The following is a 56,414-nucleotide window of genomic DNA, read 5'->3' as shown; positions in this document are numbered from 1 at the left end:
GGTGCCATCCAGACGCCGGGCGTGAGCCAGTTCTTCGGCTGCACTCCGCTCGGCCCAGTCGGCTGGAGCATCGCGCTCGGCGCCAGCACGTCGGCGACCGTGCTCGGCGTAATCGGTGACCGACTGCTGCACCGGGTTTGCCCTGCCCTCATCGCGGTTACTCAAGGGCATCACGGTAACGGCACCATCTGATGCGGAGGTTGGCCATGGCAACGGATGTCGATCGGTTGTGCCAGGCTCTGTCCAGCGTTGACTACCCGGCTGACAAAAGCGATCTCGTGCAAGCGGCCCTCCGGGCTGGAGCGGACGCCGATACGGTAAGCGCGCTCAACGCGATCCCGCAGGTCATCTACGAGAGCGAAACCGACGTGCTTCGTGCGGCGCCGCTGGAGTCGAGGCAAGCCGAGGCTGACCGGGCGGCACAACGCAAGCTACACACGAAGCCAGGATTGTCCGAACAGGACAAGAACATCCCGGAGCACCCGATACGCGGTGAGCTCGGCGAAAACCGGGCGAGCTAGCGCTCCACTTCGTTCGGGAGCACCAGTGACGTGGTTCGTTGCTCGGCTGGGGCGAGAGTGGACGGCTTCAGCCACTTGTCCGAATCGCCGCGCTCCTCCGCTAGCACGAGCCGCTTCCCGTTATCGCGGCACCATTCGAGGAGATCGATCGCCGTGAGTCGTTCCATGCCATGAGCGACGATCACGTCCCACCGCCGCGGCGGATGGCCCGTGAGCCAATTTTCCAACTCAGGGCGATGCCAGGGAGTACCGAAAGGGAAATCTTCCTCGACCCAGACTATGATTCGAGCGCCATTCTGATCACACCACTTCTCGATGGCATGGCGCTGGGCGCCCGCGAACGCATTTCTGACGACGCCGACCGCCAGCAGCGATTCGGGACGCCGCCGTTTGTTCCGCCGCAGGAAATCGAAAACCACGCAGGTTACCTCCCGCCGCTCATCAGCCCGCTGGAATCGTCACACCCACGTGCGGCAGAGTCAACATGAGATAAATTCTTCAAATTCTACGTCAACGCGCGTTCCGGATGTTCGAGGTTCCTGGTCAGCGAATGTCCCGTCATGGCGAAACCGACCAGCAACAACAGCGGCATGAGCCAGGCGATCGGATACTGGTAGCCGACTTCGATGAAATCCGGCGCCGCCTCCGGCGCTCGCACCGGTGCCGCCTCCGGCTCTTGCGCCGGTTCCTGCTTGGGCGGCACCGGACCGGCCGCCTCGGGCGCTGGCGCGGCGATCGGACCCACTTCGGGTGCTGGTGGCGGCGGCCCGAGTTCGGGTTCAAGAGGCGGCGGCTCTGCGAGCGGCGGCGCGGCGAACTCTTCTTCCTCATACGTCAACGACGCGGTGATGGGGGCGGGTTCCTGCTGCTCGCCCGGTTGCTCGACCGGCGGGTTCGACGTCGTCTCCTTCGTGCGAACGTCTCCCGCCAGATCGTTCGCGCCGACGTCTTCCCCGCTCGCGGGCGGCTCAGGCGCGGGTGATTCCTCGGGCGGAGCCTGCTGTTCGCCCGATTCGTAGTCCTTACCGAAGAACGCGACGTGCCAGGTGTCCGAGGCTTTGACGGCGGCGGGCGCGGGCAGGATCGCGACGGCGGCAGACGCGCCCTCGGACCAGTCCTTCACGAAGGGTGCGAGATCGACGCTGAATGCCGGGCGTGGCTTGGCCGAATAGGTCGCCTTCGCGGCGGCGGCGTCGCAGTCGGTTTCCGGCGGCGTGTCCGGAGAGGCCTTGGTGTCAGCCAACGAGCCGGTGATCTGGCAGACCCTGAGCTTCGCCTCGGCCGCTCGCACCGACCCGTCGCCAGTGTTCCTGTCGACCGGCAACTCCAACGTCCCACCAGTGACGGTGGCCCCGAACGGCAAGGCCGTAAGGTCCAGCTCGACATAGGTCGCGGTGGTCGGAGTACCGCCCGAGATTCCCACATGCAGCGTGTTCTTCGGATACTCTGACGTCGGCAGCGCGGAGCAGTCGGCGTCGGCGCAGGTGTCGCTGTCCGGCAGCACGTACCACGCCTCGGTGGCCGTACCAACCGTGGCCTCATCGATGCCCTCGGCAGCCAGCGCTACGGCGAAGCCACTCGCGACCATCATCAACCCGACCGTCGCGACAGCACTGAGACGTCGAAATAGCACCGCGTCACTCCCGGTTCCACCGTCGTACCGATCGCGTCACCGACACATCAAAATCACCGTACTTCGGCGTCGTGACGCGGGTCAAAAACTGATCAGATGGAACCGGAAGATTCAATGCCCGATATTCGAAATCGCGGCGCGCGAGAATGCGACGGTAACCCGTTCTCAAGAAGTGCGCGCCTTCACCACGCGCCCGGCATTCCGGCTGGGAATTACACTGTCTCGAAGGTGAGTGCGTCGTTCGCGACGCCGATGCGAACCTTCGCGCCGGAATGGACCGTGCCGTCCAGCAGCAGCCGGGACAACTCGTTGCCGACCTCGCGCTGGATGGTGCGCCGCAGCGGCCGGGCGCCGAACTCCGGCTGATACCCCGCGTTGGCCAGCCACGTGATCGCCTCTGCGTCGAACTCAACGTCGACACCCTGGGCGTGCGCGCGACGTTTGGTGTCCTCCAGCAGCAGCTCGGTGATGTGGCGTAGCTGCTCAGCCTCCAGCCGCCGGAACACGATGATGTCGTCGATCCGGTTCAGGAACTCCGGCCGGAACTCGTCGCGCAGTCGGCGCATCAGCCGGTCCCGCACCGGCCGGTCCGTGTCGGCCTCACTCGCGGGCGCGAACCCGAGCGCGCCCTGCGTGCTGCTGACGACCAGCTCCGACCCGACGTTGCTCGTCATGATCACGACGGTGTTGGTGAAATTCACCGTGCGCCCCTTTCCATCGGTGAGCCTGCCGTCGTCGAACACCTGCAACAAGACGTTGAACACCTCGGGGTGGGCCTTCTCGATCTCGTCAAGTAGCACCACCGAGTACGGCTTGCGCCGCACCGACTCCGTCAACTGCCCGGCTTCCTCGTAGCCGACATAACCCGGTGGCGCGCCGATGAGACGGCTGACGTTGTGCCGCTCCCCGTACTCACTCATGTCCAGCCGGATCATCCGGTCCTCGTCGCCGAACAGCGCCGCCGCGAGGGCCCGCGCCAGTTCGGTCTTGCCGACACCGGTCGGGCCGAGGAACAGGAACGTCCCCGACGGCCGGTTCGGCTCGGCCAACCCCGCACGCGACCGGCGCACCGCCTCGGCGACCGCACTGACCGCCTCGTCCTGCCCGATCACGCGCTCGTGCAGGTGCTGCTCCAACTCCAGCAGCCGCTGGCGTTCCTCCGTCGTGAGCTGCCGCACCGGAATACCGGTCAACCGAGACACCACCTGCGCGATGTCCTCGGCCGTCACGTCCGGCACGTCGGGCGCCGGCCCGCCGGACGCCTCCTTGATGCGTCCGCGGATCTCCTTCAGCTCATCGCGGATCGCCGACGCCCGCTCGTAGTTCTCCTCGGACACGGCCTGGTCGCGGTCTCGCTCCAGTTGCTCGACGCTCGCCTCCAGGTCCCGCACCTCGGCGGGCCTGCGCCCGATCCGGGTGCGCACTCGCGCGCCTGCCTGGTCGAGCAGGTCGATCGCCTTGTCCGGCAGGAACCGGTCGGTGATGTAGCGATCGGACAGCGTCGTGGCGGCATGCAGCGCCTCCTCGGTGAACCGCACCTGGTGGTGCGCCTCATACCGGTCGCGTAGTCCCTGCAGGATCGCGAACGTGTCCTCCGTCGTCGGCTCCGGCACCAGGATCGGCTGGAACCGGCGCTCCAACGCCGGATCCGCCTCGATACCGGTGCGGTACTCGTCCAACGTCGTCGCGCCGACGACATGCAGTTCCCCGCGCGCCAACGCGGGCTTGAGCATGTTGCCCGCTCCCTGCGAGCCTTCCGACGACCCCGCGCTGACGATCGAGTGGATCTCGTCAACGAAGATGATCAGCTTGTCGCTCTGCTCCCGGATCTCGTTGAGCAGGTTCGTCATCCGCTCCTCGAAGTCACCCCGGTACCGAGTGCCCGCGACCATCGCGGTCAGATCGAGCTGCACGAGACGACGTCCTTCCAGGGTGATCGGCACCTGGCCGTCCACGATCCGTTGCGCCAGCCCCTCCACGATCGCGGTCTTGCCGACACCAGCCTCCCCGATCAGCACCGGGTTGTTCTTGGTGCGCCGGGCCAACACCTCGATGGTCTGCTCGATCTCGTCGTCCCTGCCGATGACGGGGTCGATCTCGCCTTGCCGCGCCAGCTCGGTCAGGTCGCGGCCGTACTGGTCCAACGTCTTCGTGGACGTCTGCTGCTGACCAGCACCGGGTGGCGACTGCTGCTCGGGACCCCGCCGCATCGACTCCGGGGTCACGCCATGCCGCGCGAGCAGTTTGCCCGCTATGGTCTCCTGGTTGGCCATCAACGCCAGCAGCAGGTGCTCCGGGCCGATGTACGTCGTGCCGAGCCCGCGCGAGATCTGGTGCGCGTCGAGCAGCACCCGCTTCGCGGCGGGCGTCAGATGCAGCGGCGGCCGCGTCCCATCCCCCAGCTGGGCGGACTGCTCGATCTCGGACGCCAGCGCGTCGACGTCGATACCCGCCTGGCTGAGCAGATCCCTGCTGCCCGACGTCTTCGTCGCCGCCCACAGCAGGTGCTCGGTGTCGAGCGACCTGCTACCCCACTCGGCCGCGCGCGTCGCCGCCTCCGACACGAGAGCACGCGCCTGGTCGCTCATCAGCCGCATGATGTCGACCGAATACGCCCGGCGTCCCGGAGCGCCACCGCCGAAGAACTGTGCCATGAACTCGTCGAACGGGCTCGGTCCCTGGCCCGCTCCGAAGAAGCCGCTCATCAGCTGCCTTTCGATCTAGATCCTCGGTTCGCCCTACGCGTCTTCGCGAGGAGTTCCCGGCAGGCCGCGCGGCTAATCAGCGAACGCGGCGAAGACACCGACACGTGTGGTCACGGAAACGGTGACGCTCCGCGGCGACGTTTATAGACGGCGACTGCGGCAATTCTTTGCGTATGCCGACAGCGAGACGACCGTTGCGAGTGCTGCTCTGGCACGTGCATGGCTCATGGACCACGTCGTTCGTGCGGGGCGGCCACGAGTATCTGCTGCCGGCCCTACCGGAAGGCGGGCCGTGGGGCCGGGGGCGCAGCGGGCGTGACTGGCCCGCCACCACCGAGGTCTCCCCCGACGACCTGGCCGACACCGACGTCGACGTCGTCGTGCTGCAACGCGAGGACGAGCTCAAACTCGCCGAGCGGTGGCTGGGCAAGCGGCCGGGTGTTGACGTGCCCGCGGTGTTCGTGGAGCACAACACCCCGCCGGAGCACGCCGCTGCTACCCGCCATCCGCTCGCCGACCAGCGGGAGATCCCGCTGGTGCACGTGACGCACTTCAACGACCTGATGTGGGACAACGGCCGCTGCGCCACCCGCGTCATCGAGCACGGCATCGTCGATCCCGGCCCGCGCTACCAGGGCGAGCTGCCCAACGCGGCCGTGCTCATCAACGAGCCGATGCGCCGGTGGCGGATCACCGGCACCGACCTGCTGACCACGTTCGGTCAGGCCGCGCCGGTCGACGTCTTCGGCATCGGTGCCGGCGACGTCCGCGACCGCTACGCCCAGGTCACCGGAATCGCCGACCTGCCACAGCATCGGGTGCACGACGAGATGGCGCGACGGCGCGTGTACGTGCACACCGCGCGGTGGACGTCGCTTGGGCTGTCGCTGTTAGAGGCGATGTATCTCGGCATGCCGGTGGTCGCCGTGGCGAGCACCGAGGCGCCGGCCGCGATCCCGCCGGAAGCGGGCGTCGTATCCAGCAATGTCGCCGAGCTGACCGATGCGGTCCGGCGGTTCGTGCGCGACCCGGACCTGGCGGCCGACAGCGGCAAGGCGGCGCGCGACTTCGCGGTCACCCACTACGACCTGGACACGTTCTTGCGGGCCTGGGACGAGGTACTGGCTGCTGTCAGCACCTGACACAGCGGGAGGGAGTCACATGCACATCGCGATGGTGTCAGAGCACGCGAGTCCGCTCGCGGCCCTGGGCAACGTCGACGCGGGCGGGCAGAACCTGCACGTCGCGGAGCTGTCGGCGGCGCTACGACGAAAAGGACACGCGGTCACGGTCTACACCCGCCGCGACGACCCGTCGCAGCCCGAGCGCATCCGCACGCCAGCGGGCTACGACGTCGTCCACGTGCCAGCAGGGCCAGCCGAGCCGATCCCACGCGACGAGCTGCTACCGTACATGCCGGAGTTCGGCGACTGGCTGCACCGCACGTGGTCGCGCTCCGCGCCGGACATCGCGCACGGGCACTTCTGGATGTCCGGACTGGCCTGCGTGCGCGGCGCGCACGGACTCGGCATCCCAGTGACGGAGACGTTCCACGCCCTCGGCGTCGTCAAGCGCCGCCACCAGGGCAGCACCGACACCAGCCCCGCGAACCGCGTCGAACTGGAACGCCGGCTCAGCCTTGACGTCGACCGCGTCCTCGCGACCTGCTCGGACGAACTGTTCGAACTGGCACGCATGGGTACGCCGCACACACGGATGTCGGTGGTGCCGTGCGGCGTTGACCTCCAGCGTTTCACCGCCGACGCCGATAATGCCGCTGACGTCCCCCGGCGTGTTTGTCCACATCGGATCGTGACGGTCGGCAGGTTGGTTCCCCGCAAGGGCTTCGACATCGCCATCGCGGCGCTGCGGCACCTGCCAACGGCGGAGCTGGTCATCGTGGGTGGTCCTCGACCGGACGAGCTGCACGATGACGACGAGGCCCGCAGGCTACTGCGGATCGCACGCAGGCATGGCGTCGCCGACCGGGTGCGCATCACCGGCCAGATCCCGCGCGAGCACATGCCCGCGCTGCTACGTTCCGCTGACGTCGTCGCGTGCGTCCCGTGGTACGAGCCGTTCGGCATCGTGCCGCTGGAAGCCATGGCCTCCGGTGTCCCGGTGATCGCCGCCGCCGTCGGCGGACTGACCGACACCGTCGTGGACGGTGTGACCGGCACGTTGGTGCCCCCGCGGGAGCCGCGCGAACTCGCCGACGCCGCCCAAGAACTCCTGGCAGACCCGGCGTTGCGACGTTCCTATGGCAGCGCGGGGCGCAAGCGAGTGGCGTCGCGCTACTCGTGGAACCGCATCGCCGCGGACACCCAGCGGATCTACCACCGCGTCCGTGCCCAACTCGCCGAAACCGAAGAACCAAACGAGAAGGTGGCAGCCCTGTGACCACAACACAGCCTCACACCGCACCCAGGAGCACCGAAGACGGGCAGCGGACGATCGACATCCGCAGCCCCCACGACGGGTCGTCGCTCGGCGCCGTCGCCGTGAGCACACCCGCCGATGTGGAGAACGCGATCGTGTCCGCGCGCGTGGCCCAGCCCGAGTGGGCACGCACCTCCCCGGCCGAGCGAGGCGCGACACTACGCCGCGCCGCCGCCGTCGTCAGGGACAACGTCGAACAACTCGCCGAACTGAACGAAGCCGAGACCGGGAAGCCGCGCGACGAGGCGCGGGAGGGCGTTCTCGCGGGGGCGGGGACGCTGGAACAGTACGCCGAGCTAGGCCCGCTGCATCGCGGCAAGACACTGCAGGGCGATTACGGCGCGACGGATTTCATGATCTCCCAGCCGCGCGGCGTCGTCGCGGTCATCACGCCGTGGAACGACCCGGTCGCCGTCGCCTGCGGCCTGCTCGGCGCGGCGCTCGTCACCGGGAACACCGTGGTGCACAAGCCAAGCGAGCGGTGTCCGCGCACCGGCGAACTGCTGTGCGGACTGCTCGCCGACGTCCATCCGGACGGCGTGCTGTGCCGGCTTGTCGGTGACGGCGAGGTAGGCGCGGCTCTCACGGGCGATCCTCGTATCGCGCTCATCGCGCACGTCGGCAGCACGGCGGCCGGGCGCGACATCGCGATCGGGGCGGCGGGCACCGGCGCCAAGGTGCTGTTGGAGAACGGCGGCAACGACCCGCTGATCGTGGACCGCGACGTCCATCCCGGCTGGGCGGCGCGGCAGGCCGCCATGGGAGCGTTCGCCAACGCGGGCCAAATCTGCGTGTCCGTGGAACGCGTCTACGTGCACGAAGCTGTCCTGGATCCGTTCCTGCGCGCCCTGGTCGACGCCGCCGCCGACGCCTCGGTGCCGCCGCTGGTGGACCACCAGCATCGCGAGCAAGTGCACGACGCCGTGATGGCGGCGGTGGACGCGGGTGCGTACCGCGCGATTGGTGGCACGCTGCCCAGCGGCGGTGGCTCGCACTACCCGGCGACCGTGCTGACCGACTGCACACCAAGCATGGCCGTGATGTCGGAAGAAACGTTCGGGCCAGTTGCCCCGGTCCGCGCGGTGCGATCGTTCGACCACGCGCTCGCCGAGGCCACCGACAGCGGCTACGGACTGGCGGCGACGGTGCTGACCAGTTCGATGGCGCACGCCCAGCAGGCGTGGCGGGAACTGCCCGTGGGCTCGGTGAAAATCAACGCGGTCTTCGGCGGCGCGCCCGGCGGGGCCGCCCATCCTCGGGGCCGCAGCGGCGAAGGCTTCGGCTACGGCCCCGAGCTGCTGGAGGAAATGACCACGACAAAGGTGGTGCACTCCGAGCCCCCGACGTTGTAACGGCGGCGTCGTGCCCTCACCCCGGGTGTGTCTCGCCGCCCAGCGCGGCGATAACCTCGCCGGTGTAGTACGACGACAACTGGTTCGCCGCGAAGAACACGTACGACGGCGCGATCTCGTCCGGATGCGCTGGCCTACCGAACGGCACGTTGCCACCGAACTTCGTGACCTTCTCCGCCCCGAAGGTCGACGGGATCAGCGGCGTCCACACCGGACCCGGCGCCACGCAGTTCACTCTGATACCCCGGTCCGCAAGCGCCTGCGCCATGGCATAGGTCCAGGAGTGCACCGCGCCCTTGGTCGCCGAGTAGTCGATCAACGACTTGTTGCCGCGCAGGCCGTTCACCGAGCCGGTGTTGATGACAACGTCTCCCTCGCCCAGGTGTGACAGCGCAGCGTGGGTGACGTGAAAGAAGCTGTGGATGTTGACGTCGAAGGTGCGCAGCCACTGTTCTGCGGTGATCTCGTCCGGCTTGTCCACCGGGATCTGGGTGGCCACGTTGTTCACGAGGATGTTCAGCCCGCCGAGCTTGGTGACGGTCTGCTCGACGATGTCCACGCAGTGCTGGGCGTCGCCCATGTCACCGGGCAGCAGGACGCACCGGCGTCCGTGGCCGCGCACGTGGTTGGCGGTCTCCTCGGCGTCGTCGTGCTCCTCCAGGTACGCGAGTGCGACGTCGGCGCCTTCCTTCGCGAAGGCGATCGCGACCGCCCTACCGATGCCGGAGTCGCCGCCGGTGATGAGCGCGACGCGGTCAGCGAGCAGATCTCTGCCCACGTAGTCCGCCATCGTGTCCTGCGGCTGCGGCCGCATCGGGGGCGTCTCGCCGGGTGGTTGCTGCTGCTGGGGTGGTTGTTGTTCTGCCATGCCGTCGGAGTACCCGCCTGCCGCGCCGACGAACCGCGACAGCGCGAGCACCGACGGTTTATCGCCCAGATCACCACGGGTATCCACACGACATGGCTGTGGACGAGGACCAGCTCAGCGCGACCGCCGCCAAAGCCGCCCAGGCACTGCGTGCGGCAGGCGTCCCGTTCGCCCTGGGCGGTGGCTGTGCGGTGTACGCGCACGGCGGTCCGGTCAGCGAGCACGACGTGGACATCTTCCTCGCCGAGCGCGACGTCGTCCCGGCACGGCATGCGCTCGTCGAGGCGGGGATGCGTGCGGCGGACGCGCCCCACGACTGGCTCGCCAAGGCCTACGACGGACCATGCCTCGTCGACCTGATCCACCGACCGAATAGGCGGCCGGTCACCGACGAGTTGCTCAACCGGGCGGTGCCCCGGCGGCTCGGCGACACGGTGGTGCCGGTGCTGCCCGCCACCGACGTCGTCATCGACAAAATCCTGGTGCTCAACCCCGAGCGTTGCGACTTCACGCCGCTGCTGCCGATCCTCGCGGCGCTACGCGAGCAGGTCGATTGGGCGGCGGTGCGTACGGCGACCGAGCACTCGCCATACGCCCGCGCGCTGTTGTGGTTGGCCGCCGAGACCGGCCTCGTGCCCGAGGCAGCGACGCTCGCGCCCACCGTTGGCGCCCAGCGAGGAGAGTGACCATGGCACACGAACACGCCACCGAGTACGCCGCCCAGCACGACGTCGCCCCGCACGACCGCGCCGCCAGGCTGCGCCGCGCGCTGGCCGAGGACCCCCGCACCTCGGAGCTCGGCGTCGCGATCTCCGTGCGAGGTGATCGAGTGCGCCTCACGGGCACCGTCGCCTCCGCGGCCCGCAAGACGGAGGTTGACGTCGTGGCGCAGGAAGCGGAGCCCGGCCTACACGTCACCAACGACATCACCGTCGTCAGTGCGGCGGAACCCGGCGAAGCGGAGGACATCGAATGATCACGATCGGCGCTGTCGGGGACGTCCATCTTGACAAGGACGCCGCGGGCACCCTGCGCCCCGCCCTCGGCCGGATCGCGGACAAGGCCGACGTCCTGCTGCTGGCGGGCGACCTGACCCGGCATGGCACCGTGGCCGAGGCGCGGGTTGTCGCCGACGAGTTCGGTGGACTCGACGTCCCCGTGATCGCGGTGCTCGGTAACCACGACTACGACCGCGACGCCGTGCCCGAGGTGACCGAGGTGCTCGCCGACGCCGACATCCACGTGCTGGAAGGCGACGGCGTCGTCCTGTCGCTGCCCGGCGGCACCCTCGGCGTCGCCGGGGTAAAGGGCTTCGGCGGCGGTTTCGAGGGCAAGTGCGGCAGCGCGTTCGGTGAGCCGGAGATGAAGGCGTTCATCTCCCACACCGTCGCGGCCGCCGACCGGCTCCGGACAACGCTGAATTCACTGGACTGCGACGTCAAGGTGGCACTAACGCACTACGCGCCGATCCCGGAGACGGTGCACGGCGAGCCGCCGGAGATCTACCCGTTCCTCGGCGCGTACCAGCTCGGCAACGCGATCGACTGTTGCGATACCGCGCTCGCGCTGCACGGCCACGCGCATTTCGGCAGCGAGCGCGGCGTGACGCCGGGCGGGGTGCCGGTGCGCAACGTCGCGCAGCCGGTCATTAACGCCGCCTACGCCAGCTACCGGTTGCCCGCGAGTGTGCAGGAGCCGATGACCGAGGTGTATCAGCCGACGTAGCGCGGATCACCTCACCGCGCGGCGTCAGCCCACGCCGGGGCATCACCCCACGTAGCGCCGTGCCGTTGAGTGGCGCTGGGAGTGCTCCAGCAGCCGGAGTCCGTTCTCCACTCGGTCCGGCACGACGCACCGTTCCCGCAGCACCCAGCCCACCGACGCGGCGGCCTCGGCCACGGCGGCGGCGGTTGCCGTATCGGCCGGTGCTGAGCGCAGGACGTCTACCGTACGGCGCAGCGCGCTGCGCACCGGACGCCGCAACCACAGCGTCCAGAGTGTGTTCCGGATGCCGAGTTGCCTGCGGCGACGTGGGTCGCGCGCCCGCGACGGCGCGTGGTGGATCACGATGTCCGGGTCCCAGCACATCCACCAACCGTGCGCGGCGAGGTCAAGCGCGAGCAGCTCCTCCTCACCACCGAGCCACATCCGCTCCGAGAACCCTCCGACCTCACGGAACGCCTCGGCTCGGAACGTCGTCAGGCCCGCCATGACGCCGAACAGCGCCGGTCCGGGCAGCCAGTCCGGGCCAGGCACCGGGGAGTGCCGCAGCTCGGGTGTGATCGGGTCCTCGGCCAGCTCCGGTTCGACCAGGCAACGGCCGGTGATCGACGCCAGACCGGGGTGGGCGTCGAGCAGGTCGGCCGCGCGGGTCAGCGCGCCGGGCTGCCAGCGGGTGTCGTCGTCGCAGAACGCCACGTAGTCGGTGTCGCACTCGGCGACGGCGTGGTTCCGCGCGATCGCCCCGAGGTTGCGTCCGCAGCGCAGCAATGCGACGTCGGCGTCGGGGTGATTCCGCTGGAATGCGGCCACGGCTTCGGCGGTGCCGTCAGTCGAGGCGTTGTCCGCGACGATGATCGGGGCGGCGTCCGGCAACGCGGTCATGTGCCGCAGCGTGCGCAGCAACTCGTCGCGGCGGTTGTGCGTCATCATCACGACGGTCACTCGCATGCTTCAGCGCTCCAGCAGCCGTACGTTCGCTTCGACGCCGCGCGGGAGCCGACGGCGCTGCCACAGCGCGGTGGGCAGCTTGCGTACCAGTCCCGCCAGGGCCCGGGCCGCCATGACGTCGCGGGTCGCCGAAACGGCCAGTGCCAACCCGGAGCGCAGTGCCGTGCTCGGCGACCGTCGCAGCACGCTGATCAGCACGTCGTTGCGCAGGACGAGAGCCTTGCGGCGGGTGTGGTCGGCGTCGTCACGGACGGCGGGTTCATGGTGGGCCCGCACTTCCGGGACGTACCGCAGCCGCCATCCTCGCGCGGCGAGGTCGTAGGCGAGCAGCTTCTCCTCCGCACCCAGCTGCAGCAGGCGGCTGAACCCACCCGCATCGAGGTACGCGGCACGGCGCACGATCGCGCCGCACGCCAGGAATCCCAGTACCTCCCTGCCGGGGAGGTCGTCCCCAGTGGACAATGGGCTGTCCGCCATCGCCCGCGACGTCGGGTCGACCTCGCCGCGCGGTTCCACCACGGTTCTCGCAGCGATGAGGCCAACGTTCGGACATCGATCGAACACGGCTTCAGCCCTCGGGAGCGCGTCGCTCGCCCACCACGAGTCGTCGTCACTGAACCCCACATACGGTGTGGGCGCGGCGAGCACGCCGAGGGTGCGGGCCGCCGCACCAAGGTTCTCGGCGAGCCGCAGCACCCGGACGCCGTCGTGCCGCTCGGCGAGTGCGCTGGCCACGTCGCCGGTGGTGTCGGTCGAGGCGTTGTCCGCGATGATGATCGGCGGGCGCGGTCGGAGTTCGAGCAACCGCCGCAGCGTCACGGCCAGTGTGGCCGCGCGGTTCCGAGTCGCGATCACGACGCTGGTGCGCCCTCCCGCGTGTTCGTCAGTCATGCCGCGAGCTCCAGCCGCAGCGCGCCGCACAACGACTCCAGCAGTCGGGTATCGCCGCCCGCTGTGCGCAGCGCCTCGGGCGCCTCCCCAGACAGGCACCACCGCCACCAGGTATCGAGCCGCTCAGCGTTGACCTCATCCGCGCCGAGGACGGCGGGCCAGCGCAGCGCGGCGGCCTGCGCGGTGACCTTGCCGCCACCGTCGATCGGGTCGACGGTGATAGCGGGCACACCGGAACGCACGGCGAGCACAAGGCCGTGCATGCGCGTCGTGACGACGACGTCGAGCCTGCGCAGCACGGCGGTGAACTGGTCCGGCGTCGCGTGGTGCTGCCAGTCAGTGGTGTCGAGCCGGGTGTCCAGCGGCAACAGCGCCGCGTTGAGAGTGGACAGCCAGTCGTCCAACACCGCATGCACCCGGTCGTGGGATCCGCGAGCGCCGTACTCGCGCTGGCTCGGCGCGAGCACGACCCCCGCGACCGGTACCGGAGTCGTGTCCGCGGGATCGGCGAGGTCGGCGTGGCATGCCGCTCCCCCGTCGCGCGGCAGGATGCGGTGGAATCCCACGGCTGCGGGGTCGGCGGGGTTGACGACGCTGACGCCGACGGCGATCCGGTAGCACCGCGCGAACCGCTCGTGCAGCGCGGCCACCTGGTCGCCGGTCACCGGCCCGCACGCGAACACCAGATGCGTGTACACCGCCGGATCGACGTCGTCGAGGCTTCGCTCCGACGGTAGGAACCGAGGACTCCACGCCGTCTCGCAAGGTATGCCCCACTCGCCGAGAGCGTCACACACCCGGCACATGCTCAACACATCGCCCGCCGTCGCCTCGCCGTGCAGGAAGCTCGGCCAGCCGGTCACCAACACCCGCATGCGACCGCTATACCCGCTACGTCCGCCGAGTAATCGCGGCCGGCACGTCGTTCGCGGCGTTTGTACCGGTCAGGCCGGGGTATACCACGGCATGATCTCCCGACGGTTCGAACGAGCGCTCGTCACCGGCGGTGGCGGCTTCGTCGGCTCCCACCTGTGCGATCGGCTGCTGCGCGACGGCACCGAGGTGGTGTGCGTTGACGACCTCTGCACCGGCACCACGCGCGCGATCGCGTGGCTGCTGCGACACGACGGGTTCCGCTTCCTTGAACACGACGTCGCGGGGCCGTTGCCACCGTTGGACCGCTTCGATCTGGTCGCGCACCTGGCGAGCCCGGCGTCGCCCGTGGACTACCTCCGGCTGCCGCTGGAGACGTTGCGGACCGGCGCGGACGGCACACGGCACGCGTTGGAGCTGGCGAGGACGTCGTCGGCCAGGTTCCTGCTCGCCTCGACCAGCGAGGTCTACGGCGATCCGCTCGAGCACCCGCAGCGGGAGACGTACTGGGGCAACGTCAATCCGATCGGGCCCCGCAGCGTCTACGACGAGGCGAAGCGCTATGCCGAGGCGCTGACGGCGGCCTATCACCGCGAGTACGGCACGGACGTCGCGATCGCGCGCATCTTCAACACCTACGGCCCAGGGATGCGCGCCGACGATGGCCGCATGGTGCCGACGTTCGTGCGGCAGGCACTCGCGGGCGAGCCGGTTACCGTCCACGGCGACGGCACCCAGACGCGGTCACTGTGCTACGTCGACGACACCGTCGACGGGCTGCTCGCGCTCGCCGCCAGTGCGGAGCATGAGCCGGTCAACATCGGCAATCCCGACGAACTACAGGTCATTACCATCGCGGACGAAGTCCGCCGATTGGCCGGGCGCGGCTCTCCGGTGCGGCATGTGGCGGCGGACCCGGACGACCCGCGCCAACGGTGTCCGGACATCACCCGCGCCCGCGCCGTGCTCGGCTGGTCGCCGCGCACGGACCTCACCGACGGACTACGGCGGACGATCGGGTGGTTCGCGGACGCAGACGTCGGCGACGTCCAGTCCGCCACACGCGGTGAATGACAGTTTTCCGCCCACCCCACGGAACCCACTGCTCACCTGTGTGTTGTTTGGGGCGTCGCTGCGGTGGGTAGCGATTCAGTAGACGGCGCGCGGCAGACCGGCCGCTCGCACGACCCGGTTGCAGAGGACAGCATCATGCGTGTACTCGGGATCAACGCCGTATTCCACGACCCCGCCGCGGCGGTGGTCGTTGACGGCCATGTCGTCGCGGCGGCCGAGGAGGAGCGGTTCTCCCGTCGCAAGCACGGCAAGCGCCCGGTGCCGTTCGCGGCGTGGGAGCTGCCGGAGCAGGCGGCGCGGTGGTGCCTCGACGTCGCTGGCCTTGCACCATCCGATGTGGACGCTATTGGTTACTCCTACGACCCAGACCTCGTCGACCACTCGCTCGACGGTCTCGACCCCGGCTGGGAAGACCTCCGGACGATGTATGCCCGGCGCACACCGCACTTCCTGGCCACCGCACTGCCAGGACTCGATCCCGGCGTCGTCCGGTTCGTCCGCCACCACGTCGCGCACGCCGCGTCGGCCGGGCTGGCCGCGCCGCTCGGCGACACCGCCGTCCTGACGGCCGATGGCCGGGGCGAGACGGAGTCCTATTTGGCCGGCGAGTACCGCGACGGCGAGCTGGACGAGATCACCCACCAGCGACTGCCACACTCGCTCGGACTCTGGTACGAGGCGCTGACCGAACACCTCGGGTTTACGCGTTCCAGCGACGAGTACAAGGTGATGGCGCTGGCCTCCTACGGCGAGCCCCGCTTCGCCGACCGCCTCGCAGAAGACGTCTACGCCACCGACGACGGCGGGTTCCACGCGCCCCCGATGGACTTCGCGGCGTTCGCACCCCGTCGCGCGCCGGACGAGCCGATGCGGCAGGAACACGCCGACCTCGCCGCGAGCGTGCAGCGCCGCCTCGAAGACGTCCTGCTCGACCTGGCGCGGTGGCTGCACCGCTGCACCGGACAGCAGAACCTCGCGCTGGCAGGCGGTATCGCGCTGAACTGCGTCGCCAACACCCGACTGCACGACGAGAGCCCGTTCCACGAGGTCTGGGTGCAGCCGGCGGCAGGCGACGCGGGCACGGCGCTGGGAGCCGCCCTTCACGTGGCCACTGACCTGGGCGACCGAGTCACGCCGATGGCGGGTACGGACCTCGGCAGGAGCTTCGACGACGCCGAGATCGAGCGGACGCTGCGGCGCGCCAAGGTTTCTTACGAGCAGCCGGACGACCTCGCGTCGGAGGTCGCCGACGCGCTCGCCGACGACAAGGTCGTGGCGTGGTTCCAGAGCGGGGCGGAGTTCGGCCCCCGCGCGCTCGGCCACCGCTCGCTGCTCGCCCATCCCGGCAAGGCCGGCAACATCGAACGGCTCAACGACGTCAAAGGCCGCGAGCAGTTCCGCCCGATCGCGCCGATGGTACGGGCCGACCGCGCGGACGAATTGTTCAGCCGGGGGCCGCTGCCGAGCCCGTACATGTTGTTCGTGCACGACGTCGCCCCGTCGTGGCAGGAGCGCATCCCCGCCGTGACCCATGTGGATGGCACCGCACGCATCCAGACGGTCGACGCCAACGACCAGCCGCTGCTAACCGACATGCTCACCGCGTTCGAGAAGCGCACCGGGCTGCCCGCCGTCGTCAACACCAGCCTGAACACGGCGGGCCGCCCGATGGCGGACGACCCGCGCGATGCGTTGGAGTGCTTCGGATCCGCGCCGATCGACGTGCTCGCTATCGGCCCCTACCTAGTGAGGCGCGCATGAGAGTGTCGCGAACACCGACCGAGCTCGACTACACCGTGGTCATCCCGACCGCGGGCAGGGACAACCTCCACACCCTGCTGTGTGCTCTGGAGAGCGCCAAGGGCCCCGACCCCGCCGAGGTCATCGTGGTGGACGATCGCCGCTCGGGCGTGCCGATTGACGTCGGACATCTCGACATGCCAGTGCGGATGCTGACCTCCGGTGGCGGCGGCCCAGCGGCGGCACGCAACGTCGGCTGGCGCGCGGCGGCAACCGAGTGGATCGCCTTCGTCGACGACGACGTCAGCATCGCCGCCGAATGGCCGCGCAGGCTCGTCAAGGACATCAGCGACCTGACGTCCGATTGCGCGGGCAGCCAGGCGCGCTTGGAGGTACCGCTGCCGGATTGGCCGCTCACCGACAACGAACGCGACGCGGCGGGCCTGATGACGGCGTGGTGGATCACCGCGGACATGGCATACCGGCGTTCGGTGCTCGCCGAGGTCGGCGGATTCGACGAGCGTTTCCCCCGCGCGTATCGGGAGGACTCCGACTTGGCGTTGCGCATCCAGCGCGCCGGGTACCGCATCGTGCGCGGCGAGCGTGTCACGGGCCATCCCGTTCGCTCCGAGGCGCTGCTGACGAGTGTCCGCGCACAGCGGGGCAACGCCGCAGACGCCCTGATGCGCCGCACGTACGGCGCGAGCTGGCGCGAGCTGGCGGGTGCGGGACCGGGCAGACTCGGCGCGCACGTGCGTGCGACAGCCGCGTTCGCGGTCGCTGTTGCCGCCGGTGCGGCGGGACGTCCCCGGGCTGCGCTGACCGCGAGCGCGGTGTGGGCGGCGTTGACGGCCGGGTTCGCGGTGAAGCGCATCCTGCCTGGTCCGCGGACGCCGCGTGAGGTCGCCACCATGGCGGTCACGAGCGCGCTCATCCCGCCCGCCGCCTGCTGGCACCGGCTGCGCGGCGAGGTCGCGGCTCGGCGCGCGGCGTCGACTCGTGCGCGAACCGCCGTATTGTTCGACCGCGACGACACGCTGATCGAGGACGTCCCCTATCTCGCGGACCCCGACGGCGTGCGCCCGCTGGCGGGGGCGGCCGAGTCCCTCCAACGGCTCCGCGAGGCGGGGGTGCCGGTCGGGGTGGTGAGCAACCAGTCCGGCCTGGCGCGCGGGCGGTTCACCGAACGGCAACTGGCCGCCGTCAACGCCCGCGTCGAGGCGCTGCTCGGCCCGTTCGACACCTGGCAGATGTGCGTACACGGACCGGACGACGCCTGCGACTGCCGCAAGCCCGGCGCCGGTCTGGTGCGACGCGCCGCCGACGTGCTCGGTGTCGCGCCGTCGGGCTGCGTCGTCATCGGTGACACCGAGGCGGACCTTCGCGCGGCCGACAACGCGGGGGCACGCGGCGTGCTGGTGCCGAGCCCCCGCACCCGCCCGGTCGAGGTGCTGCGCGCCCGTCGCGAGCGACGCCTCGCTCGCGACCTGACCGAGGCGATCAGCCTAGGAGGTGTGTCATGACTGGCCGGGTCCTCGTCGCGCGCCTGGACAACCTGGGCGACGTCCTACTCGCCGGACCGTGCGTGCGAGCTGTGGCCCGCTCGGCGGACGCCGTCACAATGCTCGTCGGCCCACGCGGGCGCGCGGCGGCCGAACTGCTGCCTGGTGTGGACGAGATCGTGTGCTGGCGAGCGCCATGGATCGACCCCGAACCAGCCCCGGTCGATGCCGGCATGATCGACGACATCGTCCGGCGAATCCGAGCACTGCGGGTGGACGCCGCGCTGATCCTGACGTCGTTCCACCAGTCGCCGCTGCCGCTGGCGCTCACTCTGCGGCTGGCTGGCGTGCCGTGGATTGGCGCGATCAGCGACGACTACCCCGGCTCGCTGCTCGACCTGCGCCATCGCGTCGACGGTGACCCGCCTGAGGCATTGCGCGGACTGTCACTCGCCGCGGCGGCGGGTTTCCGGCTACCACGCCGCGACTGGCATCCGCGTGTCAAACATCCGCTGCCGGGCGTACGGCGACTCGTCGGCGAACCCGGCTACATCGTGGTGCACCCAGCCGCGTCGGCCGCCGCGCGGCAGCCGTCCGCCGCGACCAGCGCCGCCATTGTCCGGGGGTTGACCGAGGCCGGACACCGAGTCGTCGTCACCGGCGGACCGGGCGACACCGACCTCACCCACGCGATCAGCGACAGCGCGGGCGACCCCGAATCCGTCCTTGACCTCGGCGGGAAGACGTCGCTGCCGCAGCTCGCCGCCGTCCTCGACAACGCCGCCGCCGTCGTCGCGCCCAACACCTCGGCAGCGCACCTGGCCACCGCCGTCGGCACCCCCGTGGTGTCGCTGTTCGCGCCGGTCGTGCCGGCGGGACGCTGGGCGCCGTACGGCGTCGAGTGTCTGCTGCTCGGCGACCAGGCCGCTGCCTGCCGTGGCAGCAGGGCAAGGACGTGTCCGGTGACCGGACATCCCTGCCTCGACTCGCTCGATCCTGACCAGGTCGTCGGCGCCGTCGCTCAGCTCACGCCTGGCCACTCACCTGAGGAGGTGGACCGTAATGACCAACGTCTCGCCAGTTGACCGGCACTGGTCGGCGCTGACGACGGCGCTGGACCGTTCCCGCTTCGCCGCGCCGACCGTCAGCCGGTGGGGCCACCAGCTCGCCGACGTGCTCCGGCACGGCGGCAGGCTACTGGCCTGCGGCAACGGCGGCAGCGCCGCGGAGGCGCAGCACCTGACGGGTGAGCTGCTCGGCAAGTTCGTCGACGACCGGATACCCCTCGCCGCGATCGCGCTGCACGCCGATACCTCGGCCGCCACGGCGATCAGCAACGACTACGGCGCGGACGAGGTCTACGCCAGGCAGGTGCGCGCACATGGCAGGCCAGGCGACATCCTCATTGGACTGTCCACAAGCGGCCGCAGCGGCAATATCATCGCGGCCGCGAAGGCGGCGTCCGGCTGCGGCATGATGACCTGGGCGCTGACCGGCAGGGCGCCCAACCCACTCGCGTCGTTGTCCGACGACGCCGTGGCGGTGCCTGCCGACCACGTGGCCACCGTGCAGGAGATGCACCTGGCGATCGTGCACGCGCTGTGCGCCGTCGTCGACCACGCGCTGGGGGTCGCCTCGTGAGGACTGCTCGCAGGTCCGAACCATCGGACGTGAGGACTGCTCGCAGGTCCGAACCATCGGGCGCACCGCTCGTGATCGTCGGCGACACGTTCCTCGACGTCGATCTGGAAGGACGCGCCGACCGGCTTTGCCCCGAGGCGCCGGTGCCGGTGGTCGACGTCGGTGACGAGTGGCTGCGGCCCGGCGGCGCGGGACTGGCAGCCGCGCTGGCCACCCGTTCGACACCGGACGTCGTGCTGATCACCGCGATCGCCGACGACGAGGCGGGCGGCAGGCTCACTCGGCTGCTCGCGGACGCCGCCGAGGTGGTGCCGGTGCCGCTGCGGGGTGCCACCGTGTGCAAACGCCGGGTGCGTGCGGGCGGGCAGTCGTTGTTACGCATGGACTCCGGCGACGGCAGGGCCGAGCACGCCCCGCTGGACGACCGGGTGCACCAGGCGTTGGACGCGGCAGGCGCCGTGCTGGTGTCCGACTACGGCAGGGGCATCACGTCGAACCAGGCATTGCGCGCGCACCTGACCGAGCTGGCGCAGCGAGTCCCGGTGGTGTGGGATCCGCACCCGTCCGGCGCATCGCCAGTGGACCGCACCCGGCTGGTGACGCCGAATGAACCGGAGGCGTGGCGGTTGTGCGACGGCGCCAGTGACGCGGGCAGATACGACAGTCTCGCCCTCGGGACGCCCGGCGGATCCCACACGAACAACGGAAGTGTCCGGGACATCGCCTCGCTGCTGCGGCACGCGTGGCGCTGCGACGGCGTCGCCGTCACGCTCGGCGCGCGCGGCGCGCTGCTCACCGTCAACGGCGGCACCCGCACGATCCCGGTCTCCCCCGGCGCCGCCGACCGCGCGGCGGGCGCTCACGCCGACACCTGCGGCGCGGGCGACCGGTTCGCCTCGGCCGTGGCGGCGGAGCTACTCACCGGCGTCGACACCGAGGCGGCCGTGACCACCGCCGTAGACAGCGCGGCGCGATTCGTCGCGGCGGGTGGGGCGACGGGGTTGTCCCTCAAGGCAACACCGAAGGCCCACGCCGCACGGGCCCATGCGGCAGCATCGGCGTCACCACCGGTCGCCGCTGCCGTGCCGACCACGCCCGCGTCGTCCGGGGTCTCGGCCTTCGACGTCGCCGAGCGCATCGGCCGCGACGGCGGCACCGTGGTCGCCGCCGGTGGCTGCTTCGACCTACTGCACCCTGGCCACACCCGGCTACTGGAGCGCGCTCGCGAACTCGGCGACGCCCTCGTGGTGTGTCTGAACTCCGACAGATCTGTGCGGCAGCTCAAGGGCCCCGGACGTCCCATCCTCTCCGAGGACGACCGCGCTCGGCTGCTGCTGTCGATGTCCGCGGTGGACGGCGTCGTGATCTTCGACGAGCCGACGCCGACCAGCGTGCTTGACCGGTTGCGTCCCGACGTCTGGGTGAAGGGCGGCGATTACGACCCGGACACGCTGCCGGAAGCCGACGTCGTCCGGCGCAACGGCGGGCGCATCGAGCTGCTTCCGCTGCTCGGCGACTACTCGACCACGAAACTCGCCGCCACCGCGGCGAGCACCCACGGACAGGAGGGAGCCACGTGAGGCCACTCGGCACGATCCTGGTCACTGGCGGCGCGTCTGGGCTTGGCGCGGCGACCGTCGACGCGATCGCGGCAGCGGGCGGCACCCCCGTGGTGATCGACCGTGACGCTCCCGCCGCCGACGTCGACCACGTGCGCGCCGACCTTGCCGACACTGAGGAGACGACGGCCGCGGTCAAGGAGCTGGTCTACCGCGCGGGCCGCGTCGACGGCGTGTTCACGGCAGCGGGCATTGACGTCCCAGGCCCGTTGGACAAGATCCCCGCCGCCGACTGGGAACACGTCGTGCGGGTCAACCTGTTCGGCACCGCCGCGGTGGTGCGCGCCGCGCTGCCGCACGTTGAGCGCGCCGAGGGCACCGTGGTGACCTGCTCCTCCACGCTGGGGCTGCGCGCGGTCGGCGACGCCACCGCGTACTGCGCGTCGAAGTTCGGCGTCACCGGGTTCAGCCGTGCGCTCGCCGCCGAGACGTCCGGCCGTATCGGCGTCACGATGCTGGTGCCCGGCGGAATGCACACCAAATTCTTCGACGAGCGCCCGGAGCAGTACCGGCCGCCGGAGGGCGCGCCGCTGAACGCGCCCGAGGACGTCGCGGAGACCGTGGTGTTCGCGCTGCGTCAGCCGCCGGGCTGCGAGGTGCGGGAGCTGGTGGTGGCCTGCTCCGAGGAGGGGTCGTGGCCATGACAACCACGCCGACCCGCGCCGATGCCGGCGCTATCCCGGCCCCGACGTCGCCCGGAGCGTCGGTCCCCGCGTCCTCCGGTGTCTCGGGCGAGGTGCTGGTGCTGCGCGCGCTCGGCCTTGGCGACTTCCTTACCGCGCTCCCCGCGCTCCGGGCACTGCGGCGAGAGTTCCCCGATCGCCGGATCGCGCTCGCAGCGCCCGGTGGGCTGGAGCCGTTGGCGCGGCTGTGCGGCGCGGTTGACGAAGTGGTGCCCACGCGCGGGCTCGGTGTGCTCGACTGGCCGCGCGAGCCGCCCGAGATCGCTGTCAACCTGCACGGCAAGGGCCCGCAGAGCATCGCGGACCTGCTCGCGCAGCATCCTGCCGAGGTGCTCACGCATCGCCATCCGGACTTTCCCGACGTCGACGGCCCGTCGTGGCCCGACGACGTGCACGAGGTCGATCGGTGGTGCCTGCTACTCGAACAGTACGGGCTGACCGCCGACCGGCACGAACTCCAGCTCGCCCGGCCCAATCGGTCCAGTCCCGCGACAGGCGCGGTCGTGGTGCACCCCGGTGCCGCGTATCCGGCTCGGCGGTGGCCGGTGTCGCGGTTCGCCGTCGTCGCCCACGCACTTGCCGAACAGGGCCACCAGGTCGTCGTCACCGGCAATGGCGACGAACGGCTTCTCGCCGCCGATGTCGTGCGCCAAGCGGGATTGCCGTCGAGCGCGACGCTCGCCGGTCACACCGAGCTGCACACGCTCGCGGCCCTTGTCGCCGACGCGCGGCTGGTGGTGTCCGGCGACACCGGCATCGGGCATCTGGCCACCGCGTACGGCACGCCGTCGGTGCTGCTGTTCGGCCCGACGTCACCGTCGCGGTGGGGTCCGCCTCCCGACGACCGGCATGTGACGCTGTGGGCGGGCGAGGTCGGCGACCCGTTCGGCGACGAGCCGTCCGCCGGGCTGCTGCGGATCGACCCGGTAACGGTGTTCCGGGAAGCCACCGCGTTGCTCAAGAGGTGGTCTTGATGGCACGCGCGATTGGCACCACCGGCACGATTGGCGTCGTCGGCGCGGGGTACGTCGGACTCACCACGGCGGCATGCCTTGCCCATCTGGGGCATGACGTCGTCTGCGTGGACACCGACCGCCGCAAGGTCGCCCAGCTGCGGGGCGGCGCCGTCCCGGTCCGTGAACCTGGTCTCGACGAGATCGTTCACGATGGCACCCGCGCGCGGCGGCTGTCGTTCACGTCCGACATCGAGGCGCTCGCGGTCTGCGGCGTCGTCATGCTGTGTCTGCCGACGCCCATGGACGAGTCCGGCGATCCCGACACCAGCGCGGTGGATTCGGTCGTACGTCAGCTCGCGACGCTGCTGCCCGCCGACGCGGTGGTGGCGAGCAAGTCGACCGTCCCGGTCGGCAGCGCGCATCGTGCGGAGCGGCTGCTGAACCGCGCGGACGTCGCCGTGGTCAGCAACCCGGAGTTCCTGCGCGAAGGCCACGCCGTCGAGGACTTCCTGCGGCCAGCCAGGATCGTCATCGGCGCGTCCGACGCCTGGGCATGCCACCTGGTCGAGCGCATGTACGACGGTGTCGACGCGCCGATCGTGCGCACCGACCCGGTCAGCGCCGAGTTAGCCAAGTACGCGTGCAACGCGTTCCTCGCGGTCAAGCTGTCATACACGAACCTGCTGGCGGCGCTGTGCGAACGGGTCGGGGCGGAGATCGGCGAGGTCGCGCGGGTGATGGCGCTGGATGACCGGATCGGGGCGTCGTTTCTGCGGCCTGGGCCTGGCTGGGGCGGTTCGTGCTTGCCAAAAGACACGGTGGCGCTGCTCCGCACCGGTAGGCGCGCAGGGCTGGACTTCGGCCTGGTTCGGGCCGCCATCGACGTCAACGCCCAACAACTCGATCGGGTCGTGCGGGACGTCCGCCGGGCCGTGACCGGCGAGGAGTGCGGTCGCATCGCGGGACATCGCATCGGCTTGCTTGGGCTGACTTTCAAAGCGGGGACCGCCGACCTGCGCGACTCCCCCGCGCTGGCCGTCGCCGACGCGCTTGCCCGCGAAGGAGCGGTGTTGACCGGCTACGACCCCGAGGTGCCGAGCGACCGGCAGCGGGCGGTGGCCGACATACGGCTCGTCGACGATCCGTACCAGGTCGCCAAGGGCGCGTCCGCTGTCGTACTGCTCACCGAGTGGCCGGAGTTCGCCGAGCTGGACTGGTCGGTGATCGGCGCGGCGGCGAATAACCCAGTCGTCGTCGATACGCGCGGCATTCTGGACGATTCCGACGTCGAGCAGCCCGGTATCGACCGTATCGCGCTCGGCGACGGCACTCACCGTTCGTGACCGCCGCGAGTGCCGGAAACATCCAGGCGCCCGCGGCGCCTGGTTTGTCGGGTGACACAGCGGGAACTCCGATGCTGAGAAACCGATGCGGTAGGTGATGTTGATGCCCGCTGAGCCTCATCGTTCCGGCCGAGCCGACGAGCGGGATCGGCCTGACCAGCGCGGCCGACACGACACACTCACCGAGTCCGACGTCTATCACCGTCGGCCTGGGTGGCCGAAGCTGCTCGCGCTGGCCGTCGGCCTCCTCTATGCGGCTATCACCGTCACCAGCGTCATCAGTCTTGGCGCCACAGCGGTCGGCCCGCTCGGGCACCTGCATCTCGTAGCCGATTTCGGCGTGAGCTGGTTCTTGCTCGCGGCGCACGGGGGTACCGCCGTGTGGGGCTTGTTGGCACCCATACGGCGCTCGGCGACCAAGGTCTTCGGCGTCGCGCTGTTCATGGCCTACCTTGGTCTTTCGGCGTACAGCATTCCCGCGGTGATCGCGGAAGGCACCTACCTCAATGTCGGCTGGGGCAATGCCATCGTCTACGTCGTCACCTCGGCGGCAGGGCTGGCGATCGCGATCGGGGCATCGGCGGGCAAGCCGTTCCCGCAGGAGCCACCACCGGAGTCCGACGAGGTCATGTAGCCGCCATGCCACCGCACCGACGCTGACCCGCACGGGAAGAACCACGCTGATGACCACCAGCTCGCAGCGCCAGCAGTTCTCGTTGTACGTGCAGGAACTGCGGCTCTCCCTGCGCAACAACTCCGGCGCCTATGGGTTCTCCGTGATGATCACGTCGGTGCTCGCGGTGCTGACGTCGCTGCATCGCACGCCGGGCGTGGCCCACATCTTCCTGTTCCTGCTCGGGGCGGTGGCCAGTTTCGCGGCCATCCAGGTCGCCGCTACACGTGGGTTCCGTCGTTCGCTGGCCGAGCAGGAGCAAACGACGGTGGTTGCGCTCGGCGGTTCGCTGGGCATCGTGTCGATCTCCGTGGCGGTCGGCGCGGCCGCGTTGGTCGGACTTGTCCTGCCGGAGCTGGTCGCCTGGCCCCTCGGGTCTTTCGTTGGCTCGACGCTGTATCTCCTGCTCACCGCGCTGGAAATGAGCGCGGCACGGCGCATCGAAGAGGCCCGCGACCTCACCGGCAAACGCAAGGGGTAGACCCGTCCGCTAGGCCGGAGCACTCTCCGGCGCAGCGTCAGCGAAGTAGGCGAGAGCACCCAGCCGCTCGCCCACGTGTAGTCGTCCGGCGGCGTGGGTATGCCTTACACGCCAGTCAACGGGCGGAAGCGGTTGGGAGCATGACGCGAGCGAAAGACACCGAACTGGTCGAGGTGCCGGTCCGGCCGAGGCGCGAGCGTGTTCCGTTCGGCACGACGATGCTGCGGCTCGCCACCACGACCGATCACAAGATGATCGGCATCCTTTACCTGGTCACCACGTTCGGTTTCTTCCTGTTCGCCGGTCTGCTGGCGCTGCTGATGCGCGGCGAACTCGCGCAGCCGGGAATGCAGTTCCTCAACGAACACCAGTACAACCAGCTGTTCACCGTGCACGGCGCGGTGATGCTGCTGCTGTACGCGACACCGAACGTGCTCGGCTTCGCGAACTATGTCGTCCCACTACAGATCGGGGCACCCGATGTCGCGTTTCCTCGGCTCAACGCACTGTCGTACTGGCTGTACCTGCCGGGCGGATTGATGGTGATTGCCGGGTTCCTCACGCCTGGTGGGGCAGCCGCGTTCGGCTGGTTCGCGTACGCGCCGCTCAGCCGCGCGGAGTTCAGTCCCGGTATCGGTCCCGACCTCTGGGTCGTCGGACTGATCGTCAGTGGTGCGGGCACCATCTTGGCGACGGTCAATCTGGTCACCACGATCATCTGCCTGCGAGCACCAGGCATGACGATGTTCCGGATGCCGATCTTCACCTGGAACATCCTGCTCGTCAGTGTGTTGATCCTCTCGGCGTTCCCGGTGCTCACCGCGGCGCTGTTCGGCTTGCTCGCGGACCGCAAGCTCGGCGCGCACACCTTCGATCCCGCCAACGGCGGCGTGGTTCTCTGGCAGCACCTGTTCTGGTTCTTCGGCCACCCCGAGGTCTACATCGTCGCGGTGCCGTACTTCGGCATCATCTCGGAGATCATCCCGGTGTTCAGCCGCAAGCCGATCTTCGGCTACAAGGCGCTCGTGTGGGCAACAGGCGCGGTCGTCGTGCTGTCGTTCACGGTGTGGGCGCACCACATGTTCGCCACCGGGGCGGTGCTGTTGCCGTTCTTCTCGTTGCTGTCATTCCTCATCGCGGTGCCGACTGGCATCAAGTTCTGGAACTGGATCGGCACGATGTGGCGCGGCAGGCTCACCTTCGAGACGCCGATGCTGTTCTCGCTAGGCTTCATGCTGACGTTCGTGCTCGGCGGGTTGTCCGGCGTGATCGTCGCGGCGCCGGTGATGGATTTCCACCTGACCGACAGCTATTTCATCGTGGCGCATCTGCACTACGTCCTGTTCGGCACGATCGTGTTCGCCACCTTCGCCGGTATCTACTTCTGGTTCCCCAAGATCACCGGCCGGATGATGGACGAGCGGCTCGGCAAATGGCACTTCTGGACCACGCTCATCGGCTTCCACACCACCTTCCTGGTGCACCACTGGCTCGGCGCGGAAGGCATGCCTCGCCGCATCGCCAACTATCTACCCAGCGATGGGTTCACGGTTCTCAACAGCATCTCCACCATCGGCTCGTTACTGCTGGGACTGTCCATGCTGCCGTTCCTCTACAACGTCTTCGCCAGCTACCGCTTCGGCGAGGTCGTCGTCCACGACGATCCGTGGGGGCACGCCAACTCGCTCGAGTGGTCGACGACCTGCCCGCCGCCCCGGCACAACTTCTACGAACTGCCGCGCATCCGATCCGAGCGCCCGTCGTTCGAGCTGCACTATCCACACATGCACTCCCGGATGGAGCTGGAACGGCGGGTGCGGCACTACGGTGAGCCGCAAGGCGAGTCGTAGGAACCAACAGCCGTCGCGGGCGCGCACCCCGCGCTACTCCCCCTGCCGCCCTCGCGCCCGCAGGTTCCGCGCTCGTACCCGCAGAGCCTGCGCGAGACCGAGCGCGAACACCACGACCGCACCACCGCTGACGTAGACGTACACGGGATTCGGACCCCGCAGCAACGCCATCACGAACAGCCCGCCCAGGTACAGCAGACAGGCGAACGCCGCGATGAACAGGCCGGGTGCGACACGGTCCTCCGGGGTGGTGCGCTTCCTCATGACGTGTCCCCCGACGACGTCTCCCCGTCCTCACCTCGCTCTCGTTCGCGGTCCGGGGGTGGGTCGGGCCGCAGCAGCCCGCCCGGTACCGGTGAGCCAGCCAGGCCGAGGTCGTTGGCCTTCTTCGGTACCGGTGTCCCCGCGTACGGCAACGGCTTCGCCTCGCCGTCTGAGGTGGCCAGCGGCTGGTGGACGTCGACCATGTGCCCGTGCGGGTATCGCCGGATAATGCCGGTCTCCATGCCTTCCTCGAGCACCTTCCGGTCGTCGCGCTGCAAGGCGCGGCAGACGTGGTAGGTCAGCAGGTACGCCGCCAGCGGCAGGAACACGATCCCGATGCGGCCCGCCCAGAGCAAGCCGTTCAGCGAGATCTCCAAGACGTGCGCCAGGATGTCGTTGACACCGGAAGCCAGCAGCACCAGCACGAACGTGATGACCATCGCGCCGAGCCCGGTGCGGACCGGGGCGTCGCGGGGGCGTTCCAAGATGTTGTGCCGCCGGTAGTCCTTGGTGAGCGCCCGGTCGATCCATGGGTAGCACAGCGCGGCCCCGACCAGCAGCGTCGGCGTGATGACCGTCGGCCACATCACTGCCGGAATCCGGTAGTCGACCAACGGAATCTCCCAGGCGGGCCAGAGCCGGGCGGCACCGTCCACCCAGATCAGATACCAGTCGGGCTGCGACCCGGCGGAGACGTGCGACGGCTTGTACGGGCCGTAGTTCCAGATCGGGTTGATCTGCAGCAGCCCGCCCATCGCCGCGAGCAAGCCCGTGACGGCGGTGAACAGCGACCCGCTCTTGGCCGCGAAGCCTGGCAACACCCGCACGCCGACGGCGTTCGACTCCCGGCTGACGCGGCCGGGGAACTGCGTGTGCTTCTGGTACCACACGATCGCCAGATGCACGCCGATCAGCGCCAGCAGCAGCCCGGGCAGCAGCAGGATGTGGATGGTGAACAACCGAGGGATGATCTCCTCACCGGCGTACTCGCCACCGAACACCAGCCAGTGCAGCCACGTCCCCACCACGGGGATCGACAGCACGATTCCCGAGGTGATCCGCAGACCGGTGCCGGAGAGCAGGTCGTCGGGCAGCGAGTAGCCGGTGAAGCCCTCCATGATGGCGATCGTCAGCAGCAGCACGCCGATCACCCAGTTGACCTCGCGCGGCTTGCGGAACGCGCCGGTGAAGAAGATTCGCCCCATGTGTGTCACGATCGCCGCGACGAACACCAGGGCGGCCCAGTGGTGGATCTGCCGCGCGAGCAGCCCGCCGCGCACTTCGAACGAGATGTCCAACGTCGACTCGTACGCCCGCGACATCTCGATGCCCCGCAACATCGTGTACGAGCCGTCGTAGGTGACCTTCTCCATGGACGGGTCGAAGAACCACGCCAGGTAGGTCCCGGAAAGCAGCAGCACGAAGAAGCTGTACAGCGCCACCTCGCCGAGCAGGAACGACCAGTGCTTCTGAAACACCTTGTTGACCTGGTGCCGCATCGTCCCCGCCGACGGGAACCGCTCATCGACGACGTCGAACAGCTTCCCTGCCGCGGTGCCGCTGGTGCTGCGCCGCTGGCTCATGGCTCCAGCTCCCAGAAGCTCGGGCCGATGGGCGCGGTGAAATCGCCGGTCGCGACGAAGTAGCCGGACTCGTCGAGGTCGATCGGCAGTTGGGGCAGCGCGCGGGTCGCGGGTCCGAAAATTGGTTTGGCGTGCTCGCGGAGGTCGAACATCGACTGGTGGCACGGGCAGAACAGCCGGTCGGTCCTGCCCTCGTACATCGTCACCGGGCAGCCGAGGTGCGTGCACACCCGCGAGTAGGCGTAGAAGTCGCCGACGTTCATGCCTTCCCTGCCCGCCTTCGGCGCGACCTCCGTGCGCGGCGGCAGCCGCAGCAACGTCGCCGGGTTGTCGGCGCGGTGCCGCGCCTTGCTGAGCATCTCCGGGTTGTCGCGTTCAGACTCCCGGAACGGGACGACGCTCATGATGCCTGGCGCGCCAAGGTCCTCCGGCCGCACCAGAATGACCTCGTGCGGGTCCCCCGAGTCGGCGCGCAGGTAGACAGTCTCGCCCGCGACGGGCTTCCAGCCGGTCCGCCACAGCGTGTCCTTCGCGGACTCGTTCAGGCCCGTGGTGTCCCAGGGGTTATGCACAACGCCGCCCAGGATCGTGACACCGAGGCCGGTACCGAGCGCACCGACGCCGAGGCCCGCCGCGCGGGTGAACACCGAGCGGCGGCGCAGCCCGCTCGCGTTGGCCGCCTCCGCCGCGGTCGCGGCGAGCGTGGCGCGGTCCTCCGCGGGCGAGTGCTCGGCGTCGTGGCGCTGCTGCACCGCTTGCTCCTCCGGGAAGAACCGCTTCACCAGCACGATGAAGCCGAACGCGAAGCTGACCAGCGCCACGCCGATCGACAGCCCGAGCACCGGCGTGTAGAGCACGTACCAGGTATGGCCACCACCGCCGGGTGGCACGTACTGCCAGGGCCACGCCAGGTACACCACGGCCGCCGTGATGCCGCTGACGACAGTCAGCGCCCACCAGTACAGGACGTGCCTGCGGGCGCGCTTCTCCGCGCGCGTTCCGGGTTCCGGCCAGGGGTACTCGTACCTGCGCAGCTCGACGTCGTCCCGCTGGGTGCCCAGCCGGAACAGGTCCTTACCGTCGGCCTCCTGCGCGCTGGCACCCGGACGCTCGTCGTCCCCGCTGCCGCCCATGCCACCTCCCGCGACGCGACGAATGATGCGCACCGGGGCTACCCGGCGTCCCGCGAGCGAAAACACGCCGGTCAGCGCGCGGCGGAGGTGCCGCTCACCGGACGAATGTTTAGCGACCGCGTCGGCGCGGGGATCCGGCGCGCGTACGGAGCGGCCTGTGCGGCGCCGGCTGCCCGCAGGGCGCGAACACGAGCGCACCCGAGGAGGGCCGGATATGACCACCACCGGTCGACCCGCGTCGACCAGCGAGGAAAGCGAGGACGGCTACTTCCGCCGCCATACCAATCCGCCCGTTTTCTTCACCTCGATCGCCCTCGCGCTGGCTTTCCTGGTGGCGGGGGTGTTCTTCACCGACGCGACGGACAGGGCCGCCAGCGCGGTGCTCGACTTCATCACCACGAACCTCGGCTGGCTCTACATCCTGGTGGCCACGCTGTTTCTGGCCTTCGTCATCGCGATGATGGCGAGCCGTTACGGCAGGCTCCGGCTCGGGCCGGACGACTCCCGGCCGGAGTACCGCACGCTGCCTTGGTTCGCCATGCTGTTCAGCGCGGGTATGGGTATCGGGCTGGTGTTCTTCGGCGTTTACGAGGCCCCGTACCATTTGGTGAACGCCCCGATGGTCGCGAATGGTGGCCCGGACGGTCCCGCCGACGCTATGCGCTACACCATCTTCCACTGGGGTCTGCATCCCTGGGCGATCTACATCGTGCTCGGGTTGTCGATGGGCTACTTCTGCTTCCGCAAGGGCCTGCCCCTGCGGCCAGCGGCCGGACTGTATCCGCTGATCGGCGACCGGATCTACGGCTGGGTCGGTCATGTGGTCGACGTCCTCGCCGTGTTCGGCACGCTGTTCGGCCTCGCGACGTCGCTGGGACTCGGCGCGCAGCAGATCAACGCGGGGCTCGGCGAGGTGTTCGGGCTTCCAAACAATCCGACCCTGCAGCTCGCGATCATCGCGTTGATCACCGCGATCGCCGTCGTCAGTGTGGTCCTGGGGATCGACAAGGGCATTCGCAGGCTGTCGGTACTCAACCTGGGGCTGGCGCTCCTGCTGATGCTCTTCGTTTTCGCGGTCGGACCCAAGCTGTTCATCCTCACCGGCCTGGCCGACTACACCGGCGAGTATTTGCAGAACGTCGTGGGAATGAGCTTCGAAACCTTCAGCGCGGAGACGCACCCTGACGCGGCCGCGTGGCAGGCGAGCTGGACGTTGTTCTACTGGGGCTGGTGGATGTCCTGGTCACCGTTCGTCGGAATGTTCATCGCCCGCATCTCCTATGGCCGCACGATCCGGCAGTTCATCGCGGGCTCGCTGTTCGCTCCGGTGGTCGCCTCCATCGTGTGGTTCGCCGTGCTGGGCGGAACCGGGTTGTTCTACCAGCGCAACGGCGCCGTCGACATCGCGTCGGCCGCGCCGGAAGAGGCACTGTTCACCCTGCTCGGCGCGCTGCCATTGACGGGCTGGCTGGCGACCGCTCTCGCGCTGCTCACCGTAATCGTCGTGGCCGTCTTCTTCGCCACCTCGTCGGATTCCGGCTCTCTCGTGGTCGACATGCTCACCAACGGCGGCGACCCACATCCCGTCAGGGCCCAACGGATCTTCTGGGCGATCACCGAAGGTGCCATCGCCGCGGTGCTGCTCTGGGTCGGCGGTGCCGTTGCCCTTGGGGCGTTGCAGGCGGCGTCGGTGACCGCTGGGTTGCCGTTCGGCATCGCACTCGTGCTGCTCGCGATCGGCCTCGCGAAGGGCTTCCGGAGTGAGCGGCTTGCGTCGGTGCCCTCGGCGTCCGCGCTCGTCGCGAGCGACGCCAGCCGACAACGCGGCACCGCGCGAAAAGATCACGAGCCCGTCAGGGAATCCGTTGACACGTGACCCCGCACTCACCCATGGAGGACTGATCGACATGGCCCTACGCCGTAGAAAGCAGGCGCATCGGTACCCGTTCCGCGGCGTCGTCGACACAGTTAGCGAAATGAACCGAATCGCGGACCGCATGACCGGACTCGACGGAGAATCAATCACGCCAGGGCAACCAAGGCCGTACTCCGACGCGTGGAGCCCGGCGACCGACATCCTCGCCAAGGACTCCGATCTTGTTATTCGCTGCGACCTCGCCGGCGTCGACCCCGAGGACGTGGACGTGAGCCTTTCCCGAGGGACGCTGACGATCGCGGGCACCCGCGGCGAGGACGACGAGCAGGAGGACTACCTCGTGCGGGAGCGGTCTACCGGACAGTTCCGGCGCGACATCACCCTTCCAGAAGGCGTCCAGGATGACGACGTCCAGGCGAGCTTCCACGAAGGGGTGCTCGAAGTGACCATCCGCGACTCCGCGGGCGCGGCAGGTCCCGCCAAGATCGCGGTCAGGACGGACTGAGCGTCAGCTCAGCGCTCGCGCGACCGCCCGGAGGTCGTCCACGAGGTCCGCGTAGGCGCGTTTGCGATCCTCGTCCCTGGCACGCAGCACCGACGCCGGGTGTGTCGTGGCCAGCACGGCGGGCGGATCGGTCACGACACCCGCGGCGTCGACGTCCCACTCCAGCAGTTGCCCGCGCTGCTGGGTGATGCGGAACGACGTCCCGAGCACCGACTGCGCCGCCGTCGCGCCGAGGCACAGCACCAGGTGGGGCCGCAGCGCCTCCACCTCGGCGACCAGCCACGGGCGGCACGCGACGACCTCCGTGCGCGAAGGTTTCTGGTGTATGCGGCGTTTGCCGCGTTCCGGCGGGACGAACTTGAAATGCTTCACGGCGTTCGTCACATACGCCTCACGGCGGTCGATACCAGCCTCGGTCAGCGCCCGTCCCAACAGGGCTCCGGCGGGACCGACGAACGGCTCCCCCGCCGTGTCTTCCTTGTCGCCAGGCTGCTCACCGACCACGACGAGCTTCGCGTCGCGCGGGCCGTCGCCGAAGACCGTCTGAGTGGCGTGCTGGTACAGCCCACAGCCTTGGCACGACGCCGCGGCCGTACGCAGGCTCTCGATGTCGCGGTGGGCGGGCAAGAAGTCCGCCGCCGTTGTGGTCCGGGTCGCCATATCCGACGAGTACCCCGTCGGGACCGCTTTCACCCTCCTCACGGGTGTACCCGGGCGCATCGGCGGGTACCGCTTCGGTATGACAACGCCAGCACCACTTCCGCAGGACTTACCAGGGCGCCCGAGGCGCGCCATCGTCACCGGCGCCGACTCAGGTATCGGGCGGGCGACCGCCGTCGCGCTGGCGGGTGGCGGCGTCGACGTCGGCATCACCTACCACCGTGACGCCGAGGGCGCCGAGCAAACCGCCCGGGAGGCGAGCGAGCAGGGCGTAGCAACCGCCGTCGAGCGAATGGACCTCGCCGACCTGCCGACGGCGACCGCCGCGATCGACACCCTCGCCGAGAAGCTCGGTGGACTGGACATGCTGGTCAACAACGCGGGAACGATTACGAGCGAGCGTGCGCTGGACACCGACTTCGACACCTGGCGCCACGTGCTCGGCGTCGACCTGGACGGCTCGTTCCTGTGCACGCAACGCGCGGCGCGGCACATGATCGACGGCGGCAATGGCGGCCGGATCGTCAACATCACCAGCGTGCACGAGCACCAACCCCGCGTTGGCTTCGCGGCCTACAGCGCGGCCAAGGCCGGGCTCGGCGCACTCACGAAGGTACTCGCCCTTGAGCTGGCCGAGTACGGCATCACGGTGAACTCGGTCGCTCCCGGTGAGATCTCCACCCCTATGACTGGCCAGGACGACGTCGATCCGCGCGAGCAGGAGCGTCCCGGCGTGCCGCTGGGCCGGACCGGCGACGCCAACGAGGTCGCGTCGGCGGTGTCATTCCTCGCCACCCCGGCGGCCGCCTACATCACCGGGACGTCGTTGCCGGTCGACGGCGGCGTGATGCTCATGGGCGTCGAAGCGGGCCTACGCCTCGGGGAGCACGACTGGCGCAGGCCGTGAGGTGGGCCTGCGGGTGTGCAAGAGGCTAGCCCGTGCGCCAGAGCTTGCGGGCCGCCGCGGCGAGGCCCGCACCCACGGCAGCCGCCGCGGTGAGCGCCCCAGCGGTCTTGACGACGCGACGTGGCAGTGATGGCGCTGGGCGCGCCCCGACGTCGGCAGCGCCAGCGGCGACGCCGCCGTCACCGCGCGCCGCCTCGCGGAGCACCTGACCGGTGTGCAGCGCCGTCCGACCGGTACCGGCGTGCTCGATCTGTGTGGTGCACGAGAAGCCGTCCGCGACGACTAGCGTCTCCGCGTCCGCCTCGCGCACTGCGGGCAGCAGCGCCTGTTCGCCGCAGTCCATCGAGATGTCGTACTTGCCGTCCTCGAAGCCCCACGCCCCGGCGAGGCCGCAGCAGCCGCCGCTGACCGACTGGACGTCGAGGCCCATCGACGTCAACAACTCACGTTCGGGCAAGATGCCGCCGGTGGCGTGTTGGTGGCAGTGTCCCCACAGCAGCGCCTTCCGCGCCTCCCCCGCCGCCTTTGCCATCCGGGGCACCGGGACGTCGAACGCGCGGAAGAACTCCGCGAAGTGGTAGGCGTTGGCGCCAAGTCGTCGAGCGTCCTCGTCGTGCGGCAGCATGCGCGCCAGCTCGTCGCGGAACACCGCGAGGCAGCTCGGCTCCATGCCGACGATCGGGACGTCGTCGCGCACGTAGTCGCGCACCGCGTCGAGCACCCGTTCCAGGTAGCGCCGCGCCAGGCCGAGGAAGCCGTAGTCGTACAGCGGACGTCCGCAGCACACGTGTCCCTCGGGCATGATGACGCGCCAGCCCGCGTCCTCGATCGCCTCGACGCACGCCACGCCGACGTCGGTGTGGAAGTGGTTGTTGAACGTGTCCGGGAACAGCACGACCGGGCGCCCGGCCGGGTTCCGGGTGCCGCCCCTGCGCCGGAACCACTGCTGCAGCGTCATCGGCGCGAACCTCGGCAACGGCCTGCGCTGATCGATGCCCCCGGCGAACTTCGCCAGCCGCGCCAGGCCTGGCGTCTGCGTCACCGCGTTGGCCAGCGCCGGCACCAGCGACGCCAGCCGGGACGCCTGGTCGATGAGCCCGAACGCGTAGGCGTGCCGGGGTCGCCAGCGCCGCCAGGACCGGTAGTGGTGGCTGCGGAACTCCGCCTTGTAGGTGGGGATGTCGACGTTGACCGGGCAGTCGTTGGTGCAGCCCTTGCAGGCGAGACAGAGGTCGAGCGAGTCGGCGACCTCCTGCGACTGCCAGCCGTCGGTGACGACGTCGCCCCGCAGCATCTCGAACAGCAGCCGCGCCCGCCCGCGCGTCGAGTGCTTCTCCTCCTTGGTGACCTGGTAGCTCGGGCACATCACCTGCTTGCCGACGGACTCGCGGCACTTGCCGATGCCGACGCAGCGCAACCCGGCGTGGGAGAAGTCGCCGTTCTCCTCCGGGTAGGCGAAGACCGTCTCCGGCTGCCACGGGTTGTAGTCCGTGCCGAGCCGCAGGTCCTCGTCCAGCGGGAACGGGTCGACCACCTTGCCCGGGTTCATCTTCCACCCCGGGTCCCAGATGGCCTTGAACTCGCGCATCGCCTGCACCAGCTCGGGCCCGTACTGCTTCACGAGCAGTTCGGCGCGCTGCTGACCGTCGCCGTGCTCACCGGAGAGGCTGCCGCCGTAGGAGGCCACCAGGTCGGCGGCGTCCTCCAGGAACGCCCGGTAGTTGGCGATGCCACCACGGGTGCGCAGGTCAAAGCTGATGCGCGAGTGCACGCAGCCCTCCGCGAAGTGTCCGTACATCGCGCCGTCGAGTCCGTACTCGTCGTACTTCGCCCGCAGGTCGGCGAGGTAGTCGCCCAGCTTCTCCGGCGGTACGGCAGAGTCCTCCCAGCCGGGCCAGTTGTCCCGACCGTGCGCGAACGCGGTGCCGCCGAGCCCACCCTCGCGCACGTCCCACAGACTTTCGCTCAACGCGGTGTCGTTGGGACCCGCCACCGCGATGTCGTCGCGGTCGTGGCCGCGCCTCGTCAGCCAGCGGACGAACGACTCCGCCGTGTCCCGCGCCGCCGCCTCGGTGTCCGCGCCGAACTGCACCAGCAGCCACGCACCCTCGCGAGGGCCTGGCAGTGCGGCGATCTCGTCGACGTGCATGTTCTGCCGCAACTGGCTGCGCACCAGGTCGCCGTCGAGCGCCTCCAGCCCGATCGGCCCCCACTCAGACACGATCTCCGGGGCGTGCCGCGCGGCAGAGACGACGTCGGCGTAGCGCACCACTACCAGCGAGCGCTGCGGCATCGCCGGGGTGAGCAGCAACGTCGAGCGCAGCACGGTCGCGCAGGTGCTCTCGGTGCCGACCAGCGCGCGGGCGACGTTGAAGCCCTTCTCCGGCAGCAGCTCGTCCAGGTTGTAGCCGGACACCCGACGCGGCACGTCGGCGACGTCGCGGAACCCGGCGCGGATGGCGTCGGCGTAGCGGTCGCGCAGGTCGCGCAGGTGCGCGTAGATCTCGCCCTTGCGCCCGCCCGCCGCGATGATCTCGTCCAGCTCGGATTCCTCGTGCGTACCGACCCAGAACCGTTCCCCGTCGTAGGTGACGACTTCGAGCGCCGCGACGTTGTCAGACGTGCGTGGTCCTGGACCGTACAAATGGGACTGTACGGAGTGGACGCCGCAGGAGTTGTTACCGATGTTGCCGCCAATGGCGCACCGCGAGTGCGAGGACGGGTCCGGCCCGAAGATCCACCCGTGCCGCCCGGTGTGCTGGTTCAGGTGCTCGTTGATGACGCCTGGTTCACACGTCACCGTCCGGGCGGCGGTATCCAGTTCACCGATCTCGGTGAGGTACTTCGTGTGGTCGAGCACCACGGCGTAGTTCACCGTCTCGCCCGAGAGGCTGGTGCCGCCACCCCGGTTCAGCACCGGCGCGCCGAAGTCGTGGCACACCCGATGGGTAGCGACGACGTCGTCCAGCGTGCGCGGCACGACCACGCCGATCGGCACCTGCCGGTAGTTCGAGGCGTCGTTGGCGTATAGCGCGAGCGACGCGGTGTCGAAACGCACCTCGCCCGCGACGACGTCGGTCAGCGCCCGTTCCAGCCCGCCGACGTCGATGCGGACTTGGCCCCTCGGCGACCCGCTGACGCGCGTGTCGGTCTTGGCGGGAACGTCCCTGGTGCGCATCAGCCGCGTCCTCCTCGTGTGTCGCTCAGGTGCGCGTCGCGTTCGGCAGGCGTGATCACGTCCCGGCAGCCGCCGGGCCCCACACCCGGTACGGCTCGACGTCGGGCCAGCGGACGGTCAGGCCGAGGCCTGGCCGGTCCGGGTCGGGCCGCAGCACGCCGCCGTCCGGGGTGAGCACGCCGTCGAACGCCAGGTCCTCGAATCGGACGTGGTCGTGGAAGTACTCCAGGTGCCGCAGCCGCCGCACGGCGCAGAACGCGTGCGCGGACGCGGCGGGCGCGCAGTGCGCCGACAGCGGCACCTGCTCGGCGGCACAGAGCCCGGCGATCTCCAGTAGCCCCGTTACGCCACCGCAGCGGGTGACGTCGGCCTGCAGGCAGTCCACCGCGCCGCTCTCGATCAGGTCGGCGGAGTCGCGCAGCAGGTAGCTGTACTCCCCCGCCGCGATGTCCAGCCCGCCTGGCCCCTGGTCGCGCACGAGCCGGAGCCCGGCGCGGTCGTCCGAGCTGACCGGCTCCTCCAACCAGCGCACATCCCAGTCGTGCGCGAACCGCCGCGCCCAGTACAGCGCGTCCTTGCGGCTCAGCGCACCGTTGGCGTCGACGAACAGCGCCGTGTCCCCGCCAAGGGCCGAGCGCACCGCCGTGAGCCTGCGCGGGTCGTCGTCCGGATCGCGCGACGTCTTGAGCTTCACGCTGTCGATGCCGTCCTCGACCCAGCCGGTGAGCTGCGCGACTAGCCGTTCGGTCGAGTAGTTGGTGAACCCGCCCGAGCCGTACACCGGCACCGCGTCGTGGTAGCTCGGCAGCGCACGGAACAGCGGCAACCCGAGCAGCCGCGCCTTGAGGTCCCACGCCGCGATGTCCACAGCGGACAGCGCCATCCCGCCGATGCCGGAGCGCCCCTTGTTGCGGAGGACGTCGTGCAGCCGCCGCCACAACGACGGTGGCGCGAGCGCGTCAGCACCGAGCGCCAGCGGCGCGAACGTGCCGTGGATCAGCGGAGCGACGGCGAGGTCACCGTAGGTGTAGCCGATGCCGCGCTCGCCACCTCCCTGCAGGACGACCAGCACCATGGTGGTGCTGTCCCACTCCAGGGTGCCGTCCTGCTCGACGCCGCCGGGGCCGTCGGTGGGCAGCGTGAACGCGTGTACCTCGACCGCGTCGATCGGGGTCTCGGTCGCCGCCGCTACCGACGTATCCAGTCGCGTAACGCGGGTGCCCATCGCCGGGCCTCACTCAGCCGCGGCCGGGCAGGTTCTCATAGACCTCGGCGAGCTTCTGGCGGAACCCCCGCGCGGCGAGGCCCATCTTCTCGGAGTCCTTCATGCCCGCCTTGGCCGCCTTCATGCCGTGTTCGGACTTGATGTGCGGCGGCAGCGGTGGGATCTCGGCGTCCACCTTGAACTCAAGCACCACGGGCCCCTCGCTGGCCAGTGCCTGCTGCCAGGCGTCGGTTACCCCGTCGATGTCCTCGCAGTAGATGCCGCGCAGCCCTACCAGCTCTGCGTACTTGGCGTACGGGATGTCCGGGATCGACTGCGAGCCGGGGAACTTCGGGTCGCCCGCCATGGCGCGCTGCTCCCAGGTGACCTGGTTGAGATCCTGGTTGTTGAACACGCAGAAGATCAACGGCGACCCATGGTCCAACTGCGACAGATACCGCTGCACGGTGATCATCTCGTTCATGCCGTTCATCTGCATCGCGCCGTCGCCGACGAACGCGATCACCGGATGGTCCGGGTAGGCGAACTTCGCCGCGATGGCGTACGGCACCCCGGGGCCCATGGTCGCCAGGTTGCCCGACAGCGACGCGCGCATTCCCTTGCGCAGCTTCAGGTGACGCGCCCACCAGTTCGTCGACGAGCCGGAGTCGGCGGTGACGATCGCGTCGTCCGGCAGCAGCGGCGACAGCGTCGCCGCTGCTGCCTGCGGGTTGATCAGGCCTTCGAAATTCTGGCCAGCCCTGTCATCCAGGATGCGGTTCCAGGTGCGGACGTTCTCCTCGATGTCCTCGCGCCAGCCGCGGTCGGACTTGCGCTCCAGCAACGGGATGAGTTCCTTCAGCGTTTCTTTCGCGTCGCCGACGACGTGGGCGTCCATCGGATAGCGGATGCCGATCATGCGCCCGTCGATGTCGATCTCGACACCGCGTGCGTCGCCTTCGTTCGGTAGCCACTCCGCGTACGGGAAGCTGGTGCCGATCATGAACAGCGTGTCGCAGTTCATCACCATCTCGTCGCTGGGCTGCGAGCCGAGCAGGCCGATGGGGCCGGTGACGAACGGCAGGTCATCGTCGAGGACCTCCCTGCCGAGCAGGGCCTTCGCCACACCGGCACCGAGCAGTTCCGCCGTCTCGATGACCTCGGCTTCGGCGTGCGCGGCGCCCTGGCCAACCAGCATCGCGACCTTATGGCCCTCGTTCAGCACCGTCGCCGCGCGCCGCAGCTCGTCGGTGTTCGGCAGCACGCGGGGCTGGCTCCAGCCAACGCTGGAGTAGACCGCCCCGTGAGTCTTCGGTGGCGCGGGCTGCGCCTCCTCGTCCTGGATGTCGTCTGGTACCACGATGGTCGCCACACCCCGCGTGGTCAGCGCGGTTTTGAACGCACGGTCGATGACGTGGCGCACCTGCGCGGGATGCATGCAGGACTGCACGAACTCAGAGACGTCGGAGAACAGCGTCTCCAGGTGCACCTCCTGCTGGTAGTGGGTGCCCTGGGCGATGCGCTTCTGCTGCCCGACGACCGCGACCACCGGCTGGTGGTCGAGTTTCGCGTCGTAAAGGCCGTTCAGCAGGTGGATCGCGCCCGGCCCCGAGGTGGCGATGCAGCACCCGACCTCGCCGGTGAACTTGGCGTGCCCACACGCCATGAACGCCGCCATCTCCTCGTGGCGGGTCTGCACGAACTGCGGGTCACCCTCGGCGCGGTCGAACGCGCCGAGCAGCCCGTTGATGCCGTCGCCGGGATAGCCGTACACGCGGTGTACGCCCCACTCCCGGAGCCGGTTCACGATATAGTCTGCCGTTTTCGGCATGGCTTCTCCCGATCCGCGACGTCGAATGCGTGTCGAATAGCGGGTAGCCAGCCGAGGGGTACGGCAAACGCCGTATGGCTGCCTCTACCGGGCGGCGCCTTTGAGTCAGCCGTCACCTGACCTGCCGAAGCTACGCTCGTTCGGATACCCGAGGGCCGACACACGATAGGTGGTGGCGACGGCGGGCGACCGCGGCACGCACTCGACTGACTCACCCGCAAGGCCGTACGACATACCCCATTGGCGTGGAATTCTGCTTGGTTACCGGACGTGGTTGAACAAGCCGCCGAACTGCGGCAGGCTGGCCATACCTGGGGACGTCGACCGATTGCGCTGTTAGGAGCTATCCATGGGGAAGCAGCAGCTCTCGTTCAAGCGAACCACGGTTGACCCTGGCCACACGGTGGTGCTCGCGGTATCGGGAGAAATCGACCTGTTGACCGCCGACGAGTTCGAGTCGCAGCTGAAGTCGGTGTTGTCTCCACCGAACGAGGTCGTCATCCTCGACCTCTCCGACGTCAAGTTCTTCAGTTCCGCGGGTCTGTCGGTTCTGCTCGCCAGCGCGGAGTCGGCGAAGTCGAGCGGTATCAGCTTCCGCCTTGTCACGACCGAACGGGTCGTGCTCCGGCCACTGGAAGTCACCGGTGTCAGCAACTTCTTCACCATCTTCGACTCGGTTGACGAGGCGATCGTGAGCACCCAGTGACCCTCCTGCCTCAGCCGAGCACGACGCCAGCGCCGACGCCCAGCGCCAGCGAGAGCACCGCCGCCGCGTAGGCGGTCGCCGCACCCCAGCCGTTCATCGACAACCCGGCTTCCCCCGCGGGTCGCCGGAACACGGCGGGTGCGAACCAGCGCAGGTAGTAGAACACGCTCGCCACCGTATTGGCGAGCGCGAGCACGACCAGCCATGCCAGCCCGGCGTGCACACCCGCCGTGAATACCGTGAGCTTGCCGACGAACACCGCCGTCGGGGGCGTGCCAACCAGTCCGAGCAGGCACACCACCAGGCTGACGGCGAGCGCGGGCGCGCGCCGCACCAGTCCGGCGTAGGAGTCGATCCACTCGCCGCGCACGGCCGCGACCACGGCGAACGCGCCCAGGTTCGTGACCGCGTAGGCCGCGAGATAGAAGGCGAGCGCGTCGCGGGCCTCCGGCAATGGGGCGGCGGCCACCGCGATAAGCAGGTATCCCACCTGGCTGACGGTGGAGTACGCCAGCAGCCGCCGTGCGCCTCGCTGCCAGAACGCGGCCAGATTGCCCAGCGTCATCGAGGCCGCCGCGAGCAGCGCGACCACCACGCTGACGTCGGCGGGCAGGGCGTTGGCCACCAGCCGGTGGATCGCGGCCACAGCGCCGAGCTTGGGCACCGTCGTCAGCAGTGCCGCTACGCCGACGCCCGCACCTGCCGTGGCGTCCGGCACCCAGAAGTGCGCGGGCACCACCCCCGCCTCGAACAGCAGTCCGGTGAGCAGGAACACAGCGGCCCCGGCGACCACGCCTTCCGGGATGTCCCCCAGCCCCTCGTGCAGGGTCGCATACACCGTGCCGCCCGCCAGACCGAATATGGCGGTGACGCCAAGCAGCATCATCGCGGCGGCCAGTGCCCCGAACAGCGCGAGCTTGAGCGCCGACTCGGTTCCCGCGTGGTCCTTGTCGAACCCGGCCAGCGCGTACAGCGGGACACCGGTCAGCAGGTAGGCAGCGATAAGCACCAAGAGGTCACTCGCCCCAGCCAGCAGCACGGTGCCGAGCGTCGCCAGCAGCACCAGCACGGCGTATTCGGTCTCGCGGGGATGAGCGCGCACCTCGCGCCTAGCCATCGTCAGCACGCCAAGCGCCGCCACCGGGGCGACCACACGAACCGTCGTGAGCAGCGCGTCGACGTGGTAGGTGCCGTGGAAGGCGGCCTGGGCGGTACCCGATCCGGTCAGCAGCCCCGCGACCAGTGCCGCAACCGCCGCTACCAGCAGCGCGACTCCGGCCAGGCCGTGCGTGAGCCATTGCCGTCGGCGCGGCAAAAACATCCCGGTACTCAGCGCCGCGACCGCACCGATCAGCAAGGCTGCCTCCGGCACGACCAGGGTCAGGCTGCGCATCACAGGGTGACCCACTCCGCGACGGTGTGCGCGGCCGGTTCCAGCGTGCCAAGCAAGGTCCTCGGCAGCACGCCGATCACCGTGGCCAGCGCCAGCAGCGCGGCCACCGGTACCAGTTCGCGCGCGGCGACGTCGTCGAATCGCCCAACGCCCCCTGGCAGCAGCCGCTCCCCCAGGAACAGCCGGTGCAGCGCGCGCAGGAACAGCGCGGCCGTGAGCAGCACGCCGAGCAGCGCGACGGCGGTGGCGACCGGCTGGACGCCGAGGCTGCCGGTGAAGATGTGGAACTCAGCGATGAACCCGGAGAAGCCGGGCAGCCCGAGCGCGGCGAACGCGGCCACCGCCATCAGCCCGGCATAGCGTGGCGCGACCCCGGCGAGTCCCCCAAAGGAGGCCATGTCGTACTCGCGGGCGCGGGCGTAGAGCACACCGGCGAGGAGGAACAGCGCGCCGGTGATGAGACCGTGACTGACCATCTGCGTCGCCGCGCCAGTGATCGCCAGCTGCCGCGCGGGTTCGGTGTTGCCCACGATCATGCCCGCCGTGCCGAGTCCGAGCAGGATGTAGCCCATGTGATTGACCGAGGTGTAGGCGATCATCCGCTTGACATCGCTCTGCGCCAGCGCCACCAGCGCACCGTAGAGCACGCTGACCACACCGAGAATCACGAACACCAGCGCGAACCGGCGCCAGGCGTCGGGCAGGATCGGCAGGGCGATGCGCACGAACCCGTACGTACCCAGCTTCAGCAGCACCCCAGCCAGGATCGCCGACCCGACGGCGGGGGCCTCGGTGTGCGCGGGCGGCAGCCACGTGTGCAGCGGGACCAGCGGCGTCTTGATCGCCAGCCCGATCCCGACGGCGAGTAGCACGAACCCACCCGCGACCGGGGCGTCGCGCAGCGGCGGCTGTTCGATCAACGCCGCGATGTCGAACGTCGTTGGATCGGCCGCGATCGCGATGCCGATGAACCCGAGCAGCAGCACCAGCGACCCGACGAAGGTGTAAAGGAAGAAGTGCAGCGCGGCGCGGCGGTGGTCGCGGTGGCCCCAGCCCGCGATCACGAAGTACATCAGCACCAGCGACAGGTCGAAGAACAGGAAGAACACGATTAGGTCGAGCGCGGCGAACACCCCGATCGCCGTGGTCTCCAGCGCGAGCATCAGCGCGGCGAACGTCGCGGGCGCCCGCTGTTGCCGGAGGCTGTAAACGGCGCAGGCGGCGAACAGCACCGACGTCATCGCGATCAGCGCGAGCGATATGCCGTCGACGCCGACGTGGTACGACACCCCGATACCCGGTATCCAGCTCAGCCGTTGCTCGTGGCGGAAGCCGGTGCCGGACGCCGTCAGCCACAGCGCGGCGGCCAGCACGACCTCCGTCGCCGTGGCCGCGACGAACCCCCAGCGCGCGAGCTGTGGTCGGCTGCGCGCCGTAAGCAGCCCGAGCGCGGCGAGCGCGGGCAGGAACACCACCAGACTCAGCACCTGATCACTCCCCTGTGGACGTCACCCGTATCCGGTCAGCAACACGGCCGCCACGACCAGAACCACGAGCACGACGACCGCTTGTGCGTAGTACTGGTGCAACTGCCCGGTCTGTGGCAGCCGAGCCAGGTGGCCGAGCCGACGCACACCGGCCGCACCTCTTCGGACCGTGCCCGCGATCGCACGTTCCGGAGCCTGGTGTGTCACTCGCGCCAAACCTTCGACACCCTGGGCCGCGCCCCGCAGACCTGCCGCCAGCACCCGGTCGTCGAACCGCGCGAGCGCGGTCGCCGACGCCATGACCGGGCGGGCGATCATCGTGCGCGCTGCCTCCGCAAGCCAGAGCCACCGCCGACCCGCCTTCGCGGCGGCATCAGGCACGGCCTCCCGCACCGCCATGCCACGTCGTGCCGCGCCGACGACCAGCACTAGCACGCCCAGCGCCACCAGAGCCGACAGGATGCCGGGCACCGGTGCCGGCGGCGGCAGAACGTCCAGCCACACCGGAACCACCACGAGCACCGCGAGCACCAGCGCGGCGAGCGCGGCCAGCATCGCGGTCGGCGTGCGCTCCGGTGATATCGACACTGACCGCGGCGGCAACGTCGCTGCTGACCGCGCCGCGGACCTCGATCCGTGTTCCGCTTGCCGCGTGGGCCGTACCAGCACCGTGACGAGGGCCCTGCCCGCGTACGCCGCGCTGAAGGCAGCCGCGACATAACTGGCGATGGTCAACCCGATCGGCGCGCCATGCATGGCGAGGTCCTTGGTCAGCCACAACGCCAGCGGTGGTGTCCCCGCCAGCGTCACCGCACCGACCGCGAATCCCGCGCCCGTCCACGGCATGCGTCGTCCCGCGCCACGCAGCCGCGCCAGGTCGGTGGTGCCGAGCACCGCGAGGAACGCACCACCCCCAAGCAGCAGCAGGCTTTTCACCGCGGCGTGCCCAACGACGTGCGCGGCCCCGCCCGCGACCGAACCCGCACCGGCGGCCAGGAACACGAAGCCGAGCTGCGCCGACGTCGACGCCGCCGCCAGCTGTTTGAGGTCGTCCTGCAGCGTGGCCACCGCACCGACCGCGATCGCGGTCGCCGCGCCGAGCCACGCGGCGGTGAGCCCGGCCCATCCGGTCGTGTGCAGCAGCGGCGAGACGCGCAGCAGCAGGTAGCCGCCCGCCGCGACCATGGTGGCCGAGTGCAGCAGCGCGCTCACCGAGCTGGGTCCCGCCATCGCGCGCGAGAGCCAGAACGAGAACGGCAGCTGCGCCGACTTCCCCGCCGCCGCGGCCAACACTCCGGCCGCCACCACGTGGGACCACGGCGACGGCAAGACCGCGAGCCGTTCAAGGGACAGCGAGCCGAGTCCAGCGAACGCCGCGCCAGCCGCGAGGTAGAGACCCAGGTCACCGGCGCGTGTGGTGAGGAACGCGGTGGTCCCTGCTCGCGCCCGCCAACCGTCGCGCCACCAGAAGCCGATCAGCGCGTACGAGCAGGCACCCATGACCTCCCACGCCATCAGCAACGGGAGCAGGCTGGTCGCGGTGACCGTGGTCAGCATCGCGGCTGTGAACACCGACATCAGGCCGAAGAACCGCGCGCGAGCGTCGTCACCCGCCAGCTCGGCGGAGGCGTAGACCAGCACCGGCAGCGTGACCCCGGCGACCAGGACGACCATGAGCGCCGACAACCCGTCTACCGCGACACCGAACGGCAGGCCCGCCAGGAACAGCGCCCGCATGTTCGGCCGCATGATCGCCACGGCGATGGCGAGGCCGAGCACGATCCCGTGCGCACCGATCGCCACCGGCGCGGCCAGTCGGTCGGCGCGCCTGCCAGCCAGCAGCAGCCCGGCTCCTGTCAGCAGCGGCAGCAGGATCAACAGGTGCGACGACGTCAGCATCGGCTCAGCCCCGCAGATCTGCCGCCATGTTGGTCATGTCCACCTGGCTGGCGCGATACACCGCGATCGTCGCGGCGAAACCCATGGCCATCTCGACCGCCATCACCACCATGGCAAGCAGGACAAGCACCTGACCGGACGCGGCCTGCGGCCAGGCGAAGTACCAGAACCCGGCAGCGCCAGCGAATACCGCGTTGATCATCAGCTCGATGCCCATCATGATCATGACGATCGACTGCTGTGACAGCGCGCCGAACAGACCGACGCTGAACAGCGCCGCCGCGAGGATCAGCACCAGCTCCAATGTCATGAGTGCTCCCCGTGCGTATGGGTCGCCGTCGACGGCTCGTGGTGCGACGCGTCGACAGTCCCTTGACGCCGTGCCGGGTGGTGGCTCGCTCGGCCGTAGCGACCCCGCGTAGTGGCCAGCACGGTCGCGGCGATGATGGTGGCGAACAGTGCGACACCGACGACCATCATCGCGAGCATCGACTCGCCCATGAGCGCGGTGCCAAGCTGCCGGGTGGCGTCGCCGCCGGGAGACGTCGTCGGCTCCGGCCGCCGCGGCCACGGCACCAGCAGCACGGCCGCGACCAGCCCAGCGAACACCCCGCCGGAGATCACCAGCGCACCGGTGCGGTTGTGCAGCATCGACATCGGCTCGAGCCCACCGGGGTTCATCATGAACATCACCATGAACACGCCCATGATGGCCATCTCCATGACCATCATCAGGATCGTGAGCGTGCCGAGGTAGGCGAGATCGAGCAGCAGCATCACCCCGGCCACGCAGGCGAACGACGCGAACAGCAGGTACGTCGCGCGCGCCATGGAGTCCACCCGGAACACCAGCGCGCCGGTCACCACCGCGAGCACGCCAAGAACGAGAAAAGCGATCAACTCAGCGAGCACTGCTCACCTCCGTTAGCCCGCGACCACGCTGTCACCCCGCTCGTCGTCACCACGCCACCACGACGCCGACGACGAGCAGTTGCGCCAACACGGCCGGCAACACCATCACCCACCCGACGCGCAGCAGCCGGGGCACGGCGACCCGTGGTAGCCCCACGCTCAGCCACACCAACACCGCCAGCACCGCCACGGTCTTCAGCAACGACCACAGCCACCCGGGCAACACCGGCCCGCCGCCACCGCCGAGGAACAGCGGCACGGCGAACGCCGCGCCGGTCACCAGCAGCATGCCCCGTCCCGCGAGCAGCGCCAGACGGTCCATTCCGGACTGTTCTGCCGCGATACCGCTCGCGATGTCGGACCCTGCCGGTGGCGCGAGCGGCCCCCAGAAACTGATGCCGAGCACCCCGAGCAGGTACACCGCGAACGCCAGCGGCATCCACACCACGAACCAGACGTCCTGTTGCGCGGCCACGACGTCGCCCATCCGCAGCGACGCCGCACCGAGCGCGGGCGCGGTGAGCGCGAACATCAGCGGCAACTCATACGCCAGCGCCTGCGCGAGGAACCGGTACCCGCCGACGAGCGCGTGCGCCGAGTTCGCGCCCCAGCCCGCGAGCCAGGCCAGCGCCCACATCAGCGCTCCCATCGCGTTGAACCACACGATGCCGACGGCGCTGTCCCACACGACGTAGCCACCGAACGGCACGACGGCGGCGGCGAGCACCGCGGCGACAACGCCAGCAGCGCTGCCGATCCGCCACAGCACGGCATCGGCCCGGAGCGGCAGTCGCCGCTGGCGCATCAGCAGCCGCGCCGCGCCCCGCACCGGCCTCGTCAGCTCACCGGTGGTGACACGCCTGCCAGCGGTTCGCGCGTCGACAGCGGCTTCGCCGCTGACCATGCCCAGCACCAGCGCGCCGAGCGCGACGGGCAGTAGCATCGCCCACCACCAGGGAGCCACCTCAACCATGCGTGTCCCCCACTGTCGCGGCCACTGCCCCGATGCCCGCTTCCGTGACGTCGATGTCCAGGCTGGCCACGGCCAGCCGCGCCGTCCCCAACTCCATGCCGGTGACGAGTTCGGGCAGCAGGTCGAGCGCCTGGGCGGAGGTGAGAGTACGGCGTGCCGGGGAGATCGGCGAAGGCGTCTCGACAGACCCCGGGGCCGCCTCGGACTCGCCGCCCGCGGCAACCGCCAGCCATGTCCGCAGCCGATCGGCGGCATCGCCCACACCGGGCACCGGCGCGAGTCCCCGTAACTCCGGGTCGAGAAACCGTGCCTTGCGGGCCAGCCGCCGAACTTCGGCGCGGACGTCGCCGCCGTCGGCCCTCCGCCCGCCGCGCTCGCCCTGGTGATCGCCACCTGCCCGCGCGAGCAGCCGGTCGCGTAGCACCAGGCAGCGGGTATGCGCCGCGTGCCACCCCGCGACCCCGAACAGCCGCACGCAGGCATCCAGGGCGCGAACACCAGCAGGCGCCGTATCCCAGAAGGAACCGGTCACGCCGTCAACACCCAGCGTCTCGGCGTGCGCGTGCCCAATAACATCGCCTCGCAACTGGACGTGCAACCGCAAACCAGGCGGCCAGAACGGCAGTGCCGGGCCGAGCGGGACGTGCAGGGCATCCAGCATGAGGCCGTCCCGGTCCTCGACCATGCCCGCCATCGGTGGTTCCTCCGGCAGCGGCCGGTCCGGCACTCGCGCACCACCGCGAGCGAGTCGCTCCGGCAGCTCAGACAACCGCTCCGACGTCTCGTCCGGCTCGGTCACGCTGATTCGCTCGCACGGCGGCGCGAGCTGCGCCTCAAGGGTGTCGGCGATGGCGGCTAGGTCCGGCGGCAGCGGACCCGCCGTCACCAAGGCGTCCGCGTCGGCCGCTCCGCTGGCGAGCGACCACCCTTCTCCCCGCACGAACCGTTCGACGGCCAACCGCACGACGGTCGCGGTCGGCGCGCTCAGCAACAGGAGCGACGGCCGGGCGAACGCGAACCGGCGCAGGCGAGCCATCACGTCCATCGCAGCCCGCCTTCCCGCCAGACGTACAGCACGCCGAGCAGTAGCAACGCCAGGAAGCCGAACATCTCGGCCACGGCTTTCATGCCGACGTCGGCCACGACGACAGCCCACGGATACATAAAGACCATTTCCATGTCGAACGCGAGAAACAGCAATGTCACCGGGTACCAGCGCGCGTGAAAGCGCGACACGGCGTGTTCGGCGGGCACACCACCGGACAAGAATGGCCCGGTCACCACGGCACGGCGTCCGGCGAACACACTGTTGACCAGGTATCCGGACAGCACGAGCAGGACGGCCGTCGCCGCCGAGATCACCATGGTCATGCCGCAGGGTTGACCGCGCTCCACCCACCGAAACATCGCGCGTGGCGACCGACCCGTGCCCCGACGGCCTGCGTAAGCCGCCCCGTAATCGGGGTACCCCGCGCCTAGACATCGAGCGCTTGCGGATCAGCTTGCCGGGGGTGGCAGCACAGCCGCGCGCCGACAGGAGGTGGTCGCAGATGACGAAACCGGACAGCAGGGACGCCAAGGTCGTCGTGGTCACCGGCGCCAGTGGTGGGGTCGGGCGCGCCACTGCGCGCAGGTTCGCGGCGCGCGGTGATCGGGTCGCGGTGCTGGCGCGCGGCAGCAGCGGCCTCGACGCGGCCGCCGAAGACGTCGAGCAGGCCGGTGGCCAGGCACTGCGGCTCGAGGTCGACATCGCCGATGACGCCGCCGTGGACGACGCGGCCGAGCGCGTGGAACGCGAGTGGGGACCGATCGACGTCTGGGTGAACAACGCCTTCACCTCGGTGCTGGCGCGCTTCACCGAGATGAAGCCCGCCGAGTACCGGCGGGTCACCGACGTCACGTACCACGGTTACGTGCATGGCACCATGGCCGCGTTGCGGCGGATGCTGCCGCGCGACCGGGGCACGATCGTGCAGGTCGGCTCCGCGCTGGCGTATCGGGGCGTTCCGCTGCAAACGGCGTACTGTGGCGCGAAGCACGCCATCCAGGGCTTCACCGAGTCGCTGCGCGCAGAGCTGCTGCACGCTCGTACGGCGGTACGGCTGACTATGGTGCAGCTACCTGGTCTCAACACGCCGCAGTTCCGCTGGGTGCTGTCGCGGCTGCCGCGCGAGACGCAGCCGATGCCGCCGATCTACCAACCAGAAGTCGCCGCGGACGCCATCGTGTACGCCGCGGAGCGTCCCCGGCGACGCGAGTACTGGGTCGGCGGCTCGACGGTCGCGACGCTCGTGGCCAACAAGGTCGCGCCGGGGCTGCTGGACCGCTACCTCGCTCGTAACGCGTTCGACGCTCAGCAGACGTCCCAGCGGCACGATCCCAACCGGCCGAGCAACCTGTGGTCGCCCGCCGATGACGCGGACGGTGAGGACTTCGGCGCGCACGGCCAGTTCGACCGCAACGCACACCCACACAGCGGGCAACTGTGGGCGTCGAAGCACCACGGCACGCTCGCGGCGCTCGGTGCGGCCGGGGCCGGTGCCGCCGTCGCGGTGACGGCGGCGCTACGCAGGCGGCGACGTGTCAAGCTGCCATGGCGCGGGTAATTCTCGGTGCGAACCACCATCAGGGAGGGCACGTGCCCGCACATATCGAGGACTACGCGCTAGTTGGCGACACCCAGACCGCGGCGCTCATCAGCACGGACGGGTCCGTCGACTGGCTCTGTCTGCCCAGCTTCGACTCGGATGCGTGCTTCACCGCGCTGCTCGGCGACCGTGAGCACGGCCGATGGTCGCTGCACCCGAGCGGGGACTATCGCTGCACCAGACGACGCTACGTCGAGGACTCGCTCGTGCTGGAGACGGAGCTGAGCAACGCCGACGGCACGGTGCGCATCGTGGACTGCATGCCGGTGCGCGACGGCGTCCCTGACCTGATCCGGCAGGTACGCGGCGTTTCCGGCACAGTGGACATGATCAGCGAGTTCGCCCCGCGCACGGCCTACGGCGAGACCGTGCCGTGGCACCGAATCACCGACGGCGGCCAAATCAGGGTGGTCGCGGGCCCCGACGCGCTGACCCTCGATGCGGATGTGGCGTGCGAGATCACGCAACGGCCATCGGTGACCAGCCGCTTCCAAGTGCGTGAGGGCGAGCACGCGACTTTCCGGCTTATCTACGGCGAGCAACCGCCGGAGCAACGCCGGGCCGCCGACGAGAAGATCGACCACACCGTGCGCTGGTGGCAAGAGTGGGCACGGCGGTGCTCGTACCACGGCGAGTACCGCGACGCGGTCGTACGCTCCCTGATCACGCTCAAGGCACTCACGTTCGCGCCGACCGGCGGGATCGTTGGCGCGCCGACGACGTCGCTGCCGGAGCGGATCGGGGGTGTCCGCAACTGGGACTACCGCTACTGCTGGGTCCGCGACGCCACCTTCACGCTGCTCGCGTTCCTCGACGCGGGCTACGTCGACGAGGCCAAGGCCTGGCGCGAGTGGCTACTGCGCGCGACGGCGGGCCGACCGGAGCAGATGCAGATCATGTACGCCGTCAACGGCCAACGACGTCTCGCCGAACAGGAACTGGACTGGCTACCCGGCTACGAGGGCTCGACGCCGGTGCGGATCGGCAACAAGGCGGCGGGCCAGTTCCAGCTCGACAGCTACGGCGAGCTGATGGATGCCTTCCACCAGGCGCGGTCGCACGGCATCCCGCCCGACCCCGACGCCTGGCGCGTGCAGCGCGAGCTAATGGACTTCCTTGAGGGCAACTGGCGCGAACCCGACAACGGGATCTGGGAGATCAGGGGGCCACGGCGGCAGTTCACCTACTCCAAGGTGATGGCATGGGTCGCCGCCGACCGCGCGGTGCGCGCGGCGGAGACGTTCGACCTCGACGGCGAGCCGCAACGCTGGAAGCAGCTGCGTGAGGACATCCACGACGATGTCTGTCGACACGGCTACGATGCCGAGCGCAACACGTTCACCCAGCACTACGGCACCCGCGACGTCGACGCCGCGCTGCTGCGACTGCCGCACGTCGGGTTCTTGCCCGCCACCGACGAGCGCGTGCTCGGCACCACCCGTGCTATCGAGGAAGACCTCACGGTCGACCGGATGGTGTTGCGCTACCGCACCGCGGCGCCCGGCAGCGAGCACGAGGGCGGTACCCACCCCGTCGACGGTCTGCCGTCCGGCGAAGGCGCGTTCCTGGCGTGCTCGTTCTGGCTCGCCGACAGCTACGTGCTGCGGGGCGACGTCGAGCAGGGCCGACAAATGTTCGAGCACCTGCTCTCGTTGCGCAACGACGTCGGGCTGCTGTCCGAGCAATACGACCCGCACGAGCGCAGACTGCTCGGCAACTTTCCGCAGGCGCTGTCCCATATCCCGCTGGTGGCCACCGCGTTCAACCTGACGTCCGCACGCGGACCGACAATCCGGCGGCACGGCAACGACTGAGGCCTGACCAGCTCGCCCGCTCGCCCGCCACCCGCAGCCCTTCCCCGTGGATCTTGAGCATTATGGGTTGTCCGTCCGACAGAAGCGCTCAAGATCCGCTCGCGGCGGCGGCGTGGCGAGCCGCCCCGCGCGGCGGCAGTGCGGCGGCGGGGCACTCGCGGCGGTCAGGGCTTGAGGACCACCTTGATGCAGTTGTCCTTCTTGTGTTTGAACAGTTCATAGCCGTGCGGAGCCTCGGACAGCGGCATCCGGTGGGTGGTGAGGTCCTCAGTGCCGAGCGGGTCGATGTCGCCGGTGACGGCGGGCATGATCTCGTCGACCCACCGCTTCACGTGCGCCTGGCCCATCCGCAGCGTGATGCCCTTGTCGAACAGGTCCAGCATCGGCATGGCGTCGGCTTGGCCGCCGTAGACGCCGATCAGTGAGACGGTGCCCGCCCGGCGCACGGAGTCGAACGCCGTGGTCATCGCCGCCATCCTGTCAACGCCGAACCGCTGCATGGCCTGCTTGGCGACGGCGTCGGGCAGCTTGCCCGCCGCGCGCTGCGCCAGCTCCGCCAACGGCGAGCCGTGCGCCTCCATGCCGACCGCGTCCACGACACCGTCAGCCCCACGCCCGCCGGTGGCGTCCTTGATCGCCGCGCCGACGTCGCTGGTCCGCGAGGTGTCGATGACCTCGGCGCCGTGCTTGCGCGCGAGCTCAAGACGTTCCGGCACGTTGTCGACGCCGATGACCCGCTCCGCGCTGAGGTAGCGGGCGACGCGCACGCAGAACTGCCCGACGGGGCCGAGCCCGATGACGGCGCAGGTGCTGCCTTCCCCGACGTCGGCGTAGCGCACGGCCTGCCACGCGGTCGGCAGAATGTCGGACAGGAACAGGAACCGCTCGTCCGGCGGCCCCTCCGGCACCGGGATCGGCCCGAAGTGCGCCTGCGGCACCCGCAGGTACTCCGCCTGCGCGCCGGGCACCGAGCCGTACAGCGACGTGTAGCCGAACAACGCGGCACCCTTGCCCTGGTCACGCACCTGGGTGGTCTCGCACTGCGCCATGTAGCCGCCACGGCACATCCAGCACTGCCCGCAGGAGATGTTGAACGGCACCACGACCCTGTCACCGGGCTTGATGTGGCTGACCTGCGGGCCGACCTCCTCCACGATGCCCATCGGCTCGTGGCCGAGGATGTCGCCCGGCGTGAGGAACATACCGAGCACGTCGTAGAGATGCAGGTCGGAACCGCAGATCGCGGTGGACGTCATCCGCACGACCGCGTCGGTGGGTTCCTCGATGCGCGGGTCGGGCGCGTCCTCGACGCGGACGTCACCGATGCCGTGCCATGTCAACGCTTTCACCAGCGCCTCCTCTCGGTTGCCGTCGCCTCACAGGCCGACGGGATAGGTTTCCGCCTCGCCGCGTGCGGGCTCGATCGGATGCAGCGGGGCCAGCGCCTGGGTGTTGTCGCAGTGGATGTACGCGTCGTAGCGGCGGTTGAGAATGGTGGGCACGTAGTTGCCGCGGTGCTCGCGCTCGGGGTGGTAGATGACGCCGATCGCGCGGTGATCCCAGACCTCCCCCGCCCACCGTTCGTCGCCGATGTCGCCGAACACCCAGAGCGCGTCCTCGCCGGGCAGCGCCTGGTGGCACTCGGCTTCGATGCTGCTCCCGCGTGCGGCTGGCACTGGCTTGCGTTGCACCGGCCCGCCCCAGGTGTCGGACGCGATCACGCTGCCCCGGTGGCTGCCGAAGCCGACGAGGACGACGTCGCCCTGGCCGAGTTCCTCCCTGGCGAGCTGGCCGATGTTGACCATGCCCGCCGCCGCCATGTCGGTGGCGCGGGCGTCACCGATGTGGGTGTTGTGCGCCCACACGACGGCCTTCGTGCCTTGCGGGTAGGCGTCGAACAGCCGGTGCAGCGTAGCCATCATGTGCCGGTCGCGGATGTTCCAGGAGTCGGGTCCGCCGCGCAGCATCGCGCGGTAGTAACGCTCCGCCTCCGCGACGACCTCGGCGTTCTGCCGCGCCACGAAGTCCTTGTCCATGCCCGCCCCGTGGCCCGAGTTCCGTTCCGCCGCCGCGCTGAGCAACCGCACGACTTCCTGCTCGCAGTCCTCCGGCACCAGCCGGGTGGCGTAGGCGTAGGCCTGCGGGTCCTCGCGATAGGGCTCGAAACAGCGAGCGGCGGCGAGCGCGGTCTTCAGGTGCTCCGGGCGGTGCTGGCGCAGGTAGCCGACGACGGCGTCGAGGGAGTCCCACAGGCTGTAGACGTCGAGGCCGTGGAAACCAACCGGATAGCTGGGCCCGACGGTGCCCGCCAGCTCGCTGGTGTTCAGCTCCCGTAGCCAGCGCGCGAATTCCGCGACCTCCTCGTTGCCCCACATCCAGCGCGGCCAGCGCTGGAAGCCCCACAGCACCGCGGCCGGGTCGTTGGGCGCGCCGGGCGCTCCCCGGACGCAGCAGTGCAGGCGGTGGCAGTCCGGCCAGTCGCCCTCCACGGCGACGAGCCCGAAACCCTGCTCGGTGATCAGCCGTTTCGTCAGCTCCGCGCGCCAGCGGTAGAACTCGGAGGTGCCGTGCGAGGCCTCGCCGATCAGTACGACCCGTGCGGTCGACGTCCGCGACAGCAGCCGGTCCAGGTCGTACGGGTTGTTCAAGACGTCCGCCTGCTCGGCCAGCTGGTCAGTCGTTTTCACGGTCACAGGCCTCCTCCACCTCCGCGCAGGTTCGCGTTCATGGCTGACATACCCACCGGCACGACTCGCCAACCACCGATTCGCCCGCCGAGTGAGGCCCGACCTGGCGAGGTTTGTGCTGACGAGGGCAGGGAACCCCGGTGACGTCAGGCGATCACCGACGCAAGCGAGGTGAACCATGCCAGGGCGCAAGGAACTACCGAGCACAATCCAACGGTCCCCCGCCAAGGCACAGCGGACATGGATCAAGGCGCACGACTCCGCCGTCGAGACCTACGGCGAGGGCAGGCGCGCCCACCAAACGGCGTTCGCCGCACTCAAGCACCAGTTCGAGAAGGTCGGCGACCATTGGGAGCCGAAGGACGGCAAGGGGCCGTCGGATGAACAGGCCAAGCGCGGCGCCGGCCAGCCCGACAAACCGACGGCGGGCGGTGTCGACGCGTCGGCCAGCAAGCAACACCTATATGAGATGGCGCAACGCCTCAACATCGAGGGGCGTTCGAACATGAGCAAGCAGGACCTGGTCAAGGCCATCGAGAAGGCGAACAAACGCCAGACAGCGCGGGCAAGGGGACAGTGACATCGCGCAGGGCTCCGTCCCCGAGCGGGAGAGTACGGCCATGCTAATCGCCGCGGTGAAGCCTGGCCACGACGGCGCCGCGGCGATCATCGACGACCGGCGCCTCGTCATGTCCCTTGAGTCCGAAAAGGACACCTATCCGCGCCATTCCGTCTTGACGCCAACGACCCTCTACCAGATAGCGGAGCTCACCGACCGCAGCCCGGACGTCGTCGCACTGGGTGGCTGGCAAAGTGGCACGCTGCCCATCGCCGCTGGCTACCACGGTGTCGACGCCCCGCGGCGGCGTGCGACGCGCTGGTTCGGCATCCCCGTCGAGTACGTCACGTCGTCGCACGTACGCTCGCACATCGCGATGACGCTGGGCATGGCGCCGAGGCCGGAGCGCCCGCAGCAGCAGGCGGTGCTGGTGTGGGAGGGGGTGACGGGCGCGTTCTACGTCGTGGACGAGCGGTACGAGATCACTCGCGAGCTTCCGGTGCTCACCGCCCCCGGTGCTCGCTATGCTCTGTTGTTCGCGTTGGCGGATCCGACCTTTCCCGATGAGGGCGCCGTCCCGGACCTCAGCGACAGCGGCAAGCTGATGGCGCTGGCCGCGTACGGCGACGCGGACGCGGCAGCGGCCAATCGGACGGTCGCCGAGACCGTCGAACGGTTGCT

52 protein-coding genes (2 of these 52 only partly in view) are annotated in these 56,414 nt (G+C 69.7%); 28 read left to right on the top strand and 24 right to left on the bottom strand.

The annotated features are described in order from the left end of the window. Both ACFQGD_RS17325 and ACFQGD_RS17320 read left to right on the top strand, forming a co-directional pair. On the top strand, positions 1–192 hold the end of the coding sequence (locus ACFQGD_RS17325) for a cation-translocating P-type ATPase (protein ID WP_345397034.1). Its footprint begins 4,296 nt before the window's first position; 192 of the gene's 4,488 nt are visible here — the last part of the coding sequence; the start codon falls outside the window, past its left edge; the stop codon is at positions 190–192. Positions 193–206: 14 nt separating this feature from the next. After that, positions 207–521: a DUF2795 domain-containing protein gene (locus tag ACFQGD_RS17320; protein WP_345397031.1), complete on the top strand. Its 315-nt coding sequence runs from the start codon at positions 207–209 to the stop codon at positions 519–521. Here ACFQGD_RS17320 and ACFQGD_RS17315 read toward each other — a convergent pair. The 3 genes from ACFQGD_RS17315 to ACFQGD_RS17305 form a co-directional block, all read right to left on the bottom strand. After that, entirely contained in the window at positions 518–940 is a 423-nt protein-coding gene (locus ACFQGD_RS17315) for a recombinase family protein (protein ID WP_345397028.1), read from the bottom strand. The two genes, ACFQGD_RS17320 and ACFQGD_RS17315, sit on opposite strands and share 4 nt — an antisense overlap. Positions 941–1,026: 86 nt before the next feature. Further along, positions 1,027–2,112 (bottom strand): hypothetical protein, encoded by a 1,086-nt coding sequence (locus ACFQGD_RS17310; protein ID WP_345397025.1) that lies wholly within the window; start codon positions 2,110–2,112, stop codon positions 1,027–1,029. 254 nt (positions 2,113–2,366) lie between these two features. Continuing rightward, positions 2,367–4,859, bottom strand: a complete 2,493-nt coding sequence (locus ACFQGD_RS17305; protein WP_345397022.1) for an ATP-dependent Clp protease ATP-binding subunit — start codon at positions 4,857–4,859, stop codon at positions 2,367–2,369. A gap of 173 nt (positions 4,860–5,032) precedes the next feature. Between ACFQGD_RS17305 and ACFQGD_RS17300 the strand changes: the two genes are divergently transcribed. The 3 genes from ACFQGD_RS17300 to ACFQGD_RS17290 are packed head-to-tail and all read left to right on the top strand — an operon-like array spanning position 5,033 to position 8,650. Next, on the top strand, positions 5,033–6,001 hold the full coding sequence (locus ACFQGD_RS17300; RefSeq protein WP_345397019.1) for a glycosyltransferase: 969 nt from the start codon (positions 5,033–5,035) through the stop codon (positions 5,999–6,001). A gap of 19 nt (positions 6,002–6,020) precedes the next feature. Next, positions 6,021–7,259: a glycosyltransferase gene (locus ACFQGD_RS17295; protein ID WP_345397016.1), complete on the top strand. Its 1,239-nt coding sequence runs from the start codon at positions 6,021–6,023 to the stop codon at positions 7,257–7,259. Continuing rightward, complete coding sequence (locus ACFQGD_RS17290; protein ID WP_345397013.1) at positions 7,256–8,650, top strand: aldehyde dehydrogenase family protein; 1,395 nt, start codon at positions 7,256–7,258, stop codon at positions 8,648–8,650. The genes ACFQGD_RS17295 and ACFQGD_RS17290 overlap by 4 nt, the downstream gene beginning before the upstream one ends. 16 nt (positions 8,651–8,666) lie before the next feature. Here ACFQGD_RS17290 and ACFQGD_RS17285 read toward each other — a convergent pair whose 3' ends face one another. Next, positions 8,667–9,518, bottom strand: coding sequence for an SDR family oxidoreductase (locus ACFQGD_RS17285; protein WP_345397049.1), 852 nt, complete (start codon positions 9,516–9,518; stop codon positions 8,667–8,669). Positions 9,519–9,610: 92 nt separating this feature from the next. Between ACFQGD_RS17285 and ACFQGD_RS17280 the strand changes: the two genes are divergently transcribed. The 3 genes from ACFQGD_RS17280 to ACFQGD_RS17270 are packed head-to-tail and all read left to right on the top strand — an operon-like array spanning position 9,611 to position 11,243. After that, positions 9,611–10,204, top strand: coding sequence for a nucleotidyltransferase (locus ACFQGD_RS17280; protein ID WP_345397010.1), 594 nt, complete (start codon positions 9,611–9,613; stop codon positions 10,202–10,204). A gap of 2 nt (positions 10,205–10,206) precedes the next feature. Then, a complete protein-coding gene (locus tag ACFQGD_RS17275) occupies positions 10,207–10,494 on the top strand; it encodes a BON domain-containing protein (RefSeq protein WP_345397007.1) in 288 nt (95 codons plus the stop codon). Continuing rightward, the gene (locus tag ACFQGD_RS17270; RefSeq protein WP_345397004.1) at positions 10,491–11,243 is read left to right on the top strand and encodes a metallophosphoesterase family protein; all 753 of its coding nucleotides are present in this window, start codon (positions 10,491–10,493) and stop codon (positions 11,241–11,243) included. Before ACFQGD_RS17275 ends, ACFQGD_RS17270 begins: the two co-directional genes overlap by 4 nt. A 42-nt stretch (positions 11,244–11,285) precedes the next feature. Here ACFQGD_RS17270 and ACFQGD_RS17265 read toward each other — a convergent pair whose 3' ends face one another. The 3 genes from ACFQGD_RS17265 to ACFQGD_RS17255 are packed head-to-tail and all read right to left on the bottom strand — an operon-like array spanning position 11,286 to position 13,954. After that, positions 11,286–12,188 carry a glycosyltransferase family 2 protein gene (locus ACFQGD_RS17265; protein ID WP_345397001.1) on the bottom strand — a complete coding sequence of 301 codons (903 nt, stop codon included), beginning with the start codon at positions 12,186–12,188 and terminating at the stop codon, positions 11,286–11,288. 3 nt (positions 12,189–12,191) lie between these two features. Next, on the bottom strand, positions 12,192–13,079 hold the full coding sequence (locus ACFQGD_RS17260) for a glycosyltransferase family 2 protein (RefSeq protein ID WP_345396998.1): 888 nt from the start codon (positions 13,077–13,079) through the stop codon (positions 12,192–12,194). Then, positions 13,076–13,954, bottom strand: coding sequence for a polysaccharide pyruvyl transferase family protein (locus ACFQGD_RS17255; RefSeq protein ID WP_345396995.1), 879 nt, complete (start codon positions 13,952–13,954; stop codon positions 13,076–13,078). The genes ACFQGD_RS17260 and ACFQGD_RS17255 overlap by 4 nt, the downstream gene beginning before the upstream one ends. A 91-nt stretch (positions 13,955–14,045) precedes the next feature. Here ACFQGD_RS17255 and ACFQGD_RS17250 point away from each other — a divergent pair, with 91 nt between their 5' ends. The 12 genes from ACFQGD_RS17250 to ctaD all read left to right on the top strand — a co-directional run bounded on the left by ACFQGD_RS17250 (position 14,046) and on the right by ctaD (position 27,514). Next, positions 14,046–15,026 (top strand): UDP-glucuronic acid decarboxylase family protein, encoded by a 981-nt coding sequence (locus tag ACFQGD_RS17250; RefSeq protein WP_345396992.1) that lies wholly within the window; start codon positions 14,046–14,048, stop codon positions 15,024–15,026. A gap of 135 nt (positions 15,027–15,161) precedes the next feature. After that, complete coding sequence (locus tag ACFQGD_RS17245; RefSeq protein ID WP_345397046.1) at positions 15,162–16,787, top strand: carbamoyltransferase family protein; 1,626 nt, start codon at positions 15,162–15,164, stop codon at positions 16,785–16,787. Beyond that, positions 16,784–18,289, top strand: coding sequence for an HAD-IIIA family hydrolase (locus ACFQGD_RS17240; protein WP_345396989.1), 1,506 nt, complete (start codon positions 16,784–16,786; stop codon positions 18,287–18,289). The genes ACFQGD_RS17245 and ACFQGD_RS17240 overlap by 4 nt, the downstream gene beginning before the upstream one ends. Then, positions 18,286–19,353 (top strand): glycosyltransferase family 9 protein, encoded by a 1,068-nt coding sequence (locus ACFQGD_RS17235; protein WP_345396986.1) that lies wholly within the window; start codon positions 18,286–18,288, stop codon positions 19,351–19,353. Before ACFQGD_RS17240 ends, ACFQGD_RS17235 begins: the two co-directional genes overlap by 4 nt. Then, positions 19,331–19,909: a D-sedoheptulose-7-phosphate isomerase gene (locus ACFQGD_RS17230; protein ID WP_345396983.1), complete on the top strand. Its 579-nt coding sequence runs from the start codon at positions 19,331–19,333 to the stop codon at positions 19,907–19,909. The genes ACFQGD_RS17235 and ACFQGD_RS17230 overlap by 23 nt, the downstream gene beginning before the upstream one ends. A 29-nt stretch (positions 19,910–19,938) precedes the next feature. Further along, complete coding sequence (locus ACFQGD_RS17225; protein WP_345396980.1) at positions 19,939–21,489, top strand: PfkB family carbohydrate kinase; 1,551 nt, start codon at positions 19,939–19,941, stop codon at positions 21,487–21,489. Beyond that, positions 21,486–22,172 carry an SDR family oxidoreductase gene (locus ACFQGD_RS17220; RefSeq protein WP_345396977.1) on the top strand — a complete coding sequence of 229 codons (687 nt, stop codon included), beginning with the start codon at positions 21,486–21,488 and terminating at the stop codon, positions 22,170–22,172. The genes ACFQGD_RS17225 and ACFQGD_RS17220 overlap by 4 nt, the downstream gene beginning before the upstream one ends. Next, on the top strand, positions 22,169–23,185 hold the full coding sequence (locus ACFQGD_RS17215) for a glycosyltransferase family 9 protein (protein WP_345396974.1): 1,017 nt from the start codon (positions 22,169–22,171) through the stop codon (positions 23,183–23,185). Before ACFQGD_RS17220 ends, ACFQGD_RS17215 begins: the two co-directional genes overlap by 4 nt. Continuing rightward, positions 23,185–24,510, top strand: a complete 1,326-nt coding sequence (locus ACFQGD_RS17210; protein WP_345396971.1) for a UDP-glucose dehydrogenase family protein — start codon at positions 23,185–23,187, stop codon at positions 24,508–24,510. Before ACFQGD_RS17215 ends, ACFQGD_RS17210 begins: the two co-directional genes overlap by 1 nt. Positions 24,511–24,613: 103 nt before the next feature. Then, on the top strand, positions 24,614–25,144 hold the full coding sequence (locus ACFQGD_RS17205) for a DUF4383 domain-containing protein (protein WP_345396968.1): 531 nt from the start codon (positions 24,614–24,616) through the stop codon (positions 25,142–25,144). Positions 25,145–25,193: 49 nt separating this feature from the next. Further along, entirely contained in the window at positions 25,194–25,664 is a 471-nt protein-coding gene (locus ACFQGD_RS17200) for a hypothetical protein (protein WP_345396965.1), read from the top strand. Positions 25,665–25,804: 140 nt separating this feature from the next. Then, positions 25,805–27,514, top strand: a complete 1,710-nt coding sequence (ctaD, locus tag ACFQGD_RS17195) for an aa3-type cytochrome oxidase subunit I (RefSeq protein ID WP_345396962.1) — start codon at positions 25,805–25,807, stop codon at positions 27,512–27,514. Between the two features lie 33 nt (positions 27,515–27,547). On the opposite strand, the gene ACFQGD_RS17190 is transcribed toward ctaD, so the two are convergent. Genes ACFQGD_RS17190 through qcrA form a run of 3 tightly spaced genes read right to left on the bottom strand, consistent with a single transcriptional unit; the run spans position 27,548 to position 30,494 of the window. Next, on the bottom strand, positions 27,548–27,778 hold the full coding sequence (locus tag ACFQGD_RS17190) for a hypothetical protein (protein ID WP_345396959.1): 231 nt from the start codon (positions 27,776–27,778) through the stop codon (positions 27,548–27,550). Further along, a complete protein-coding gene (gene qcrB / locus ACFQGD_RS17185) occupies positions 27,775–29,361 on the bottom strand; it encodes a cytochrome bc1 complex cytochrome b subunit (protein ID WP_345396956.1) in 1,587 nt (528 codons plus the stop codon). The genes ACFQGD_RS17190 and qcrB overlap by 4 nt, the downstream gene beginning before the upstream one ends. Next, positions 29,358–30,494, bottom strand: a complete 1,137-nt coding sequence (gene qcrA / locus ACFQGD_RS17180) for a cytochrome bc1 complex Rieske iron-sulfur subunit (protein ID WP_345396953.1) — start codon at positions 30,492–30,494, stop codon at positions 29,358–29,360. The genes qcrB and qcrA overlap by 4 nt, the downstream gene beginning before the upstream one ends. A 214-nt stretch (positions 30,495–30,708) precedes the next feature. Between qcrA and ACFQGD_RS17175 the strand changes: the two genes are divergently transcribed. Both ACFQGD_RS17175 and ACFQGD_RS17170 read left to right on the top strand, forming a co-directional pair. Then, positions 30,709–32,370, top strand: a complete 1,662-nt coding sequence (locus tag ACFQGD_RS17175; RefSeq protein ID WP_345396950.1) for a BCCT family transporter — start codon at positions 30,709–30,711, stop codon at positions 32,368–32,370. Between the two features lie 100 nt (positions 32,371–32,470). Continuing rightward, a complete protein-coding gene (locus ACFQGD_RS17170) occupies positions 32,471–32,875 on the top strand; it encodes an Hsp20/alpha crystallin family protein (RefSeq protein ID WP_345396947.1) in 405 nt (134 codons plus the stop codon). A 3-nt stretch (positions 32,876–32,878) separates the two neighbouring features. Here the strand turns inward: ACFQGD_RS17170 and ACFQGD_RS17165 are convergent, their stop codons facing one another. Further along, complete coding sequence (locus tag ACFQGD_RS17165; RefSeq protein WP_345396944.1) at positions 32,879–33,535, bottom strand: UdgX family uracil-DNA binding protein; 657 nt, start codon at positions 33,533–33,535, stop codon at positions 32,879–32,881. A gap of 79 nt (positions 33,536–33,614) precedes the next feature. On the opposite strand from ACFQGD_RS17165, the gene ACFQGD_RS17160 reads away from it, so the two are divergent. Continuing rightward, positions 33,615–34,442 (top strand): SDR family oxidoreductase, encoded by an 828-nt coding sequence (locus ACFQGD_RS17160; RefSeq protein ID WP_345396941.1) that lies wholly within the window; start codon positions 33,615–33,617, stop codon positions 34,440–34,442. 25 nt (positions 34,443–34,467) lie between these two features. Here the strand turns inward: ACFQGD_RS17160 and ACFQGD_RS17155 are convergent, their stop codons facing one another. From ACFQGD_RS17155 to ACFQGD_RS17145, 3 genes are read right to left on the bottom strand one after another with little or no spacing between them, the layout of a single operon-like run. Then, positions 34,468–37,620 carry an FAD-binding and (Fe-S)-binding domain-containing protein gene (locus tag ACFQGD_RS17155; protein ID WP_345396938.1) on the bottom strand — a complete coding sequence of 1,051 codons (3,153 nt, stop codon included), beginning with the start codon at positions 37,618–37,620 and terminating at the stop codon, positions 34,468–34,470. A 55-nt stretch (positions 37,621–37,675) separates the two neighbouring features. After that, entirely contained in the window at positions 37,676–38,845 is a 1,170-nt protein-coding gene (locus ACFQGD_RS17150; protein ID WP_345396935.1) for an enolase C-terminal domain-like protein, read from the bottom strand. Positions 38,846–38,858: 13 nt separating this feature from the next. Then, a complete protein-coding gene (locus tag ACFQGD_RS17145; protein WP_345396932.1) occupies positions 38,859–40,655 on the bottom strand; it encodes a thiamine pyrophosphate-requiring protein in 1,797 nt (598 codons plus the stop codon). Positions 40,656–41,004: 349 nt separating this feature from the next. Between ACFQGD_RS17145 and ACFQGD_RS17140 the strand changes: the two genes are divergently transcribed. Beyond that, positions 41,005–41,361: an STAS domain-containing protein gene (locus tag ACFQGD_RS17140; protein WP_345396929.1), complete on the top strand. Its 357-nt coding sequence runs from the start codon at positions 41,005–41,007 to the stop codon at positions 41,359–41,361. Positions 41,362–41,371: 10 nt separating this feature from the next. Here ACFQGD_RS17140 and ACFQGD_RS17135 read toward each other — a convergent pair whose 3' ends face one another. The 8 genes from ACFQGD_RS17135 to ACFQGD_RS17100 are packed head-to-tail and all read right to left on the bottom strand — an operon-like array spanning position 41,372 to position 49,390. After that, a complete protein-coding gene (locus ACFQGD_RS17135) occupies positions 41,372–42,769 on the bottom strand; it encodes an NADH-quinone oxidoreductase subunit N (RefSeq protein WP_345396926.1) in 1,398 nt (465 codons plus the stop codon). Continuing rightward, a complete protein-coding gene (locus ACFQGD_RS17130) occupies positions 42,754–44,241 on the bottom strand; it encodes a complex I subunit 4 family protein (protein ID WP_345396923.1) in 1,488 nt (495 codons plus the stop codon). Before ACFQGD_RS17130 ends, ACFQGD_RS17135 begins: the two co-directional genes overlap by 16 nt. A 21-nt stretch (positions 44,242–44,262) precedes the next feature. Beyond that, positions 44,263–46,140 (bottom strand): proton-conducting transporter transmembrane domain-containing protein, encoded by a 1,878-nt coding sequence (locus tag ACFQGD_RS17125; RefSeq protein WP_345396920.1) that lies wholly within the window; start codon positions 46,138–46,140, stop codon positions 44,263–44,265. Positions 46,141–46,144: 4 nt separating this feature from the next. Beyond that, positions 46,145–46,450, bottom strand: coding sequence for an NADH-quinone oxidoreductase subunit NuoK (locus ACFQGD_RS17120; protein WP_345396917.1), 306 nt, complete (start codon positions 46,448–46,450; stop codon positions 46,145–46,147). Beyond that, positions 46,447–47,052 carry an NADH-quinone oxidoreductase subunit J gene (locus ACFQGD_RS17115; RefSeq protein ID WP_345396914.1) on the bottom strand — a complete coding sequence of 202 codons (606 nt, stop codon included), beginning with the start codon at positions 47,050–47,052 and terminating at the stop codon, positions 46,447–46,449. Before ACFQGD_RS17115 ends, ACFQGD_RS17120 begins: the two co-directional genes overlap by 4 nt. Positions 47,053–47,098: 46 nt before the next feature. Beyond that, positions 47,099–48,025 carry an NADH-quinone oxidoreductase subunit H gene (locus tag ACFQGD_RS17110; RefSeq protein ID WP_345396911.1) on the bottom strand — a complete coding sequence of 309 codons (927 nt, stop codon included), beginning with the start codon at positions 48,023–48,025 and terminating at the stop codon, positions 47,099–47,101. Continuing rightward, positions 48,018–49,070, bottom strand: coding sequence for a hypothetical protein (locus ACFQGD_RS17105; RefSeq protein WP_345396908.1), 1,053 nt, complete (start codon positions 49,068–49,070; stop codon positions 48,018–48,020). Before ACFQGD_RS17105 ends, ACFQGD_RS17110 begins: the two co-directional genes overlap by 8 nt. After that, positions 49,061–49,390, bottom strand: coding sequence for an NADH-quinone oxidoreductase subunit A (locus ACFQGD_RS17100; protein WP_345397043.1), 330 nt, complete (start codon positions 49,388–49,390; stop codon positions 49,061–49,063). Before ACFQGD_RS17100 ends, ACFQGD_RS17105 begins: the two co-directional genes overlap by 10 nt. 185 nt (positions 49,391–49,575) lie before the next feature. Here ACFQGD_RS17100 and ACFQGD_RS17095 point away from each other — a divergent pair, with 185 nt between their 5' ends. Beyond that, a complete protein-coding gene (locus ACFQGD_RS17095; RefSeq protein WP_345396905.1) occupies positions 49,576–50,631 on the top strand; it encodes an SDR family oxidoreductase in 1,056 nt (351 codons plus the stop codon). 32 nt (positions 50,632–50,663) lie between these two features. After that, a complete protein-coding gene (locus tag ACFQGD_RS17090; protein ID WP_345396902.1) occupies positions 50,664–52,487 on the top strand; it encodes a glycoside hydrolase family 15 protein in 1,824 nt (607 codons plus the stop codon). A gap of 164 nt (positions 52,488–52,651) precedes the next feature. Here ACFQGD_RS17090 and ACFQGD_RS17085 read toward each other — a convergent pair whose 3' ends face one another. Together ACFQGD_RS17085 and ACFQGD_RS17080 are read right to left on the bottom strand one after the other, a co-directional pair. Continuing rightward, positions 52,652–53,836 (bottom strand): zinc-dependent alcohol dehydrogenase, encoded by a 1,185-nt coding sequence (locus tag ACFQGD_RS17085; RefSeq protein WP_345396899.1) that lies wholly within the window; start codon positions 53,834–53,836, stop codon positions 52,652–52,654. A gap of 27 nt (positions 53,837–53,863) precedes the next feature. Next, on the bottom strand, positions 53,864–55,174 hold the full coding sequence (locus tag ACFQGD_RS17080; protein WP_345396896.1) for an erythromycin esterase family protein: 1,311 nt from the start codon (positions 55,172–55,174) through the stop codon (positions 53,864–53,866). A gap of 178 nt (positions 55,175–55,352) precedes the next feature. On the opposite strand from ACFQGD_RS17080, the gene ACFQGD_RS17075 reads away from it, so the two are divergent. Both ACFQGD_RS17075 and ACFQGD_RS17070 read left to right on the top strand, forming a co-directional pair. Next, positions 55,353–55,754 (top strand): ChaB family protein, encoded by a 402-nt coding sequence (locus ACFQGD_RS17075; RefSeq protein ID WP_345396893.1) that lies wholly within the window; start codon positions 55,353–55,355, stop codon positions 55,752–55,754. Between the two features lie 40 nt (positions 55,755–55,794). Further along, on the top strand, positions 55,795–56,414 hold the 5' end (the start) of the coding sequence (locus ACFQGD_RS17070; protein ID WP_345396890.1) for a carbamoyltransferase C-terminal domain-containing protein. The gene runs 931 nt beyond the window's last position; 620 of the gene's 1,551 nt are visible here — the first part of the coding sequence; it begins with the start codon at positions 55,795–55,797; its stop codon lies beyond the right edge, outside the window.

The organism is Haloechinothrix salitolerans (assembly GCF_042662605.1).
Taxonomy (GTDB): domain Bacteria; phylum Actinomycetota; class Actinomycetes; order Mycobacteriales; family Pseudonocardiaceae; genus Haloechinothrix_A; species Haloechinothrix_A salitolerans.
The sequence above is the reverse complement of the archived record's forward strand: the minus strand, read 5'-3'. Positions and strand labels throughout refer to the sequence as shown.

Bases quoted from the DNA above. Each gene is read 5' to 3' on its own strand.
- ACFQGD_RS17215 (WP_345396974.1), top strand. From the start codon at position 22,169: ATGACAACCACGCCGACCCGCGCCGATGCCGGCGCTATCCCGGCCCCG.
- qcrB (WP_345396956.1), bottom strand. From the start codon at position 29,361: ATGAGCCAGCGGCGCAGCACCAGCGGCACCGCGGCAGGGAAGCTGTTC.
- ACFQGD_RS17110 (WP_345396911.1), bottom strand. From the start codon at position 48,025: ATGGTTGAGGTGGCTCCCTGGTGGTGGGCGATGCTACTGCCCGTCGCG.
- ACFQGD_RS17250 (WP_345396992.1), top strand. From the start codon at position 14,046: ATGATCTCCCGACGGTTCGAACGAGCGCTCGTCACCGGCGGTGGCGGC.
- ACFQGD_RS17160 (WP_345396941.1), top strand. From the start codon at position 33,615: ATGACAACGCCAGCACCACTTCCGCAGGACTTACCAGGGCGCCCGAGG.
- ACFQGD_RS17165 (WP_345396944.1), bottom strand. From the start codon at position 33,535: ATGGCGACCCGGACCACAACGGCGGCGGACTTCTTGCCCGCCCACCGC.
- ACFQGD_RS17275 (WP_345397007.1), top strand. From the start codon at position 10,207: ATGGCACACGAACACGCCACCGAGTACGCCGCCCAGCACGACGTCGCC.
- ACFQGD_RS17235 (WP_345396986.1), top strand. From the start codon at position 18,286: ATGACTGGCCGGGTCCTCGTCGCGCGCCTGGACAACCTGGGCGACGTC.
- ACFQGD_RS17280 (WP_345397010.1), top strand. From the start codon at position 9,611: ATGGCTGTGGACGAGGACCAGCTCAGCGCGACCGCCGCCAAAGCCGCC.
- ACFQGD_RS17205 (WP_345396968.1), top strand. From the start codon at position 24,614: ATGCCCGCTGAGCCTCATCGTTCCGGCCGAGCCGACGAGCGGGATCGG.
- ACFQGD_RS17140 (WP_345396929.1), top strand. From the start codon at position 41,005: ATGGGGAAGCAGCAGCTCTCGTTCAAGCGAACCACGGTTGACCCTGGC.
- ACFQGD_RS17100 (WP_345397043.1), bottom strand. From the start codon at position 49,390: ATGGTGATCTCGGCGGCGACGGCCGTCCTGCTCGTGCTGTCCGGATAC.
- ACFQGD_RS17075 (WP_345396893.1), top strand. From the start codon at position 55,353: ATGCCAGGGCGCAAGGAACTACCGAGCACAATCCAACGGTCCCCCGCC.
- ACFQGD_RS17150 (WP_345396935.1), bottom strand. From the start codon at position 38,845: ATGGGCACCCGCGTTACGCGACTGGATACGTCGGTAGCGGCGGCGACC.
- ACFQGD_RS17260 (WP_345396998.1), bottom strand. From the start codon at position 13,079: ATGACTGACGAACACGCGGGAGGGCGCACCAGCGTCGTGATCGCGACT.
- ACFQGD_RS17120 (WP_345396917.1), bottom strand. From the start codon at position 46,450: ATGACATTGGAGCTGGTGCTGATCCTCGCGGCGGCGCTGTTCAGCGTC.
- ACFQGD_RS17285 (WP_345397049.1), bottom strand. From the start codon at position 9,518: ATGGCAGAACAACAACCACCCCAGCAGCAGCAACCACCCGGCGAGACG.
- qcrA (WP_345396953.1), bottom strand. From the start codon at position 30,494: ATGGGCGGCAGCGGGGACGACGAGCGTCCGGGTGCCAGCGCGCAGGAG.
- ACFQGD_RS17190 (WP_345396959.1), bottom strand. From the start codon at position 27,778: ATGAGGAAGCGCACCACCCCGGAGGACCGTGTCGCACCCGGCCTGTTC.
- ACFQGD_RS17155 (WP_345396938.1), bottom strand. From the start codon at position 37,620: ATGCGCACCAGGGACGTTCCCGCCAAGACCGACACGCGCGTCAGCGGG.
- ACFQGD_RS17320 (WP_345397031.1), top strand. From the start codon at position 207: ATGGCAACGGATGTCGATCGGTTGTGCCAGGCTCTGTCCAGCGTTGAC.
- ACFQGD_RS17125 (WP_345396920.1), bottom strand. From the start codon at position 46,140: ATGCTGACGTCGTCGCACCTGTTGATCCTGCTGCCGCTGCTGACAGGA.
- ACFQGD_RS17210 (WP_345396971.1), top strand. From the start codon at position 23,185: ATGGCACGCGCGATTGGCACCACCGGCACGATTGGCGTCGTCGGCGCG.
- ACFQGD_RS17310 (WP_345397025.1), bottom strand. From the start codon at position 2,112: ATGATGGTCGCGAGTGGCTTCGCCGTAGCGCTGGCTGCCGAGGGCATC.
- ACFQGD_RS17255 (WP_345396995.1), bottom strand. From the start codon at position 13,954: ATGCGGGTGTTGGTGACCGGCTGGCCGAGCTTCCTGCACGGCGAGGCG.
- ACFQGD_RS17240 (WP_345396989.1), top strand. From the start codon at position 16,784: ATGAGAGTGTCGCGAACACCGACCGAGCTCGACTACACCGTGGTCATC.
- ACFQGD_RS17230 (WP_345396983.1), top strand. From the start codon at position 19,331: ATGACCAACGTCTCGCCAGTTGACCGGCACTGGTCGGCGCTGACGACG.
- ACFQGD_RS17265 (WP_345397001.1), bottom strand. From the start codon at position 12,188: ATGCGAGTGACCGTCGTGATGATGACGCACAACCGCCGCGACGAGTTG.
- ACFQGD_RS17200 (WP_345396965.1), top strand. From the start codon at position 25,194: ATGACCACCAGCTCGCAGCGCCAGCAGTTCTCGTTGTACGTGCAGGAA.
- ACFQGD_RS17170 (WP_345396947.1), top strand. From the start codon at position 32,471: ATGAACCGAATCGCGGACCGCATGACCGGACTCGACGGAGAATCAATC.
- ctaD (WP_345396962.1), top strand. From the start codon at position 25,805: ATGACGCGAGCGAAAGACACCGAACTGGTCGAGGTGCCGGTCCGGCCG.
- ACFQGD_RS17105 (WP_345396908.1), bottom strand. From the start codon at position 49,070: ATGGACGTGATGGCTCGCCTGCGCCGGTTCGCGTTCGCCCGGCCGTCG.
- ACFQGD_RS17175 (WP_345396950.1), top strand. From the start codon at position 30,709: ATGACCACCACCGGTCGACCCGCGTCGACCAGCGAGGAAAGCGAGGAC.
- ACFQGD_RS17300 (WP_345397019.1), top strand. From the start codon at position 5,033: ATGCCGACAGCGAGACGACCGTTGCGAGTGCTGCTCTGGCACGTGCAT.
- ACFQGD_RS17245 (WP_345397046.1), top strand. From the start codon at position 15,162: ATGCGTGTACTCGGGATCAACGCCGTATTCCACGACCCCGCCGCGGCG.
- ACFQGD_RS17305 (WP_345397022.1), bottom strand. From the start codon at position 4,859: ATGAGCGGCTTCTTCGGAGCGGGCCAGGGACCGAGCCCGTTCGACGAG.
- ACFQGD_RS17270 (WP_345397004.1), top strand. From the start codon at position 10,491: ATGATCACGATCGGCGCTGTCGGGGACGTCCATCTTGACAAGGACGCC.
- ACFQGD_RS17295 (WP_345397016.1), top strand. From the start codon at position 6,021: ATGCACATCGCGATGGTGTCAGAGCACGCGAGTCCGCTCGCGGCCCTG.
- ACFQGD_RS17095 (WP_345396905.1), top strand. From the start codon at position 49,576: ATGACGAAACCGGACAGCAGGGACGCCAAGGTCGTCGTGGTCACCGGC.
- ACFQGD_RS17145 (WP_345396932.1), bottom strand. From the start codon at position 40,655: ATGCCGAAAACGGCAGACTATATCGTGAACCGGCTCCGGGAGTGGGGC.